The sequence below is a fragment of the Streptococcus sp. A22 genome (assembly GCF_043674215.1).
Lineage (GTDB): Bacteria > Bacillota > Bacilli > Lactobacillales > Streptococcaceae > Streptococcus > Streptococcus suis_V.
Map to the genome: position 1 here is coordinate 57,353 of NZ_JBIMJQ010000008.1, position 45,446 is coordinate 102,798.

Genomic DNA, 45,446 nt, shown 5'->3' on the forward strand with positions numbered 1-45,446 from the left:
CGCCCCCAGTCGGGTAGACTCGCCACCGACATCGATGACCTGGGCACCTGCTGCCAAAAGCTCTTCAGCCTGCGCTAGGGCAGCCTCTACTTCATTAAATTTTCCACCGTCAGAAAAAGAATCCGGCGTGACATTGAGAATGCCCATGATGGATACTTGCTGGTGTAAGTTGTCAATCGACATAGCTCCTCCTATCTGTGAATCATGGACAGCAATTCACGACGCAAAACAGCATCTTCCTTGTATTTTCCAAGAGCAACTGTGGTCACTGTCTTGCTGCCTGGCTTGCGAACACCACGCATACTCATACACATATGTTCCGCCTCCACCATAACGTAGACGCCTTCTGGCTCCAAGGCGTCCTGTAGGGCATGGGCTACCTGGTGAGTCAAGCGCTCCTGCAATTGTGGACGGCGACTAGCCACTTCCACCGCACGCGCCAATTTGCTGAGGCCTGTCACACGACCCTTGCTTGGTAGATAGGCCACATGCGCCACCCCATAAAAAGGCACCAAATGATGCTCACACATGGAGTGAAAGGGAATATCCTTGACCAAGACCACTTCCTCATGCCCCTCCGAAAAGACCGCCGTAAACTGATCCTTAGGGGCTTCATTGAGACCAGAAAACATCTCCTGGTACATCTTGGCCACACGCTTTGGCGTATCCAGTAGTCCCTCACGGTTAGGGTCCTCGCCCAATAATTCCAACAATTGGTAAATGGTTTGTTCAATTTTCTCTTGCTTTGACATAATACATCCCCTTGTTTAATGTTCTTATTATACCCTAAAAAGGCTCCTAGGAAAAGTCTTACTCCCCTTTGTGATATAATGAAACAAAGAATTGTAAGGAGAGCGCCACATGACCAAGAAACCCGTCCAGTTAGCGACGATTTGCTATATTGACAATGGCAAGGAATTTTTATTACTTCACCGCAACAAGAAAGAAAATGATGTGCATCGCGGCAAGTGGATTGGCGTCGGCGGAAAATTAGAAGCCGGTGAGACCCCTCAGGCCTGCGCAACCCGTGAAGTCTTGGAAGAGACAGGCCTTACGGCCACCAAGTTGGCTCTGAAAGGCATTATTACCTTTCCTGACTTCACCCCCAATATGGATTGGTACACCTATGTCTTCAAGATTACCGAGTTTGAAGGCAACCTAATCGACTGTAACGAAGGAGATTTGGAGTGGGTTCCCTATGACCAGGTCCTATCCAAGCCCACCTGGGAAGGCGATCGACATTTCCAAGAATGGCTCTTAGAAAACAAGCCCTTCTTCTCCGCCTGTTTCCGCTATGACGGAGATAACTTACTAGACTACTCAGTGGATTTTTATGAGTGATAAACAGCTTAAAACCTGCAAGTCAGCTGACCTGCAGGTTTTAAGTTATTCTGATACTGGTTGCTCTGCTTGAGATTGAGCCCGCTTGCCTTCATCAAGGAGGGCTGCAATAATCTTCTGGTCACGCAGTTTGACGGAATCGTTGATGGTCTCAGCTGAGTGGATAATAGCCGCCTCCAACTCACGGCGTTTCTGACGCCCTTCATCAATAGCGGCGATGATTCCGTTGTTCTGGGCTACCAGACTTTCAGCCAATTTTGTCACCGACTGAACAGCCAGGGTCGGATTTTGAGCTGTGCGTTCCATCATCGGAATGGCTTCCTTAGACGTATCTGCCAGCATCTGAAGAGCAGCATTATTGGCATTGACGATGGCATCAGCCGTCTGGCTGGACTTTATGGACTGTTGCAAAATACCTAACTGGGCGATGGATAACTTCATGGTCGGAATGGTATTGCGGCGGAGCATACCCAAACGCTGTTTCATATCGGACGATACCTTGACCAGATTCCGCATCTGCGGTGTCGTTGTCCAGGCCACATAGAGACGGCTCAGGTATTCAGAATGCTGCTGCTCCAAAATATTGGCCACTTCTGTGATCCGCGCCAGCTTTTCAGAGGCTACCTGATAGTCAACAGTGGTCGGAACCAGGCTAGCCAGTCTTTCCTGCTCTGCTCTTGCTCGCTGAGCAGCCTCTTGACCTGTCGCCTCGATAAAGGCAATGACACCGACCAGATTCTCGATAGACTTGGTATTGTTTTCAATCAAGAGCTCGGCAGAAACGATATTGCGCGAGAGAACTTCTTCCTGCTTGACCACGCTGGCTGCCATAGTGTCCATTTTCTTTTCGATGGTCTGGGAATCGAAGTAAAATTCCTGCAAGTCGTTCTTGGTCTGCTTGAAAAGACGCTGGAAGAAACCAGGTTTCTTCTCCAATTCAGCAGTGCTTGAAATGTCCTTATACTTGGCCACAAAGCCGTTAAGTTCACGGTTGGTATTGGCCAAAAGCTCATCCACCTGCGGAATTTCAATCTTCTTCTGCTCACTCAAGATGTGGTTAACTGTTGCATTGACCTCCTCAACCGCCTCCTTGCCAAAGTCCAGGAGGGCGTTCTGGTTAGATACAAAATTATCCACCAACTGCGGTGCCTTGGCCTTGATTCCGGCCTGCTGTTCAGGTGTCAATTGTGCAAGGAAGGATACTTTCTGACTGTCACCAATGGGCGTAGCCTGGATGATTTCCGTTGTCTTGTCCTTCTGGTTCAAGCCATTGCTGGCAATGGCATCTATATCAAAATTAAATCCTGACATCTTATTCCTCTACTTTCTTGTCACGTTTCATCATACGCAGGCTGACTTCAAAATCCTGCATATCGGCTTCGTTAAACTGGCGAATGGTATTATCCAAGTCACTATCAAAGGCCTCCATGGCAGATTTTGCCTGGGCCAAACGTTCTTCCGCATTGAAATAATCCTTGGGAGACTGCTTAATTTTCATATACCCCTGCAAAATATCCTGGAAACGCTGCATATTGGCCTCATGAATGGCCGTCAGCTCTTCCTTCTTATCCGTTGTCGCCTCTAATTTCTCTAAAATGACTAGATGATCCCGTTGGATATTGCAGTAGGTCTCAAGAATTTCCGGCGTCAGGTCCGCAATCCACTCCTGCTCCGTCAGCTCCTGCTTGGCTTGAACGAAAGGCTCTGCCTCCTTGACAGGCTCTGCTGACTTTTCAGGAAGTTTGAGCTGATACTTGAGCTGGAGGGTATCCACAACTTCCTTACTCTTATAGGTATCTAGGTACTTACCAACCTTTTGATAGACTTGGTCCAGCTCAAAGAGTTCTGCCAGCAAGCGTCCCCGCAATTGCAGAACCGCCTTGTCCTCCCCATTTTCAGCCAAGAGCTGCTGGTGCTTGGAAAATCCCGCACTAATGGACCATACCAGATTTTCCAACCGCCGGATAGATGAACGGTTGAGCATCCGATGAACCGCAGGACGATTCTTCACATAGAGATAAACCAGTCCCAGAGGCAAAATAATATACCAAAAATTTATCAAAATCCCCAAGACAATGAACAGGGCAAGGATAGAGCCCCAACCATCATCTTTTTTATAGCGTTTTTTACCCATACGTTTTCCTCATTTTTCCATTATATTATATCATATTCCTCCTCATCTATGAAAAATTTACCAAAGAAAAAAGCCGGGTTTCCCCAACTTTTTAGAAGGCCTTGGCCTGGGTTGCATGGATGCTGTCAATGGAAATGCCAGAGGTGGCAAACAGGTTCTCCAATTCCTCTACAGCGATGTGCCCTTCGATTTGAACCTCGATGACCACATTGCCTTTTTTAGTCTGTAATTGAACGGTGCTAATGATATTGTAGCCCTTGTCAGAAATAATCTTGATAATCTTCGCAAGCTCACCAGCCTTATTTTCAACTAGGAAACGAGCCCGCACGCCCTCTTCTCCATAGCCTGAAACGTGGAGGAAGGCAGCAAAAATATCGCGGTCTGTGATGACACCGTAGAGCTGACCATTGTCCACAACCGGCAGGATGCCGACCTTGTTTTTATACATGAGGTAGACCGCATCCTCTAAGCTGGCATAGCCTGAAACTGCGATGACGTCCTTAATCATGACATCCTTGACCTTGGTCTTGTTGAGCAGGTAGTTCATCTCGTAGATAGACAGGCTGGTCGCCTTTGACGGACTAGCCTCTGCGATGGTACCTTCTGTTACCAAACCGACCAATTTATCATTTTCAATGACCGGCAAGCGGTGCAAATCCTGCTCACGCATGATGTCTGCAGCATGGGCGATCGTTGTATCTGGTGAAATGTAAACAACCTTACGGGTCATAAAATCTTTAACGGACATGGAACTTCCTCCTCGATATTTTCTACTCCTATTATAGCAAAAAACGAAAACGATTTCAATATCTTATGAAAAGAAATGAAAATCAGTGATCAACGACCACTGATTTGTTAGAAACTAGATTCACAAGTAAGGTACTTTAAGTTTTTTAATGGAATACTGACTGTATTTCGAGAAAAAACGAACGAAACTTGCCTTAGCTCAGGTGCCGAATTGTGAATACAGGTTCTAAAATTATACACCCTTTACTGCGAAATAAATCCCGCTTGGGCAGGCAAAGTTAAAGTTAGGGAAAGGCTGTTCATTGACTGGGCTGCAGGTATCTGTCAAACCAGCGATGCGCTCCTGAAGGCCTGCAATATCGGATGTTTCAAACAAGACGCTCGGTACATTGTCCAACACCTCTGGCGATACTTGAGCGATAAATTCCTTGTCATAAACCGTAATCGTAGTCGTCGCATCCGCATGAGACTTCATATCAAAGGTCTCAAAGCCCATCATCTCCGCTTCATTTTCAATGACAAAACCTGCCGCTGACCAAAAACTTTTTTCTGCCGCCACATCATCCACATAGAGCATGAGGCCCAATTCTTTATTAAACATCTGTTATCCTCTTTCTAAAACGATACTGCTAATCATAGCAAGATATGGTTCAAATTGCAAGAATGAATTCCTAACCTTCTAGCGATTTGTCGGCTGCCTGGGCCAGTCTCGCTTCTTCCAACTCAGCCTGCTCACGCGCCTGCTTTTTCAGACTCTTAATCTCACTCTTCAAGCCCATATTTTTTGACATTCCAAGCAAATATTGGATGACCAAGCCAAGAAATACAGAGCCGAGAATGACCAAAATCAAGGGCAGACGGAAATAACCAAAGATATAATTGACCTTGACAACCTGTTGGTTAGCCAAAGACAAGACCACCGTCAGAACGATAATAACCAGTAAGCCGATTAGGGATAGTTTTTTCTTCATATAGCACCTCTTTCATCTGTCAGTCTATCATAAAACAGGAATCGTGACAAGGAAGGGGGATTGGGAATTGTATAGGAATATTTTCAGAAATTACTGCTTTATTTTTTTACATATAAACAGGCAGATGAATCAAATGAAACACCTGCCTATTCTCAATTTTTTTCATTTTCCAAAGAAACTATTCCCTGAAAAATAAGGAGGAACCTATGACAAAATATCAGTAAACAAATAGCTATGAGCACTTAATCATTCAGATAAATACTTTTTGATTCTCGTAGCTATTTCATCAACTGTAAATCCAAGTGATTGCAACAATGCATCAGCTGGCGCAGATTCTCCAAATTGATTGACTCCAATCGTCAATCCTTTGCTACCGACATATTTATCCCATCCCAAGGTTGAACCAAGTTCAATTGAAACACGTTTTGATACAGTTGGTGGTAATACAGTATCCTGATATTCTTTTGATTGTTTCTCAAATAACTCCCAACTTGGAAGTGAAACAACGTTAACATTATAGCCATCCAATTGTTTAGAGACTTCCAAGGCAGTTGCCACTTCAGAACCCGTTGCGACAATAACCAAATCAGGTACATCCGAAGTTTTCTCTAAAATATAGCCACCTTTTGCAGCCAACTCTTCATCAACTTGAGCGAGCACAGGTACATTATGTCTGCCTAAAGAAATGAGATACGGTGTCTCTTTAGATTCAAGTGCAAGTTTCCAAGCTACTTTTGTCTCATTTGCATCAGCTGGTCTATATACAACAAGATTAGGCATTGCTCTCAAACTTATCAAGTGTTCGATTGGCTGATGGGTTGGACCATCTTGTCCGACGTACATACTATCGTGTGTCATTATAAAAATACTTGGTACCTTCATTAACGCAGCATGACGAATTGCAGAACGCATATAGTCAGAAAATACTAAGAAAGTTCCGCAATATCCACGTAAACCATATAAGGTCAATCCATTTACAATTGATGCCATTGCAAATTCACGTACCCCGAAATGAATATTTGGACCACTGTGTGTTTCATGCGACATGTAAGGAAAATCGTTTATGGTTGTTTTATTTGAAGAAGCCAAATCAGCTGAGCCACCAACAAGTGCTGGATATTGTTTATAATAAGTATTTAACGATATTCCTGAAGCATCTCTAGTTGCCAGAGCTGTTCCCTTGAATACAACCGTACTTGTGTCAATTTTACTGTCACCAGAAATTATTTTTACTAAATCACTGTATTCTTGAGTATAATTTTCTTTATATTTATTTAATTTATTCTTCCATTCGATTTCAGCCTCTTGACCTAATAATTCTTTCTCCTTGAAATGGCTATAAACCTCCTCTGGCACCTCGAAATTCTCATATTCAAAGCCTATATTTTTCTTTATAATCGCTGCCTCTTTATCACCAACAGGGTTGCTATGGATTTTATGCGTTCCTTGTAACGATGACCCAAAACCAATTGTAGTATGAACTTTTATTAATGTAGGACGATCTACATCCGTTTTAGCAATGTCAATAGCATTATTAATCGAAACAATATCGTTACCATCTTCAACCACTAGCACCTGCCAGTTCATCGCTTTAAATTTCTCCACGATATTTTCTTGACTTGATAGTTCCAACGGACCATCGGAGGTAATCTGATTGGCATCATATAAGACTATTAATTTACCTAGTCCTAAATTACCAGCAATAGCTGCTGCCTCGAGAGCAACTCCTTCTTCCAAGTCCCCGTCGCCACAAATTGTGTAAGTATAGTGGTCTATGATATTAAAATTAGGTTTGTTAAATCTTTCAGCAAGATGTGCTTCCCCAATAGCGAGGCCTACTACCATCGAAAAACCTTGACCTAGGGGACCTGTGGTCGCCTCTACACCTTCTGTCACTCCAAATTCTGGATGTCCAGGTGTGATGCTCCCTAATTGCCTAAATTGTTTTAAATCATCAATTTTTACATTATAACCAGACAAATGCAACAAACTATACAAAAGTATGGAACCATGACCCGATGTCAAAACAAACCTATCTCGGTTAAGCCATTTAGGATTCTTAGGATTAAATATCATATGATCGTGAAACAAACTATACCCAACAGTCGCTGCCCCTAGAGGCATCCCCATATGACCATTTTTTGCGTTCTCAACACTATCAACAGCAAGTCCTCTGATAGTTGCAATAGATAACTCTTTTATATTCATACTAGCACCTCATTCAATTAAAATACGCTTTGTAAAAATTGACCAATATAATATACCAATAATCCAACGATGTTAAAATCTGTTTCGGGGAATGAGGTACCCGTCAATCCAATATTCTCCATTATTGGGTAAATAAGCGCTGGCCCTACAGCAATAAGAACGCCTACAACAAATGAACCAGCAATACAACCTTTCCATCCGCCTGTAGCATTACCAAATACACCCGCTGTAGCTCCTATAAAGAAGTATGGGACCGCTACAGGAATAATTATGATAGTACCTACCATACCCATTATAATCATTGTAAGTAGACCACCTGCATAAGATGCTAGGAAGCCAATAATCGTTGCAGTAGGAGCAAACGTAAATACAACTGGGCAATCAAGTGCCGGTTTGGCATTTGGAATTAGTTTTTCTGAAATCCCTACAAATGCCTGAACGATTTCACCTAAGAAGAGGCGGACACCTGTAATAATGGCATATAAGGCCGCTGAAAATTGAAGACCTTGAAACAATGGAAAGACTAACCAACTGACACCTCCTGAAATCGATTCTACTGCTTCCTTACCTGCGGCAATCGAAGCGATGTAAAAGAAGAATACCATTGTAATGGAGACACCTACAACATAATCCTTAAACATAGTTAACCATTGTGGGAGGTTAAGTTTTTCAGTACTCTCCTCAGGATTTCCAACTTTAGAACCAATCCAACCTGAGATTGCATAACCCACGGTAACATAGTGGCCCATTGCAATTTCATCATCTCCTGTAACTTTTCGCATATATGGTTGTGCGATAGCTGGAAATAGAGCTGCACAAACACCTAACATAAGCCCACCAAGAACAATTACAATGCCATCACTGAGACCAAGAGCTTTAAACATAATAGTTAAGAGCGCTGCTAGGTATAGGTTGTGTTGTCCTGTCAAGAATATATATTTTAAAGGTGTGAATTTTGCAACAAATAGATTAGCAATAAAACCTATCAGCATTACTAGAGAGACCGTTGATCCAAACTTTTGTTGAGCAAGCGCAGTGACAGCCTCAGCCAACGGAAGCACCCCTTTTAACCCAAAGCCCTGCGCAAACAATTCTTGAAAGCTATCCAATGCAACGACTGCCGCACCAGCACCGACACCAAAAACAAGAAAACCTACAATTGTTTTTAAAGTACCAGAAATAACTTTATCCATTGACTGTTTCTGCAATACTAAACCAGTCAAGGCTATTATCCCTACTAAAATAGGGGCTGATGCCAATAAATCAAAAACGATAATTCTTAAAAGTTCCATTTTCTTACTCCTTGAATTCTATATAATTATTTTAGAGGCTCAAATCTCGCGGAAGATAGAAATAATGAAAAAAGTTATTCTAATTTGGTTAACATAGCTCCTAATTTTTCTTGTATTTCTGTCTTATTCATCAGATTAACAATCCCTACAATATTTGGAAAATCATTTGCCAATTCGTCCGCAACATCAGACATAGTAATAAGAATGTCTCCCTTAAATCCTTTGACATCTGCTAAGGTCCCGTGAATAATTTCAATATCCCAATTATTTGCACGTACTACCTGATCAACTTTTATTTTTAACATCATACTAGAACCCATTCCTGTTCTACATGCAATTAATGCTGTTTTCATAATACCCTCCTTTGTTCATATTCTTTTATATAATCCACTATTTCTTCTGCTGTTCCAGCAGAATCCAATAGATGATAGAATTTGTCTTCTTCTAGTAATTCTACCAATTCCGACATTGCCTCTAAATGTGTATGACTATCTAATGCACTGAGTCCGAATACATATTTTACTGGGTCGTTTTCACGATTTCCAAAATTTACTGGTGATTGTAAAACTCCAACACTTATTGCTAATTCCTTTGCGCCCGCCTCAGGACGAGCATGTGGAAGAGCGACAGATTTTGTAATGACTACATACGGTCCCAAGTCTTTTACAGTTTGAATCATCTCATTAACATAGGATTCTGTAACTTTTCCGTAAGTTATTAAAGGCAATGCTGTTTGATAAACTGCACTTTCCCAATCACTGGCCTGAATTTGTAAAGTAACCAGATTAGGTGTAATCAATTGACTTAACAATGGCAACTCCTCCATTTCCTTATTCATTTCATCACTTTGAATTTGATACTTTATAAGACTTTGTTGAATATCTAGAAATTGATTTAAACTAACATGCGATCGCACAATGGACAAAATATCTTCGATATTGATACCGTCCCATGATTTTGGTTGAATAAGTTGACCAATATTTTTTTCTAAATCTTTCGAACGCTTATAAATCATATATGGATCTACTACGATATACGGCTTATCATATTTTTCAATTGTTTCATCTAAAACTGTTGAAACAATAAAATCAATTTTGGATAAATCATCTTCTTCTAATTGTCCTGGCAAGTAAAAATCAATTCCTTTAAATAACTTAGATAATTCTTTTTGAATAAAAGCCGAAGTCCCTACTCCATGCGGACAAATTATTAGGCACCTACGATATACAGAAGAGTTTTTTTGCAACTCTGTGAAACTAACTAACAGATGTATTGTTAAAAAAGCTAATTCATCTTTAGAAATTTGTTTAAAATAAGTACCCGATGATAAATTTGTAGAAAGAGCAACGATATTGTACAGACCAAAATAGTCATCCTGAATCATTTCCAAAAGTGGATTAACAATAGGGAATTTGAACATAACCCTATAATAAGATGATTGAAAATGATGATATAAAGTCATGTACAATGGACTATCCGTGGAAACTCTCACTCCTGAGACAGCTTCAAATGAGCGGAGAAAACTGGTCAAAAGTGGTACTATTACTTTCGATTCCTTATTCGATAAATCTGAAGTTGATGAAAGTCCCTTTACCCAATAATACACATAATTGATATTATTATATTGATAAATTCCATAACTACTACATAATTCTCTAGTAAATTTATACGAACTGCTACTTTGATCAATAACTCGATCGTCTAATAGAAAATTTTCAAATTTTAGCAATCTAGGCAATAATATCGAGAATCCTACTGTAAGCTCTCTCAATCTATCACCAAAAATCTGCAAATCATACTTTTCTAAAAGTTGCTGGATAAACCTCTCTATCTCACCATGATCCTCAGTAGAACGTTTTTTAAAGAAAAAACTAATTATATCCACTCCATTTGCGCTATGGACGTGGTGCAATATTTTTTCGATAACTAGATAGCGAATTTCTTGCTCATCGCCAACTATGTAATATCCTCTGTCACGATTATATCGAATAAAAATACTTCTTCTACTTAGTCTATCCTTTAGGATATTTAATTCACTCAGAGTAGTCGAACGACTACTTTCAATGATTTCCATAGCATCATCAAGTGGGTTATAATCTTTTCCTTGACACAAAAGAAACAACAGTAAATCTTGCCTATTTTGTCCAGTAATAATCATGGAATCTTGATGTAAATATGACTTAAAATATTTACGTCTTGCATCAAGAAAACCTAATGGAGTAGAAATGACATCATTTTCTATTTTCAATTTTTCCTCATCATCATTTGCGAATTCTGCATTAATTTTTTCAATAATATATGCAAATTGCCTCCGAGACAAAGAAAATTTTTCTATCAAATATGGAACTTGGTGTATTTCTTTTATCACAATATCATATAAAATTTTTATTGTTTTATCATCCAACATAAGCAACGCTACCTCTTGATATAAGTATATATCCTCATTATAATTTTTGCAACAAGTTTTTAGTTTGATATTTGTAAATAGGATACAATTTTTAAACTCTCAAAACTAAGAAGACACAAAATAAAAGCATTCAATAATTTCATAAGTTCCGCTGATTTCCCACCCTCAAAAATGGACTTTTCTTCATTTCTTTCCTATTTCATGATACAATAGAGCTATGAGAATCCAACAATTATATTATGTTATAAAAATAGCAGAGACAGGGAGTATGAACGAGGCTGCAAAACAGCTTTTCATTACCCAACCAAGCCTGTCCAATGCTATCCGCGACCTGGAAAAAGAGCTCAATATCAAGATTTTTTTCCGTAATCCCAAAGGCATTACCCTGACCAAGGACGGGATTGAGTTTCTATCCTATGCCCGCCAGATTGTCGAGCAGACCGAGCTGCTGGAAGACCGCTATAAAAATCCCAACGCCAAGCGCCAACTCTTCAGCGTATCCTCCCAGCACTACGCCTTTGTGGTCAATGCCTTTGTCTCCCTGCTCAAGGAGACTGAAATGGAAGACTACGAGCTCTTCCTGCGGGAAACCCGGACCTGGGAAATCATCGATGACGTCAATAATTTCCGCTCAGAAATCGGCGTCCTCTTCCTTAATAACTACAACCGTGAAGTCCTGCTCAAGTTGCTGGATGACCACAGGCTCTCCCATACGCATCTTTTCACTGCCAAGCCTCATGTTTTCGTCAGCAAGACCAATCCACTGGCACAAAAGAAAAGTATTAGCCTGGACGACCTAGCCGACTATCCCTACCTCAGCTATGAACAAGGGATTCACAATTCCTTCTACTTTGCCGAGGAAATTCTCTCCCAAGTCCACCACAAGAAATCCATCGTCGTATCCGATAGGGCCACCCTCTTCAATCTCCTGATTGGGCTAAACGGCTATACGGTTGCGACTGGTATCTTGAACTCCAACCTAAACGGGGACAATATCGTCTCCATCCCGCTGGATTATGACGATGAAATCGAACTCATCTACATCAAACATGAGAAAGCTGTCCTATCCGACATGGGGGAAAAATTCATTGCCTATCTCCTGGATGAAGTAAAATTCGATAAAAAATAATGACATATTTAAGTAGATTTCTTCTATCAATATATGTTATAATGCTATCATGAAAGCAGTTGAAAGTGATGTTGGAAATATTTCAACAAAATCACGGGAACCGCTTTCATTTTTTTGTTCTTTATGCTATAATACTTCTATAATAAATTTTAAGGAGTGATGAGATGGCTCAAAATAAAATGTTAGCTATGATTCTTGCAGGTGGACGGGGAACCCGTCTTGAAGGTTTAACAAAAAAGGTGGCCAAACCTGCCGTTGCCTTCGGTGGAAAATACCGCATCATCGATTTCCCTCTCAGTAACTGTGCCAACTCTGGTATCGATATTGTCGGTGTCTTGACCCAGTACGAACCGGTCTTGCTCAACTCATACGTTGCCCAATCACAGCGTTGGGGGTTGGATGTCCAAGGTTCTGGTATTTTTGTCCTGCCACCAAGTGAGAAAATCGAAGGTTTTGGTCTCTATAAGGGCACGGCTGACGCCATCACTCAAAATATCGACTTCATTGATTTGAACGAGCCTGAGTATGTCCTCATCCTGTCTGGTGACCACATCTACAAGATGAACTACGACAAGCTCTTGGATACCCACATTTCCAAGAAGGCTGATGCGACTATAGCAGTTATCGAAGTTCCTATCAAGGAAGCGTCACGCTTTGGTATCATGAATACGGATGATGAGTACCGCATCGAGGAATTTGAAGAAAAACCGGCCAACCCTAAGAGCAATCTTGCCTCAATGGGTATCTATATTTTTACATGGAAAACACTCAAGAAATACCTCCTGGAAGACGACAAATCAGAAACCTCATCACACGACTTCGGCCACGATATTATTCCAAAATACCTGGCAGATGGTCGCACTCTGATTGCTCACCCATTCCGTGGCTACTGGAAGGACGTGGGTACGGTTAATAGTCTCTGGGAATCTAACATGGACCTGATTGACCATGCAGATGAGCTAGACCTGTCTGACCGTTCATGGAGAATCTACTCTGAAGACAAGGGCTCTCCTGCTCAAGTTATCAGTGCTACTGCCTCTGTCAAGTCTGCCTATATCGACAAGGGAGCCATTATTGATGGTGCCATCGAGCACTCTGTTATCTCAAATGATGTGCAAGTTAATGTCGATGCGGTTGTCAAAAATTCTGTCCTCCTACCTGGTGCTATCATCGGTGAGGGCGTTGAATTGGACTATGTCATCGTGGCTGAAAATGTCAAGATTGCGGACGGTGTCAAATTGGCTGGCGAACCAGACAATATCCTCTTGATTGATAAGAATGTGTACAAGTAAGAAAGGTCGATTATGTTAAGAAATACTCTAGGAATTGTAAATATTGAAGGGAATAATGTGCACTTCGGCAATGTCATGGACCACCGTGGTGTGCAAGCCTTTGGTTTCCTTGGCCGCTACCGCTTGATTGACTTTGTCCTGTCCAATATGTCCAACTCTGGCATTACGGAATTTCAGGTCTACATGCCTGCCAAAATGCGCTCAACCATCCAGCACGTCGGAACTGGTAAGCACTACAACATTAACAGTAAGCGTGGTTCGCTCCGTCTCTTGAACGGCGTGACCGACCCCAACTCTGTTTACCAGCATGACATCAATACCTTTTCAGAAAACCTTCATTACATTGAAAGTTCGACCAAGGAATATGTGCTGATTGCGCCATCTTACTTCCTCTACAGCCAAGATTTCACAAAGGTCATGGCAGAGCATCAGGAAACTGGAGCTGACATCACCGTTCTCTACAAAAATGTTATGGACGCCAAGGAGAATTTTATCGGCTGCCAAACCTTGAAATTCGATGATGACAAGCGGGTCGTGGCCTTTGAAGAAAACCACGGTAAATACAAGAATCGTCCTGTTTCACTTGAAGCCTACATCATGAAGCGGACCACCTTTATCGAGCTCATCCGCCGTGCCAACAAGGTTTCCTCGCTCTACTGGCTCAAGGATATCCTGCGCGATGTGGCTGACCAGTATGTCATCCGTGGCTACGCCCACCGTGACTTCGTTGCCTGCATCAACAGCATTGATAGCTATTTCAATACCCAGCTGGACCTCTTGCAGCGTGACACGCGCAAATTGCTCTTCAAAAATGATTGGCCTATCCATACCCAGACCAGCGATTCATCTCCTACTCTTTACGGACCACTGGCAGATGTCAAACGATGCCTGATTGCCAACGGTGCCAATATCAATGGTCAGGTTGAAAATTCTATTATTGACCGGGATGTCATTATCGAGGACGGGGTGACCATTAAGAACTCCATTATCTTAAATGGTGTAACGGTGCGCAACGGTGTCACTATTGAAAATGCCATTATCGATAAGGCGACTAAGATTGTTCATTCTACGGATATTAAAGGAACTGCAAGTAATCCAGCCTATATCAAGGCACATCAAATCATCTAGGAGTAAACATGACAAAAAAATCTGTACTCTTTGTAGCATCTGAGGGACTTCCATTCATCAAAACTGGCGGCTTGGCTGATGTGATCGGCTCTCTGCCAAAAGAATTGGTCAAACAGGGGATGGATGTTCGGGTGGTGCTGCCACTTTACAAGAAAATCGCCATCAACAACCATGCTGATTTTGATTATGTATCCAGCTACGATGTGCGAGCAGGCGATATCCAGTCCATGGCCAATGTCTACAGCCAGGTCGTCGATGGTGTGACCTTCTACTTCATCGAACATCGTGATTTCTTTGAGCGTGACGAGCTCTATGGCTACGATGATGACGCCATGCGGTTTGGGTTCTTCCAGCATGCGACCTGCCGTCTGCTTGAGGCTCTCAACTTCTTCCCAGATGTCATTCATTCCCACGACTGGCATGCGGCGGTCATGCCCTTCCTCTGCCGGACCTTCTACAGCTACCGGGAGGAATTCCGTAATATCAAGCATGTCTTTACCATTCATAACCTGGCTTTCCAAGGGATTTTCAACAAGCAAGCCCTCTGGTCTGCCCTGGGGATGGACTACAGCTACTATCTGGATGGTATTGCACGTTTCCACGACGAATGTATCAGCTTTATGAAGCTAGGTATACTCTACGCTGACAAAGTAACGACTGTTTCTGATACCTACGCCAGAGAAATCCTTACCGAAGAATTTGGTGAGAATATGCAACATGTCTTGGAACTGCGCAAGTATGATTTGACAGGCATTGTCAACGGCATCGATTACGATAGCTGGGATAGCCAGACAGACCCATACTTGGTGAAAAATTATTCATTTGCTACTCTTGCTGATAAAAAGGCCAATAAACTTACCCTCCAGGCTCAATTTGGCTTGCCGCAGGACGAGAATGTCATCATGGTAGGTATCGTATCTCGCCTGACATGGCAGAAAGGCTTCTACCTCTTAACTGAGGTGCTCGGCCATCTTCTTCAAGCCCATGTGCAATTTGTCATCTTGGGTAATGGTGAAGCAGACGTTGAAAATGCCTTCAACCACTTCAAGCATGCCTATCCTGAAAAATTTGCCTTCTACCGTGGCTACAATGAACCGCTTGCCCACCAAATTTATGCAGCAAGTGACCTCTTCCTCATGCCATCCATGTTTGAGCCCTGTGGTATTAGCCAGCTGATTTCCATGCACTATGGGACCCTGCCACTTGTCCGTGAAACAGGGGGATTGGTGGACACCGTCAAGCCATACCACATCGAAACAGCTCAAGGAACTGGCTTTAGCTTCGGCGGCCGTGATGCCTACAGTATGAAACAGGTCTATGACCTGGCCCTACAGACCTACTACGACCGACCAGAAGACTGGAATGCCATGGTCAAGCAAGCCATGGAAGAAGACTTCAGCTGGACCTCTTCAGCTGAGAAATATATCTGGCTCTACCGTGAAATTAGTGGCTAGGTAAGATTTGACAACAAACTGAAGGGGAGTGCGACCAAGGTCCACTCCTTTTCCACAAGGGAGATTGTTATGACAGAATTTACTGATTTGGATTTATACTATATGAATTCCGGTGAGCACACCACACTCTATGAGAAAATGGGGGCTCATATCATCAAGGAGCGTAATAAAATTCTTGGCACCCAATTTCGTGTCTATGCTCCAAATGCGAGAGAAATCTTTTTAGTTGGTGATTTCAATAACTGGGATCGCAGTCATCCCATGAATCGGGAAATTGACGGGGTCTTTGAGCTCTATGTGCCTGATTTGAAATCACTGGAAGACTACAAGTACCTGATTATCAGCCATGACGGTCGGGAAATTTATAAGGCAGACCCCTATGCCTTTTTCAGCCAGGTCCGGCCCAATACTGCCTCCACGACCTATAACAGTCGCTACAAGTTTAAGGACGATATCTGGATGTATGACCGGGTTTCTTACGATTTCAAGGAAGAACCTGTGTCTATTTACGAGGTTCATCTGGGTTCTTGGAAACAAAAGGTTGTCAATCAAAACCAGGCTGGCGCCCCGCTTGAATCCTTCTATTCCTATAAGGAAATCGCCCTTCTCTTGATTGACTATGTCAAGGAAAACAAATTCACCCACATCGAGCTGATGCCCATCACCGAGCATCCTCTGGATGCCTCTTGGGGCTATCAGGTCACTGGCTATTACAGTCCGACCAGCCGCTATGGCAAGCCTGATGAATTAAAATACCTGGTAGACCAGTGTCACCAGGCTGGGATTGGGGTTATTTTGGACTGGGTTCCCCTCCACTTCTGTAAGGATGCCCATGGTCTCTATCAGTTTGACGGATCCTGGCTCTATGAGTATTTCCATGAAAATGACCGTGAAAATAGACAGTGGGGTACGGCCAACTTTGACCTGGGCAAGGGCATTACGCGGTCCTTCCTCCTCTCTAACCTTAAATACTGGCTAGACAACTTCCATTTTGACGGCATTCGGGTCGATGCCCTTTCCTACCTCCTCTATTGGCGCGGAGAAACCGAAGAGGACAAAATCAACCATGCCGCAATTGACTTTATCAAGCGGGTCAATGCCATGGTTCACACCGATTACAAGGGCGTTCTCATGATTGCCGAGGATTCCTCAAGCTATCCAAAAGTCACCCATGCACTGGAAGACGGCGGTATTGGCTTTGACCTCAAATGGGACTTGGGCTGGATGAATGATACCCTGAAATTTGTCGAGCGTCCGTCTGTTTATCGTAAATACCATTCCAAGGAAATCACCTTTGGCATGTATTACAATCAAAACGAGCACTACCTCCTACCCCTGTCCCACGACGAGGTTGTCCATGGGAAACACTCTATCATTAATAAGATGAACGGGGATTTTGAAGATAAATTCCACCTGGCCCGTGTTTACTACAGCTTCTACTATGCCCATCCTGGTAAAAAACTCCTCTTCATGGGTAATGAATGGGGCCACATCCGCGAATGGCATGAATATACAGAAATGGACTGGGGATTGCGCCTTTATCCAAACCACGAGTCCTTCTACCAGATGATGAAAACCCTGTCTAACTTCTATCGGGACAATGATGCCTTTTGGAAATACGACCATCAAGCCTATGACAAGGGCTTTGATTGGATAACAATAGATGAAGAGGCCAGCGTCTACGCCTTTGTCCGCAAGAGTGATGACCAGGAAATTCTAACTGTTCATAACTTCAATGATCAGGAGGTCTTCGATGTGCACCTAGCCCTACCAACAGATTCTGAATACAAACTGGTCTTCTCATCCAATGCCATTCCAATGGAATCCTTCATCCTTTATCCGGATGAAAATGGAGCCAAGATTACTGTTCCAAGGTTGACGTCCTTCTATCTGGAGCGAGTGAAATAGCGATAAAATCTTGTGCCTTTGGTGCAAGATTTTTTTCTGTGCATTTGAGGAAAAAATCCACACAAAAAAGCCAGCCACTGTTTAGATGACTGACCTATGTGTTCTATTCAACTGCTGTGTAAGTTGCTGCTTTCTCAAGGAAGGCGTCAAATTCACCTTTGGCTTTGACATCAGCGATAACCTTGTCGATTTCTGCTTTGAGGTCTGCGCTGCCTTTTGGAAGAGCAATGACTTTTGAATTTTCATCAATGGTTGGGAACTCAGCTTTGGCGATGGCCAAGTCAGCATTTTGTGAAACATAACCTGCTGCCACTGGCGAGTCCATCAAGACTGCATCAACCTTACCAGCCTTCAATTCGTTGACCGCTTCGCCCATCAAAGTGAGAGAAACAATCTTAGCACTGCTCAAGTTTTCTTTAGCATACGTTTCTTGTGTAGAACCTTTTTGAACGGCCAAGTTAAGACCTGCAAGAGCGTCGGTGTCTTTAATCTGATCTGCCTTGTCCTTGTTGACCAAGAGAACATCTGAAATCAGGTAATATTCTTCAGAGAAATCAAATGTTTTCGCACGTTCTTCTGAGTAAGAAATACCCGCAATGGCGATATCTGCCTTGCCATTTTGCACGCTGGTCAAGACGTTGTCAAAGTTCATTGGAGAGATTTCCAATTTTACGCCCAATTCATCAGCAATTTTCTGTGCCAACATGATGTCCGCACCAACGACTTCGTTTTTGCCGTCTACAAGTGCTTGGAATTCAAAAGGTGCATAGTCTGGGCTAGTAGCTGCGACCAAGGTACCTTTTTCCTTGATAGCATCCAAAGTTGACTTGCTTGACTCCGTCGTTGACGATGAACAAGCTGCCAAGGTAAGACCAGCTACAACAGTTGCCGCAAGAGTTAAAATTTTATTAAATTTCATGATAATTTCCTTCTTTATTGCTTATGTTTTCAGATATTCTGAAACAACATGACCTATTATATGGCATTTTTATTCATTTGTCAACGGGAGTGCTTTGAATATTTATTCTTTATTTACTGATTGACTGTTGGTAGGCTTCTTCGACAAAGTCTGACATCTTGCCTGACTCAACCAGCTCTTTCACGACCTTGTCAATCTTAGCTTTCAGCTCTGCGCTTCCTTTTGGCATGGCAACAGCATAAGAGTCCGAAATGGTTGTCTCAATGTCCATGTCCACAATTTGCAGGTCTGGGTTGCTACCCACATAAGCCTTAGCAATCGGTTCTTCAAAGATTACACCGTCCAATTGGCCAGATTTTAATTGCTGGATCAGGTCGCCGTTCTTCTCTAGACTGAGGATGGATGAGTCAGCAAAAGCCTCCTTGGCAACGGATTCTTGGATAGAACCTTTCTGGGTACCGATGGTTACTGATGCGAAATCTTCAGCCTTGCTGTATTTAGCTGCGTCATCCTTTTTGACAATCATCTTGTTGACCGACTGGTAGTAGGCTTCTGAGAAGTCGTAGGTTTTGGCGCGTTCTTCTGTGGCAGAAATCCCTGAAATACCAACGTCCGCCGTACCTTTTTGGACACTTGCCAATACGTTAGAGAAGCTCATTGGTGAGAACTCTACTTCCACGCCCAATTCTTCACCGATGGCCTTGGCCAACTCGATATCTGCCCCTACGATGGTATCCTTACCGTCAATCAATTGCTTGTATTCAAAGGGCGGGAATTCTGGGTTGAGGGCAACGACCAGGGTCCCCTTGTCTTCGATTTTTTCAAGTGTGGTTTGGTCGCTGTTTGATGAACCACATGCAGCCAAAGCCAAACTAGCAAAGCAAACTGTCGCAAATGTATAAACTTTTTTTAATTTCATGATAATCTCCTTTTTATGCAATAGACACTATTTTTATACCATACATTTCGTATGTTTATGCTATTTTATACCATAATTATGCAATTGTCAACCATGAAATCCGAATTTTTATACATTTTCTTGAAAAAATGAAAAATGCTGAAAAAACACCCTGTTGCCAGAGTGTTCCAGTTATCAGTTTTTAATCAATTTCTAAGCCGCCTGTATACAGTCTGTAGTAGACGCCTTTTTTCTCCATGAGCTCTGCGTGGTTACCACGTTCGACAATGCGGCCATGGTCCATAACCATAATGACATCAGAGTTGACAATCGTCGACAAGCGGTGGGCTATGATAAAGACGGTCCGGCCCTGCATGAGCTTGTCCATACCCTCTTGGACCATTTTATCGGTCAAGGAATCGATAGAGGAAGTCGCCTCATCCAAAATCAGGACCGGAGCATTGGCTAGGGCTGCCCTGGCAATAGCAATCAGCTGACGTTGACCATTTGACAAGCCAGCCCCATCACCGCTAATCTGGGCGTCGTAGCCATTTTCCAAATGTTTGACAAAGCGGTCAACATTAGATAATTTTGCCGCAGCCAGTATCTCATCTCGACTGGCAGCTTCATTACCATGGGCGATATTTTCCGCAATGGTCCCTGTAAAGAGGTGGGTATCCTGCAAGACGATGCCCAGGGATTTTCTCAGAGAAGCCTTATCAATCAAACGAATATCAATTCCGTCGTAGGTAATTATGCCTGACTGAATCTCGTAGAAACGATTGATGAGATTGGTAATAGTCGTTTTCCCAGCTCCTGTCGCTCCGATTGATCCCTTGGTCGATAATCGCCGCCATCAAAAAGGGAATGGATAGCTCGAACAGCACTTCAATCGTCATCGCCAAGAATGCCAAAATCGAGGGTCGCTTATAGTTACCAACATAGCCTAGTAGTATCTTATACATTACTCTCCTCCTTTATCACAATTATCACTAACTATTATTATATTACTATTCAAGAAAATATTCAATGATAAACAGGAAAATGACAGGAAAAAAAGCCGAACATCCTTGTTCAACTTCGCTTCTATCTATAATTCCTATCCCATTCTCCATCCTGGTCTTTCCTTGTATAGAAAAATTCAGACAGATTTGGATCATCCATGACCTTGAGAATTTCCAGCAAGTCATAGGCCAAATCCATTTGGGGTAAATCCGATTTTTTAACCCAACGGACTTCTCCTTCTTCCGTCGAGAGGAGTTGACCGGTAAATGCTGTCGCCTTGTAGAGAAAGACAATGTAACGATGCCCCTCCTTATCAGGCCAGTGCTTGGTCCCAACCAGCTGGGCATTCTGAATTGTCAGACCGGTTTCTTCATAGACCTCACGGACGACCGAATCATAAAATGGCTCATTTTCCTCAATGTGACCCCCTGGGAATGCAACGCCGGACCAACGATAACGATCGGGGTCGCGGATTTGTACCACCACATTTCCATCCTTGTCTTCAATGAGGCACATATTGGTCAGGGTAACGGTTTGCTTACGGGACATAGTTCACTCCTTTTATAATATATTCCTCATTATACCACAAAAGCCAAGGAAATCCCTCGGCTTTGTTAATTTCTTACCAACGTGGTTCTGCTTCAAAGGTCCATTTCCGGGTCCAAGAATGGCTCTGACCTGGCTGGATAGAAATGGTTTGGATGATTTCTGGACTGACGATATGGTCCGTTGCCCATAGGAGGAGACTGGTTGGGGTGACGCTGTCCGTCCCAGTCACGCTAGCCTTAGCCCCCTTGTGCAAGAGTTTCCATGAAAACTCATCTCGGAGCGGAGCATTTTCCGTAGAAAGCACACTCAAAGACACATCGGTCTCACACTTGTCAAAGGTAATAGCCTTGCCGTTTGCTATAAAATTATTATGGTCGTAGCCACCAAATCCCTCCAGGCGCTGGTCGCCCAAATCATACATGTCCGGCAGCTCCAGGCGGTAGTCAGGCGAAATAGCCATCCCATCGATACTGAGGAAATTATGGCAATATTCCTCGGTCACAATCTCCCGCTCGCCAACATTAGTGATGGTCGCCTCCAAAATCAGGTGATTGTCCTCTATCCGAATGGTCTTACGCACCTGAGCCGCAATGCCCAAACAAGGCACCGCATCCGTCACAAAGTCCGCACTGGTCTCCGTGTGGCTAAAAGTCACAGGATAGGGCACAACCTCCTCATACTTGTGTTCAAACTGGTAGCCCAGGTCGCTGTCCTGCTTGATCAGACCCACTCCCAGCTTTGGAAAATAGTTTCCGACTGCAGCACCTTGTGAAAAATCACCCGAAAACTCACAACACAGACCGCGGCCGCCCGATGACAAGTGTCTCAGGTTCATGGGTTCATTGGCACAGAAATGCGTATCTCCGTCCAAAATGACATTAGAGATGAAACCAGCTCGGTCAAAGCGAAAAGTATCATTGGGCCGCTCGCCAGGCTCAGCAATCTCCACTCGCAGGCGATGATTGGTAAGGTAGATCATAAGAACCTCCGTGAATGTTTTATAACATAATTATATATTAAATATCCACCTAAAACAATAGCCTACCCTACTTTTCCAAAATCATCCGATATTCTGTCCGTTCTTGGCCGAGATGGACCTGTTTGCTCACCCCATCAAAGCGAAAGCCGACTTTTTCATAGAAAGAAATAGCACGCGCATTTCCTTCCAGCACCCAGAGGCAAACTCTATCGTAGTCTTGAATTTTTTCCAGTGCAGCTTGGAGCAGTCGGTAGCCGACTTTCTGACCGTAGACATCCGCCAGCACATAGAGGGCGTATAGTTCGCCAGCATTTTCCAAATCCTCCGACATGGACTGACCATAGCAGGTAAAGCCTACTACCTGGTCATTTTCAAGAGCCACAAAAATCCTCTCTGGATAGCGAAAGGCCCAGTCCTGACAGCGTTCTAGCGTGTAGGTCTTTTGGAGAAATTCCTGCGGTAAGAGGTCTGCATATGCCTCCTGCCAAGCCTTCCAATGAACATAGGCCTTGCCCATCTTTTCCTCGTCCGTCTGCATCGGTTTAATAATCATCACTATCGCCTCCTTTTGAAATGATTATACCGAAAAAAAGAAGCTAACACAAGGTCAACTTCTCATCTTCATTACGGATGCAAGCGGTGCAACATACGTGGGAATGGAATGGCTTCACGGATGTGTTTTGTACCAGCTACAAAGGTTACCATACGCTCAATACCGATACCAAAACCACCGTGTGGTACCGAACCGTACTTGCGGAGGTCAAGGTAAAATTCGTATTCTGACTTGTCCATACCGAGCTCGTCCATCTTGGCTACCAGGGCATCGTAGTTATCTTCACGCATAGAACCACCGATGATTTCACCGTAGCCTTCTGGCGCCAAGAGGTCCGCACAAAGCACGCGCTCTGGATTGCCTGGAACTGGCTTCATGTAGAAGGCCTTGAAGCTTGCTGGATAGTTAACAACGAAAGTTGGTACACCAAAGTAGTTTGAAATCCAAGTTTCATGTGGTGAGCCAAAATCATCTCCATGCTCGATGTGTTCGTAGTCTGTATCTTCATCAGCTTCATGTTCTTGCAGAAGGGTAATGGCATCATCATAAGCTACACGTTTGAATGGCTCCGCAATGTAGCGTTTCAAAGCGTCCACATCACGCTCAAGCGTTTCCAAGGCTTGTGGAGCACGGTCAATAACGCCTTGAATCAAGGCCTTGACATAAGCTTCTTGCAAGTCAAGTGACTCTTCATGGCTGAGGAATGAATACTCGGCATCCATCATCCAGAACTCTGTCAAGTGACGGCGGGTTTTTGATTTTTCTGCACGGAAAACTGGTCCGAAGTCAAAGACACGACCAAGGGCCATAGCACCTGCTTCAAGGTACAGCTGACCAGATTGGCTGAGGTAGGCAGGTTGACCAAAGTAGTCTGTTTCGAACAATTCTGTTGAATCTTCTGCCGCATTTCCTGACAGGATTGGGCTATCAAACTTGATAAAACCATTCTTTTCAAAGAACTCATAAGTCGCATAAATGATGGCATTTCGGATTTGTTGAATGGCTACCTGTTTACGAGAACGCAACCAGAGGTGACGGTTGTCCATAAGGAAATCTGTCCCGTGTTCTTTTGGTGTGATTGGGTAATCTTGTGACTCACCGATGACTTCCAAGTCTGTCACATCCAACTCATAACCAAACTTAGAACGCTCATCTTCCTTGACAATCCCTGTCACATAGACAGACGTTTCTTGGCTGAGGCGTTTTGCTACATCAAATTTTTCCGTTCCCTCTTCTTCACCGAATTTTTCAATGAAGTTTGGTTTGAAGGCAACTGCTTGGAAGAAGGCTGTTCCGTCACGCAATTGCAAGAAGGCCAATTTGCCCTTACCTGACTTGTTGGCAACCCAGGCACCAATGGTCACTTCTTGACCGACATAATCTTTTACTTGGTTAATGGTGATTAATTTTCTAGACATAATCTTTCCTTTTTTCTTTTATTTTGACATGAATGTGTGGAGTCGAGCAACAGCCTCTTTGAGCGTGTCCATATCTGTCGCGTAGCTGAGGCGGATATTTTCAGGAGCACCAAAACCTGCACCTGTCACCAAGGCTACTCCTACTTCTTCCAAGATAGCAGTGGTAAATTCGGTCACATCTGTGTAGCCCTTCATTTCCATTGCTTTTTTGACGTTTGGGAAGAGATAGAAGGCTCCTTCTGGTTTGATGACTTCAAAACCTGGCACTTCTGCTAGTAATGGATAGATGGTGTTAAGTCGTTCTTCAAAGGCCTGACGCATGGTTTCGACCGTATCTTGCGGGCCTGTAAAGGCTTCGATGGCCGCATATTGAGCAGCCGTGGTCAAATTTGATGTAGTCTGACCGATAATCTTACTCATGGCACCGATAATCTCTGGATTTCCAACCGCAAATCCAACCCGCCAACCAGTCATGGCATAGGCCTTAGCCACTCCATTGACAACAATGGTCTGCTGGCGAATGCTCTCTGAGATACTTGAAATCGGTGTAAAACTATTGCCGTTATAGACCAAACGGCCATAAATATCATCTGCCAAGATGAGAATGTCGTGTTCCACAGCCCAGTTTCCAATAGCCTCCAATTCCTCACGACTGTATATCATACCTGTCGGATTGGACGGGCTGTTGAGCAAGAGGACCTTGGTCTTGTCTGTTCGAACCGCTTCCAACTGGTCAACCGTCACCTTGAAATTATGGTCTTCTGTGGCAGTGACAAAAACTGGCACTCCCTCGTTCATCTTGATCTGGTCGGCATAGGAAACCCAGTAAGGTGTTGGAATCAGCACCTCATCACCAGGATTGATGACCGCTGCAAAGAAAGCATAAAGGACAAACTTGGCACCTGTTGCAAGAACGACTTGATTGCGTTCGATAGAATAGCCATAGAACTTCTCAAAGTAGGTATTGACTGCGTCCTTCAACTCAGGAAGACCTGAAGCCACCGTGTAAAAGCTGGCCTTGCCATTTTCGATAGACTGAATGGCTGCTTCTTGAATATTCTTCGGTGTGACGAAGTCTGGCTCACCCAAGGTCAGCTCTAAAATATCACGCCCTTCCGCCTTCAAGGCCTTGGCACGCGCACCAGCCGCCAAGGTCACACTTTCTTCCATTTCTAAGGCACGATTTGATAGCTTGCTCATAAGCCCTCCTTTTTGATAAAGTCTCCAGTTTTAAAATCAATGTTATAATAGGCCGTCCCTGACTTGATTTCCCAAATCGGCTTGCCCTCCCGCATGCCGATAATCGCGCGGTCAATCTGGCCGGCTCCCTGCTCTTGGGCAATGGTCTCAGCCTGGGCTTGGGCAACGCCGTCAGATAGTTTGTAAACATAAACTTGGGAGGTTTGATCTGACACTAGGATTGCCAGCTCTTGTCCAGCAGAATCCGTCCCTAAGACGGTATGAAAGTCGTCCACACCTCGGTAGGAATTAATCTTTTCAATGGTTTCCAACTGGACTGCTTGACGGGCCAGATTCTCCGCCCTCTCACTTGCCTGGGCATAGGGACTGCTGGCCATTTCCAAAATCAGGAGTATAGAAAATGTCAAAACCGTCAGGATAACTGCTGAACCAATCAAGAATTGTTGACCTAAGGTCAGGCTAATCCAAGGTTCACGTGATGTTTTCGCCATAATAGGAATATTATACTACAAGTTGCCACATATTGCTAATTGAATCCGAAAATTCTGCAAAAAAACTTCAGCTAAAATTCGATATGGGAAAATGCGCTCAAAATCTTGTCAGAATCAGCTTTTTCAGCCATCAAATTTCTTGCCAAAGGAACTAGTTATTGATAAAATATACTTATGAATAAAGTAGAAAACTCTCTAAAAGAAAATCAGCATGCCCTACATAGTTTAGTTGTCTTTCGTCGCGCTGCCAATACTATTAGCAGACAGGAGACAGAGATCATCAGAAAACATGGATTAACCGTTGGCCAATTCGGCGTAATGGAAGCACTTTACAATAAGGGGAATTTGCGCATCCAGGATTTGATTGATAAGTTGCTCAGCACTTCTGGCAACATGACGGTGGTCATTCGGAATATGGTCCGTGATGGCTATATCTTCAAGACCCAGGATGAAAGTGATAAGCGGGCTTCCTTGATTGGTTTGACTCCTTTCGGTCGGGAAACGATTGAGAAGGTTTTGCCGGAACACTATGCTCATGTTGGAAAAATTTTCTCTGTTTTGAGCCAGGAAGAACAGGATTTATTGGCCGATTTACTAAAAAGATTCAAATTCATAGACAAAAATGTTGCTAATTAGTGATTTATGTGTTATGATAGTCACATCAAGTAATTAAGGAGTTACATTATGTCAAACATTTTATTTTTAGTTGGTTCTCTTCGTGAATGTTCATTCACTGCTCAATTGGCTCAAGCTGCTGAAAATGCACTTGAAGGTAAAGCAACTGTATCTTACCTTGATTGGAAAGAAATTCCTGTATTCTCACAAGATTTGGAAGCTGATGCTCCTGCATCTGTAAAAGCTGCGCGTGAAGCAGTTGTTGCTGCTGACGCTATCTGGATTTTCTCACCAGTTTACAACGCTGCTATCCCTGGTTCAGTGAAAAACGTTCTCGATTGGCTCAGCCGTGCACTTGATTTGTCAGATCCACGTGGTGCTTCTGCTCTTCATGAAAAAGTGGCAACAGTATCTATCACTTCATCTGCACACCAAGAAGATGCAGCTGTTCAATACCGTGCACTTCTTCCATTCATCCGCACAAACTTCGTAGATGAATTGACACTTGCAACAAACGGCGCTCCAGTTGATGAAGAACAATTGGCTAAACAAGTTGACGCAGTTCTCGCTGCAATTAACTAATTCACAAGCCTCCCTACAACAAGAACCTATATTCACAAGCTAAATATGCTGAGCTGCAAATACAGGTTCTAAGTCTATTTCTCAGGAGATAGGCTTTTCTTTTTTACTCAAAAAGTCCTAGGTTCTTGACTACCTAGGACTGCTGCTTTTATCTGAATAGATTTTGTGTGCTTGAATTTGGACTAACCCAGATTTTTTGCGACAATATCCGCCGTCGAACTGATTTTCTGACGTCTTCTGGTCCTATTTCCTAGTTATTTTATAGCAGAATGGGGAAAGATTCTCAATACGCATATTCCATAGAATAGACAAGGCACCCAGAATCTGGGTGCCTATCTATTTTCTACTACCAAACAGGTCTGCTATCTGGCCTACAAGTGGGAGTTGAGAAGATGCAATATAAACCAATCATTCGACTAGTGGTGGGAATGTAGGTCCAGATAAAGACCATGTAGGATAGTTGGAAAGCATAAGGATTACTCTTCTCTTCTGCGAGCTGTGCCTGCTATGGCAAGGGCAGCTAGGAAGAGGCTAGCACCAATTGCAGTCACTGCATGTGAATCGCTGGTACCAGTATTTGGCAATTGAGCCGTACCAGGGCTAGCTGGTTGTGCAGGTCCTGCTGGGCTCGGTTGAGCTGGAGTTGTTGGAACTTCTGGCTCAACTGGAGTCTCAGGCTTGACAGGTGTCACAACAATCGGTCTACTTGGTCGAGCTGGTGGGCTCGGAATGTAGTTGATTGGTGTATCTTGACCTGGATTTCCTGGGATAGGAGGCGCAATGTAGCCCTTGGTTGGATCACTTGGATCTACTGGCTGCAATGGTACTCCTCCTGGGCCGACAGGGATATAACCCGGAACATGCGGAATAGATGGTAGATCTGTACCTGGTTTGCCTGGGTCTGTCGGATGATTCGGATATGGAATCGGAGTGGATGGCTGACCTGGAATGTTTGGCACATAGCTTCCAATTGGTACATAAGTGTAGACAACACTCGTACCGCCTGCTGGAATCTTACCAGAAGCATTGCTTGGTACTTCCTTGAGCAGATAGCCCTTGATGATCTCAGGGGTAGTCGTGTAATCATCACCAACCTTACCTGGAATGGACTTGCTTGGAATCAAATCATTGCCCTTGTCATCCACATAGCGCACGGTCACGCTAGCGTCTTGTGGAATGTACTTGATAACAGTTTCTTCACCTGGCTTGCTTGGTACAGGTGGCAGGTAGTTACCGTCTGGACCCTTAGGTAATTCTTTACCGTCTGGTCCTACAGGGATGTAGCCTGGAACGACTGGCACAACACCTGCCGGAATACCTGGTTTACCTGGGTCTGTCGGATGGTTCGGATATGGAATTGGTGGCACTGGGTCGTGACCCTCTGGCAATTCTGGTACCCATGAACCGAGTTTATTGTAAACATAGACAACGGTTGTACCTTCTGCTCCCACCTTGCCCTTGCTGTTAGCAGGGATTTCAGTTAGATAGTAGCCCTCAATCACCTGTGGAGTGGTGGTGTAGTCATCACCGACCTTGACTTCCTTGCTTTCTGTTGGACGCAGGTCTGCACCCGTATCGTCCACATACTTGACAGTCAGGCTAACAGTATTTGGAACATACTCGATAACCGTATCTTCACCTGGCTTGCTTGGTACAGGCGGAAGCTCATAACCTCCATCTGGACTTGGTTCCAATGGAATGGTTTGTCCAGGGTTATTTGGATCTGGGTAGACAGGAATGGTTCCAGGTCTTAGTTTCTAGTGAAAATTTTTGTTTTTTCACTGTCCACTATATGGGGAGTATATCATTTTTGCAAGGGATAATGACTGATTTGTGAAATTTTCACAAAAATTATTGATAAAATACATTTATATATATATATATCTGTTTTAGTATGTTATCGGTAGCTTGGTTTCCTCCGCTACGACCAGGCGCTTGTCCTCCTTGTCCGTAAAAGGCAGGACTGGTGGGCGCAGTCTTTCCAGGCAGGAGACCACTTGGCTACCATCCTGGTTAAACTTGAGCAGGGCATAGTAAGGGTCGTGGTAAAAGAGGAAGGTGTAGCCTTGACTGTAGGCTTGCTTGATCCACTTTTCCTTGGCCTTGATACTGTCCATAGGGTAGTCGTCTACTGCTGCCACCCAGAGGGGATTAAAGTGGGCATGGGTCAGGAGTGTGTCGGCCATGTGTATCAGGGTCTCCCCATCTTGCTTGAGCAGGATGATGCTGTGGCCACGGCTGTGACCGCCTGTGTGGTGCATCTCAATGCCGTCGACCAGCTTGAGCTCTGAGCCAAAGGTCTGGACCTGGTCTTGGATGGCCTGCCAGTTTTCAGGCAGGTAGGTAGCCCTAGTACGGGGATTGGGATAGCGCACTTCTTCCCACTCGATGTCATTGATGTAGATGGTGGCATTTGGGAAGGTGGGAACCAGCTCGCCATCGACTAGCCTGGTCAGGCCACCGGCATGGTCATTGTGCATGTGGGTCATGAGGACCACATCGATATCCTCAGGGCTGAGGCCCAGCTGGTCCAGGCTTTCTAAGACACGGTTTTCTGAGATGACGCCGAGATTTCTCCGGAGTTTGTCACTGAGCTTTTCCGTTCCCAGACTGGTGTCGATCAGGTAATGCTTGCCCTGATAGCTGATGAGGATGGGGTCTGTCAGGTCATGGATAAGCCCCTGTTCATTGGTCGGGTAATAGCGGGACCAGACAGCCTTGGGCACAGGTCCGAAGATGGTTCCTGCATCCGTGTACTTGTCTGCCCCTCTCAGCCAGGTCAGGGTCATCTGGCCGAATTGGTAGGTTTGTAGTTTCATATTTTCATATTCTCCTCATTTCACATGAGTTTTACAGCCACATTTCTGCAATTTTTTTCTTGAGTCGATCTGTTTTTCCGCCGTATTCCTTGGTAATATTTGCATCGTGAACATAACGCTCGATATCATCGTTTCCAATGAAGCTATAAGCTCCAGTTATACGAACTACTTCCTCAGAAATGGTTGAGGCCAGTCTGGAGGTAATGATTTTCAGCATGGAGACCTCCCGTTCGTCTGACATATCGGTCCGCAGGTAGTCATGGTAATAGGCTTCGCAGGCAACCAGGGCCGTTTTCAGGTCGACGATGCGGAGTTGATTGATAGATACGTCGATAGGACGCTTGCCAAAGCCCCGGCGAATCTGTGAATAGGCCAGACCTTTCTTGAAGGCACCTTCTGCAATGCCCAGGGATTGAGCACTGATAGCCAGCCGCATCTTAATCATAGACTGGGTGTACTGTTGCTTGCCGGCAATCTGGTGGCCCAACAGCTGGTCGTTGGTCAGCTGGACATTTTCAAAACTAATAGGTGCCAGCGGCATAGAGCGGACACCGACCTTGTCAATGGTGGGACCGACCTGGACACCGGGAGTCTTGCTGTCGAGGACAAAGATAGCCATGTCCTTCTTGCCGTACTGGTCCACGGTCTGGCAGAGGACAAAGAGGACATCTGCCATAGGAGCATTGGAAACCATCTGCTTGCGACCGTTGATAATCCAGCCCTTGTCGGTCTGTCTGGCCATGGTTTCGGGAAATTGCTTGTCCAGATTGATATCTTCCTCGGAAAAGGCAAAGACACCTATTTTTTTGAAATTGAGCAAATCATCCAGATAGCGCTCCTTCTGCTCAGGACTGCCAAAATGCTCCAAGAGCCAGATGGCAAAGAAGGCCTGGGTCATGAGGATGGCCGCCAGGGAGGAAAACTCGATGGACAGGAGGCGAATGACCTCTAGAAAGGTCCTGAGCCCGCTGTCTCTGTCCACAGTTTGGTGGAGCAGGTGGAAAATCTTGTGGTCTGTGACCAGCCGATTGATAAAGAGGAGCGGAAAGAGCTTGTGCTCATCATAGTGGGCTGCTTGGCCAACTATCTCAGCCTGGATATAGTCGCTAATCTGGTCTAACTTTTCTTGGTCGTATTGCATGATTCACCTACTTTATTCGACAGGCGTGTAGTATAATTTCAGGAATTCTTCGTAGACAAAGGACTCGATTTCATTGGTCTTGGACTTGTACGGTCGACAGAACCAGATATTAAAAGGCAAAAAGTCTCTGAAGCGGATCATGGTGTGCTTGTCCTTGTCCACCAAATCTTCGATTGGCCGGGGCAGGAGAGTGATGATATTATTGCCAGATGTGGCTTCGATTAGGTAGTCCCAAGAGTAGGCTAGGAAGCTGACCTTAGGCTTGATTTTTTCTTTTTTGAACTTGTCCTTGAGGAGGTGGTAGGTGGTGTAGGACTTGTTAAAGGTGGCGACTTGATATGGTTCAATGTCCTTCCACTCTAGCAGGTCCTTGCTGGCCAAGGGATGATTCTTGTCCATAAAAGCCACGTATTCATCCATCTGGATGATGTGCTGCTCGTATTTTTGGCTATCCAGGGAGGTCGGCTCAACGACCACGACAAAGTTGAGGTCCTCAGCCAGGAACATACGGTTAAGGTCCACTCCTCCTCCTTCGGTAATCTGGATATCAATATTTGGGTGTTTGAGCAGGAAGTCCGGCAGGATATTGGCAAAATAGACCCGCAATATCAAAGACGGAATACCCAGACGGATAGTGCCCTTCTGCTTGGTAGACTCGGTCTGAATCATTCTTTGCATGTCTTCGTATTTCTCGACAATTTCGGTGGCAAAATGGTAGACACGCTCACCTGCCTCGGTCAGTTTTTCCAGGCGACCATTTTTTCTATGGAAGAGCTGGAGCCCTTCATTGGTCTCAAACTGGGTGATGAACTGGCTGAGAGCTGACTGGCTGATATGAATCTTCTTGGCGGCTAGGGATAGATTACAGTTGTTCTCAACAATATTGATAAAATACCCCATTTGAACAATATCCATTCCCATAGCATATCCTCCTTTGTCCTTTTGGACAAGCGTTTTTCATATAATCTTGTCTCACCTATCTGAACTGGTAGCTAGGTGATGTTTTTTCATGTTTTGTTTATCGTTTTGCCCTAAAAATCTGGCAACTAAGGTTTCAATTTGTTTTTAGTAGACAACGATAAATTCCTCGATTTATTATATCATATTGCTGAATACTTTTAAATAAATCTGCTCGAATTTCACAAATAAATCCCAGCAAATTGACTACTGGGATATTTCTTGTACTTAACATCTATCAAACCGACCTCAAGAACTGTCCCATTGTCTTGTCGCTAGTAAGTGTAGCTAGTAAAGTCAGGTTTGCGGAAATGCTTTCCTAGATTGGCATGGTGATGACATTGTCAGCAACGACCACATCACCTGCTGTTTTTTCTAGGACTTCTTCTACCGTCACTCCAGGAGCTACTTCCTTGAGCAGGTATTTGCCATCTTGGAATTCAAATACGGCTAATTCGGTGATGACCATGGATACCACTCCTTTGGCAGACAGTGGCAAGGTGCATTCTTTGAGGACCTTGGATTCACCGTTTTTATCGACATGTTGCAGAGCCACAATCACGCGCTTGGCACCAACCAAGAGGTCCATGGCGCCGCCCATGCCTGGCGCGAATTTTCCTGGAATAATCCAGTTGGCAATGCTGGCGTCCTGGCTAACTTCGAGGGCTCCAAGCACAGTCGCATCCACGTGACCACCACGGATGATGGCAAAGGATGTTTGGATATCAAAGGTTGAAGCTCCTGGCATAAGGGTGATGGGAGCACCACCTGAGTTGGCAATATTTGGATGGTAGTTATCCTTGCCTGGGGTTTCACCGAAACGAAGGGCTCCATTTTCAGCTTGGAGGATAACGCTCACTCCAGCTGGGATATAGTCAGCAGATGCGTTTGGAATACCGAATCCCAGGTTGACAACGTCTCCGTCATGGAATTCTAAAGCGACACGACGTGCAATAACTTCTTTTGCTTTCATATTTTTACACCCCTGCTAGTTTCTTCGTTTCTGTCCAGAGAGCACCCATCATTTCATGGTGTTCTTGTGCTGTCAAACCTTGGACGACATAATCTACTAAAATACCAGGAATATAGACATCATCCGGCTTGATTTCTCCGATTTCTACCACTTCATTGGTCTCAACGATGACTGTGTCGGCAGCCAGGGCCAGTTGCAATGAAATGTTTTTAGTGGTTCCTTCGATGTAAAGGTTTCCGTACTTGTCTGCCTTGCTGGCCTTGATTAAGGCTACGTCAATTTTCAATGGATCATAGACTAGGTACTCACGGCCGTTGCGGACAACTTTTTCTTGTTTTTCTTCTAGGATGGTTCCAACGCCTGTCGGTGTCAATACGGCACCTAGACCTGCACCTGCAGCGTGGAGGCGTTCAACCACTGTGCCCATCGGTGTGAATTCAACTTCCATCTCACCGCTGAAGTAGGCTTTTTGGGCACCTGGTGAGGTTCCGACGTGGGCTGCTATGTATTTGGATACTTGGTGGTTTTCGCAGAGGCGACCTACTCCGACTTCCTTACCAGGATGGGAGGTTACGACAGATGTCAGAGTCAGGTTTTTTGTGCCTTGTTCCACCAAGCCATCGATCAATTCAAAGGGTTCACCGACACCGAGGAAGCCTGAGATTCCCACGATGTGTCCCGGTTGTACCAGCGATACTGCTTCTTTGAGCGTTACAATTTTTGCCATTTTTTTCTCCTCGTCAAAGCTACTTATTTCCGTGTAAAGACTGCTTTTCGTTTTTCAACAAAAGCGCCCATGCCTTCTTTTTTATCCTCTGTTGAGAAGAGGAGTGCTTCTGCTTCTGTTTCCAAGCGGATAGCACTTTGCAGTGGTAATTCTGTTCCCACGCTGATGACATGTTTGGCTTTTTCGACAGCCAACGGAGCATTCTTCAAAATAGATTTTGCTAGATTTTCAGCTTCCTGCATCAATTCCTCTGCTGGGACCAGGCGATTGAGTATGCCGAGTTCGACTGCTTCTGGTCCTTTTACATTTCGAGCCGTGAAAATGAGTTCCTTGGCTTTGCTGATGCCGATGAGGCGTGGCATCCGTTGGGTTCCTGCAAATCCTGGTATAATTCCAAGTGTCACTTCAGGGAAGCCCAACAACACTTTCTCATGGCCCAGACGAATGTCTGTTGACAGAGCCAATTCCATACCACCTCCCAAAGCATATCCGTTAATTGCTGCAATGGATGGCTGGCGAAGATGTTCTAGTCTGGAGAAAGTATCATTGGCATAGGTCATGTATTCGAAGGCTTGTGTCGGCGTCATCTTATCCATTTCCTTGATGTCTGCGCCGGCTACAAATGATTTCTCACCTGCACCTGTGACGATGACTACACCAATTTCTGTACTGGTTTCCACTAAATCCAATACTTCATTCAAGTCTTTCAAGACTTGTGAGCTGAGGGCATTCAATGCTTCTGGACGATTGATGGTGATATAGCCGATGCCATCTTTGACGTCCAACAATACAGTTTTGTTCATAAACATTCTCCTAATGTGTAATGTGATTGGTCACCTAGGGTCAACAATGCAACCAATCGATTGACAAAATGTAAAACGCTTACATTATTAGTTTATCAACTATTTACATATTCGTCTACTTAAGAAATTTTAATAGTTGTATTAGGTGGGCTTATAGAAATTGTGCGAAAACCAACTTATTTATTAAGGTTGTTCAACCATCAAAAAGTAATCAAGAACGCTTTCCCAAAAAGTAAAAAAGCACCCAGATTTCTCCGGGCACTAGAGGTTAGGAAGCTTTTTTAGATTTAGCAATGTAGTAAAGCTGGAGCAAGATTCCGACCACGGCCATGCCGATGACGATATAGAAGGCCATAGAGTAGTCTCCATTGTTGGCTTGAGCCAGACGAGCACCCAGCTGTGGTCCTGCAATAGCAGCAACACCGTAAGCCGTAAACATCCAGCCGTAGTTGGTACCTACATTGGCCACACCCCAGTTATCAGCAGTGATACCTGGGAAGGAACCGAGGAAACCACCGAAGGACAGGGCAACCAGCATGACACCGATGATAGCCAGGACACTGCCTTCACCTTTAAAGGTCGCTGTCAGGAAGAGCCCTCCTGCTACTGCGGCAAACATGGCAACAACGGTCGGGTAGCGACCAATCTTATCAGACACGGCTCCCCAGAAAATCCGGCCAAAGGTATTGGCGATGGAAACCAGCATGACAAAGAATGTCGCTTCACTGACCAGCTTGTATTGGTCAGAGATGGATGCGGCACCACCGATAATCATCATACCGCCGGTCGCACCGAGGATGTAAATCAACCAGAGTAGCCAGAAATTGCCTTCACGCAACATTTCCTTATGGGTCTTACCAGTCGGAGCTGCAGCACCTGGTGTCGGAGCAGCTGCTGGAGCCTTTTCCATGACCAGGGAAGACGCACAGATGACCACCAAGAGGGCAATACCCAGTACATTGAAGGTCCGGTAAACACCCATGGCGCCAATCATGCCTTTAGCAACTGGCCCGATAATCAGGGGACCAAGACCAAAGCCTGCCGCTGTCAAACCACCAGCCAGACCTTTTTTATCAGGGAACCATTTGGAAGCGACCGAAGTAGCTGCACCATAGGCAGACCCGATACCTAGACCCAGGATGACACCGTAGGTCAGATAGAGAATCGACAAGCTGGTTGCAAAGCCTGTGGCAAACATGCCCAGACCAAAGAGGATACCACCTAAGAATACAAATTTCTTAGGACCGAGGGCATCAACCTTGGGGCCGAAAATAATCATTCCGACCGGAACCATGGCAAAGGAGATACTAAAGGCCAGTGAGGTCTGGGCCTGTACCCATCCTTGGTCGGCATTGGCTTCCAAGAGAGCTTTTTGGAAAACGGACCAGGCATAGCCCGCTCCCAAGGAGAGGTTGGTCAAGATGGCCGCCGCCAAAATGACCCAACGATTTGGTGTTTTTTTCATAATCTTTCCTCACATAATCTACAAATGGTGAAAGTTACTCAATGAAAATCAGGAAGACGCGGAGAACTCTGACGCTTATGGTTTTATGGCGACAGGCTGAAAAGCACACCCCGAGCTTTTCACACATCAAGTCGAGTCAACAACGTCTGCGTTTGATTTTCGAAGAGTACTATCTGCTCACGATAACGGCTATCCCCATACCACCACCGATACAGAGAGTTGCTAAACCGCATTTGGCATCACGTTTTTGCATTTCATGTAGAAGTGTGACAAAGATACGGGCGCCTGACGCTCCGATTGGGTGACCTAGGGCAATGGCACCACCGTTTACATTGACAATATCTGGATTGAGTCCTAGTTCGCGATTGACTGCGCAAGCTTGGGACGCAAAGGCTTCGTTGGCTTCAACCAAATCTAGGTCACTGACAGACAAGCCTGCCTTATCCAGGGCCTTACGGGATGCGTAGATAGGACCGCAACCCATAATAGTTGGATCTAGACCTGCACTTGCATAAGATTTGATAGTAGCAAGGACTGGCAGCCCCAATTGTGCAGCTTTTTCACTGCTCATCATAATGATAGCCGCTGCTCCGTCATTGATACCAGAGGCATTTCCGGCAGTAACAGTACCGTCTTTCTTGAAGGCCGGGCGCAAATTTGCCATGCCTTCCATGCTGGCATTTTCACGTGGATATTCGTCTGTGTCAAAGACGAGTGGATCGCCCTTGCGTTGCGGAATCAGAACTGGTACGATTTCGTCTTTGAATTTACCTGCCTTGATAGCAGCGACAGCCTTTTCCTGGGAACGAACCGCAAAGCTATCCTGATCTTCACGGGTAATATTGTACTTGGCTGCGACATTTTCTGCTGTGATACCCATATGCATTGGCTCAAAGGCATCCGTTAGTCCATCTTTTAGCATGGTATCAATCACTTTGCTGTCGCCCATGCGGGAACCCCAGCGCTGATTTTGAATAACATACGGCGCCTGGCTCATATTTTCCGTACCACCTGCAATGACAACATCTGCATCTCCCAAAAGGATAGCTTGGGCTGCTAGGCTGATGGTTTTCAGACCAGAACCGCAAACTTTATTAATGGTGAAGGAAGGAGTCGTTACAGGCAAGCCAGATTTGATACTAACTTGACGTGCGACGTTTTGTCCAAGACCTGCACCAAGTACATTACCAAAAATCACTTCATCCACCAAAGTAGGATCAAGGTTAATTTTTTCGAGTGCGCCTTTGACAGCAGTTACTCCCAAATCAACAGCAGATATATCTTTTAAACTTCCACCGTAACTGCCAATTGGTGTTCGAACAGCTGCTACAATTACTGCTTCTCTCATTTTTTTCTCCCTTCCTAATACGTAAAGAATCCTTGACCAGTCTTACGACCAAGTTTACCAGATTCCACCATTTTTTTAAGAAGTGGAGCTGGACGATATTTTGGATCCGCGAAGCCATTGCTCAAGACATTCATAATAGCCAAAACAACATCGAGGCCAATTAAATCAGCTAGAGCTAATGGGCCAATCGGATGGTTGGCACCCAATTTCATGGCTGTGTCAATTTCTTCTGCACTGGCAACGCCTTCTCCCAAGACAAAGATTGCTTCGTTGATCATTGGAATCAGGATACGGTTGACCACAAAACCATAGGAATCCGCCACGCACACCGCTGTTTTATTGATTTTTGCAGTGACTTCTTCTACCGCAGCAGCTGTTTCTGGAGAGGTTTGAATGGCACGAATAACTTCGACCAATTTCATAAGAGGAGCTGGGTTAAAGAAGTGCATACCTAGCACCTTATCCGGACGACCTGAAGCAGCAGCAATATCGGTCACAGACAGGGAGGAGGTATTGGATGCCAGGATGGTTTCTGGAGCTGTAATCTCGTTTAATTGCTTAAAGATGCTCAGCTTGATATCGCGGTTTTCAGTCGCTGCTTCCACCACCAATTGCACATGTTTGGCATCCTGGTAATCTGTCGACGGGATCAATCGTGCATAGGCTGCGTCTGCTTCTTCTTGGGTCATTTTTTCTTTTCCAACAGCACGATCAAATTGTTTCTTAATACCTGCTAGACCACGTTCAACAAATTCTAATTTAATATCATTGAGATAGACAGTGAAGCCTGATTGGGCAAAAACTTGAGCAATCCCGCTGCCCATTTGACCAGACCCAATGACCATAACATTTTTAATTTCCATTATACTTTTTTCCTTTCCTTTCGCCCTAGAGCCAATATCCTGGGAGCAGGAGATTCCCCACTCCCGGATGAATTGCTTACTCTTAGAAAATCATTTCTCTTTTCAAAAGCCTTGACCAGCGAAAATCTCCAGTGGAAGTTTGCGGCCTGTCGCCTTGAGCCGAGAGATGGATTTTTAGTGAGTTTTAGACGAAGGCACCGATTCCAGTCAATTCACGCGCCACAATCATGGCATTGATTTCGTGTGTTCCTTCATAGGTGTAAATAGCTTCCGCATCTGTGAAGAAGCGAGCAACTTCTGTTTCGTAGGTAATACCGTTACCGCCACAGACTTCACGAGCCAGGGCTACTGTTTCTCTCATGCGGAGAGAGTTGTGGAGCTTAGCCAGTGAAGAATTGAGCATTTCTTCTGTGCCAGATTCTTGGATTTCGGCAATGCGTGCGGAGTAAGCAATGGCTGCCTGCACATTTGCCTGCATACGAGCCAATTTTTCCTGTACCAATTGGAAGCCACCGAGTTTGCGGCCGAATTGTTCACGAGTTGTGGTCAAGCGAAGGGCTGCATTGAAGGCACCAGCCGCTGTACCCATGGCAATGTAAGCAACGTCTGCGCGTGTGCGAACGAAGATTTTCGCTACATCACCATAGCCGTTGATATTGACAAGACGGTCTGCTTCAGGAACTTCCACATCTTTGAGTGTAATGTGACCATTGTTTACGATACGGAGGGAAATCTTGTGCTCCACGTTTTCCACAGAAAGACCTGGGCTACCTTGTTTCACCATGAAACATTTGATTTTCTTGGTTTCCACATCGCGGGCAAAGATTGGAATAAAGTCTGCTGTCTTAGCACCACCAATCCAGCGTTTTTCGCCGTTCAATACCCAGACATCACCCTTGCGCTCAGCTGTTGTTGCAAGACCACCTGCAATATCAGAACCATGGTCAGGCTCTGTCAAACCGAAACAGGTCTGTGCTTCAAAATTACGAACTGGTGTACCAAAGCGCTCAATCTGCTCCTGGCTACCACCAATGAGAATCGTATTGTAACCAAGTCCGCCATGCACTGTGTAGAAGGTTGCAACAGACGGATCGAAGCGAGCCATTTCCAGGTAGAGGAAGGCGTTGTAAAGCTCACCAGCCTTCCAAGATCCTTCGCGACCAACGAACAAATCTGGGTGAGTCATAATTTTGGCTGCTGCAAATGCTCCCAGGATTTCTTCACGTGGAAGCAGGGCTTTTTCATAGCTGTCAATCAAGACTGGACGAACACGTGCTTCTAATTCTTGGCGCAAGTGTTTCAAGACTTTCAGTTCACCCTCCGTCAATTTTTCGGCATAACCGAACAAATCTTCTGGGTACAACTCTCTAGCTAATTCTTTAACTGACATGGTAATAGACTCCTTTTTGTATTTTTTGCTTTGTGTAAAGCGTTTACATTTTGTTGACAACATTATAATATAACGAAATTACATAAAAATCTACTTAATAAAAATTAATACGACTATAAGTGAAGATTATAGAATTTCACAAAGTAGGAAAACACAAGAATCCTTACCATTGCTAACTTTGGAAAGCATAAAAATAGGAAGAACGGAAAGTTTGTGAAGAAAAAAGCAGACCGGATTCTGAATCCAGCCTGCCAAAGAGGAAATTGGTAGTGTATTAAAAATTAGAGGTGGAGTTTCTTCAAGACATGCTCTGCTTCTGTAAAGATTGTCTCGATAATGGCCTTGGCAGGCTTGATGTCATTGACCAGACCAGCAATTTGTCCAGCCATGAGAGAGCCGTTTTCAGCATCTCCCTCCTTGACTGCCTTGGCAAGAGCCCCCATGGTGATTTCTTCCAGATCATGACGGGAAGTAGCCTGAGCCTCTATTTCCAGATATTTGTCTGTCATAGCATTGCGGATACAGCGCACCGGCGCCTTAAATTTGCGACCAGTCACGACAGTTGAGGTGTCTACCGCATCCAGCACAGCCTGCTTGTAGCTATCTGGTATCGGGCATTCTTCTGCCGCGAGGAATATGGTCCCCATCTGCACCCCTTCTGCTCCCAGGGCAAAGGCAGCGACCACACCATGGCCATCTGCCACACCACCTGCACAAATCACAGGAATATCTAGAGCAGCAGCCACCTGTCTCGTCAGGGGCATGGAGGCCATTTCGCCGATGTGACCACCAGCTTCCATCCCTTCAGCCACTACAGCATCACAGCCCAATTCCTGCATTTTGAGGGCCAGCTTGACACTTGGAATAACTGGGACCACCTTGATGCCAGCTTCCTTGAGACGAGGCATATAGGGTTTCGGTGTACCTGCACCTGTGGTCACGACCTTAACCCCTTCTTCAATCAGGACTTCCACAATCTCTGCCACATTGTCCATCATCAACATCAGATTGACCGCAAACGGCTTATCCGTCAGGGCCTTGGTCTTCCGAATTTCCTCTCGGACCTCATCTGCCGTCATGCCACCTGAAGCAAGAATACCCAGACCACCAGCGTTTGAGACAGCGCTGACCAATTGGTGACGAGAAATCTGAGCCATGGCTCCTTGGAAAACGGGATACTGGATACCCAACAATTCTGTAACACGATTCATCTTGCATGTTCCTCCTGTTTCGTTATCTTTGTCACAATCATACCAAATATTGAAACCCTTTTCAATCCTTCTTCTATTACAAAATCTTATGTCAACCATAACAAATTGTAATGTGTCTGGACTAGCCTATTTTGGCGGGATAACATTGGCCTGACCAGCTATGACCTTGACACCATCCTGATTGGTCACGATAGTCTCCAAGGTCAACCAGCCCTTGTCATCAATGGCTGTAATGGTTGCGGTCGCAGTCAAGGTATCCCCGATTCCAACGGGTTTGAGGAATTTCAACTCCTGCCCCAGATAGATGGTTCCAGGACCAGGCAGATACATGCCCAAGACGGTTGAAATCAAGGAAGCACCCAACATGCCATGGGCAATCCGCTTCTTGAACATGCCCTGTGAAGCCTCAACTTCGTTGACATGGGCAGGATTCAAATCACCTGAAATCCCTGCAAAAAGGATCACATCTGTCTCTGTAATGGTCTTAGCAAACTGACCCGTCTGCCCAATTTCAAATACTTTTGTCATTGTACTACTCCTTTTCGTCATTTTATTTATCCTCAATGAAAATCAATCTAGCCACCAGCAGAACTCTATCACTAACTTATTTCAAGGCGACAGGCTGAAAGGCTCTTGACAAGGGATGGTTTTGATTTTCGAAGAGTATTAGTTGATTTTTTATTATTTTTTACTATAATGGGGTCAAAGAAAGGGTTATTATATGAAATCATATCCTATCCACTACCATACACTGAAAAATGGCGAGCGCCTAGCCTATTCAAGAATTGGCACTACTGGCCCAGCCTTGATTCTCCTGCATGGCAACCTGAGTTCGTCGGTTCATTTCTACCAGCTGGCAGAGGCTCTGGAAGGAGACTTTCAGCTAATTCTTCCAGACATGCGTGGCTTCGGGCATTCCAGCTACCAGCAGCCTGTCCATTCCCTGCAGGAATTGGCTCTGGACTTGGTGGAGCTCATGGATGTGCTGGCAATCCATAGCTATGCTATCCTTGGTTGGTCCACAGGCGGTGGGGTTGCCTTGGAAATGGCTGCGCTAAAACCACAAGCCGTTGAGCAGGTATTTCTCCTCGCCTCCATCGGCATACAGGGCTACATGTCTCCTAGCGGTATCAATCGACCTCAATTAGGCCTGCTGCCGCTCCTCATCCAGACCAATCGGGCCATGGCCAAGTGGAATCCCGTCCTGCAGAAGGTCGAGTTGGCCTTACAAAACCGTGACCAGCGTATCCTCAAGAAAATAATGGACCCCCTCTACCAACTCTACCCGATTTCTGAGCAGGATTACCAGGCCTATATGGATGCCATGTGCCAGCAGCAAAACTACTCTGACATCTTTATCAACCTCTTCACCTTCAATATGACCAATCAAACAAACGGCCTGGTCGCCGGAACCAACCGGATTCAAGATGTCACCTGTCCGGTCATCATTATCCACGGGGACAAGGACAAGGTTGTTCGTATGGACTCTGCTCTTCTGACCTATCAGACCTTGAAGCAACAGGCCCAGCTCTATGTCATGGATGCTGGTCACTCTATCCAGACAGACCAACCTAATCAGCTAGCAGACATTCTAAGAAAACATCTCCTCTAACGAACAAGCCACATTGATAACTTTCCCCATTATAGACAAGGAGCTGGGCTTAAGCCCAGCCCTTTTTACTCATCATGGGTTTTATAGAAATCCATGAGTTTTGGTATTACTTGTTGGCGGGACCGCTTGCTGACAAAGAGGCCGATATGGCCGGAATCATAATAGACAGTCTCCGTATCTTTTGAGCCAACTAATTTCGGTAATGGTTCAGAAGCCAGAGTCGGCACTTGGTCATCCCGATTGGCAATGATATTGAGCAATGGCTGCTTGATATTCTTGAGATTGACCGTTTCATCGCCGATTTTGAGCTCGCCCTTGACCAGCTTATTATCATGGTACATGTCATTGGTAAACTGACGAATGGTCGCTCCAGCCTGGGCAGGGCTGTCAAAAATCCAGCTTTCCAGGGCCAAGAAATTGGTCATGGCTTTTTCATTGTCCAGTTTATCAATCAAATCCAAATATTTATTGGTGGTTAATTTGATAGGCGATAAGAGCAAGAAACCGTTGTTCATGACTTCTCCAGACAGGTTGCCATAGGCTTCGACCATACTGTCTGCATCCATATATTTGCCCCATTGGAAGAGCAACTTATCACACGGAGAGAAATCAATCGGCGCCACAACAGTCACCAGATTCTTGACCAAGTCAGGATTGAGGGCTGTAAAGATAGTCGCAAAATTGGCTCCCTGGCAAATACCGAAAAAGTTGATTTTATCGGCACCAGAATGGTCCAAAACAGCCTCCACACAGTTGCGCATATAGCCCTGGATATAGTCTTCCATGGTGATATACATGTCATCCTTGGTCGGATAACCCCAGTCGATGACATAGAGATCCGCCCCCGCATTGAGCATATCTTCCACAAAGCTATTGCCCTCCTGCAGGTCTAGCATGTAGTATTTATTGACCAGGGCATAAGAAATCAGGGTCGGCGTCTTGAGTGGTCGTTTTACTTTTGGTTTGAAATGATAGAGGACCAACTTATCCTCTGCGTAGATGACTTCTTTTTCCGATACGCCACCTTTTGGTCGTTCCAGCTTGGTCAAGGTTTCAATGCCCTTAATCAAGCGTTGTTGGGATTCCAGGGCATCCTGGATATTTTTCTTCGGTATGGTAAATAATTCCTCAAACATAGGCCATCTCCCTTCTTACTTATTTGCTGTCAGCTTTCTTGCTGGGCTTGGTCTTAGCAGGCTTGGCCTCTGCGCCTTGCTTGATGTCCTTGAGTTCGCGCTTGAGCTTGGTCACTTCGCGTTTCAACTCTTGAACCTTTTTATACAGGCTGCGCGCATCACTTTCTAAGACAATCGGCAGGCCTTTCAGGACTAATTCCAAGAGTTTATTGCGGGCAATGACAAACTGCGCATTGGCGGTACCAAATTTGGCCAAGAGTTGAGAAAATTCATCTGAGTAGAAATATTCTTGTAAGGTTTTTTCTACTTCATTAGACCAATGATGATAAAATTCCTTGTATGTTTGCGGTTGCTCACCCTTTTTAACCAATTCAGCAAATTCTTCCATTAAAGTTTTAGCCCGATTTTTGGTTACTTGGGTTAGTTTTTGCTGGAACTCTATACTTGTTAGGATTAACTGAATACTATTGTCAATGAAGGCGTTCTGAGCTTCAATCTTCTCCGTGTTGTTGCCCATGCCTGGAATGCGCAAGAGCGGCGCTACTGTCTGCTCATACTGGCTCTTCCACTGGTCAAAGAAACCAGCCAGCTTGTCTGGATCTCCGTTGGCACCCTCGACATAGAGACGACTGAGGTCAAAGAAGGATTCAGCCCACGGCCCCAAGAATTGAGACCAGTTATCCTTGAGCGCGCCGGTCAGCTGATAAGGCGCTTCTAGGATTGAGCGCAGCTGGGCAGGAATATAGGGTTGGACAAAATCAGCATAAAATTGCTGGCCATCTGACATCCACTTGTTGACCCATTCCTTGCCATCTTCTTCAAATGGCTTGGAATAGAGGTCACGAAGGTTGTCAAAATAGCGATAAAAACTAACAAAATGCTTGTTGGCATCCATCATCTTGACCAAGGTTGCATAAGAATCCGAATCAAGGGCATCATAGAGACGGGATGGATTGAACTGGTTGCGGTAAAATTCCAAATAGGTATTCATATCTGGAAATTGGGAAATGTAGTTGCCCAGAGGTCCTTCTTGATAGGCCTTTTGCATCTGTTCTGTCCAGCTAGACTGAAGTTTGTTCCAAGAATCCAGGGCAGGATTGGTCATCCCAGTTTGGAAGGGCATGGTAAATCCATTGGTCGGATTCAAAGATTTGAGATAGTCAGTGAAGAATTGCTGCTGGGCGGTCAAAATATCTGCCATACCTTTTGGGCCATCTTCAGCCTGTTTTGGTATCAGACTTTGCCACTGCTCAGCCATTTTCTTTTGAGCCTCAAACCACTGATTGATCATATCGTATTGGGACATAAGATTCCTCCTTATAAGAATTCGGTCAATTCCTGGACCGTCAGGTTAGACAAGTGGGACAGTCTACCTACAATTCTTATCTTATTATAGAGAGTTTTCAATTTCAAGCTGTCATGCTCTAAATGCAACTTAGAGTTTTTTATAGCAACTAGTAGGCCAACTAATACATAAAAATAATACGACACTCACAGTTAGCTTTTGATACTCAGTCAAATTCAAAAAGAGTGAATATCAGTTCGTTTTCTCAATCAACAAAAAACATATATAATGTTGTTTTTTGTTAAAACCTAGCTAGTATGTCTATTCGCCTCTAGAGATTTCCAAAGATTTTCTCTAGAGGTCTCCCTCTCTTTCAGAATGGTTAGATTGAATTTTGCTGGGTTTGAGCAAACAAAAAGGGCTCTATAATTTCTGTAGTGGGTAAATCCACTGTAGAGATTATGGAGCCTTTTTGAGTGTAGAAAAAAAGTCCCAT

General features: G+C 44.6%; 43 protein-coding genes and 1 pseudogene (1 of these 44 cut by a window edge). 9 read left to right on the top strand and 35 right to left on the bottom strand.

What is annotated here, in order from left to right:
• Together folP and folE are read right to left on the bottom strand one after the other, a co-directional pair.
• Nucleotides 1-183: the 5' portion of a dihydropteroate synthase gene (gene folP / locus ACHBHN_RS04895; RefSeq protein WP_394733721.1), read on the bottom strand. The gene continues 630 nt to the left of window position 1, outside the view; the window shows 183 of its 813 coding nt (coding positions 1-183); the start codon lies at nt 181-183; its stop codon lies off the left edge, out of view.
• Between the two features lie 8 nt (nt 184-191).
• Complete coding sequence (folE, locus tag ACHBHN_RS04900; protein ID WP_394733722.1) at nt 192-752, bottom strand: GTP cyclohydrolase I FolE; 561 nt, start codon at nt 750-752, stop codon at nt 192-194.
• A 109-nt stretch (nt 753-861) separates the two neighbouring features.
• Between folE and ACHBHN_RS04905 the strand changes: the two genes are divergently transcribed.
• Entirely contained in the window at nt 862-1,341 is a 480-nt protein-coding gene (locus ACHBHN_RS04905; protein WP_257117854.1) for an 8-oxo-dGTP diphosphatase, read from the top strand.
• A gap of 45 nt (nt 1,342-1,386) precedes the next feature.
• Here ACHBHN_RS04905 and ACHBHN_RS04910 read toward each other — a convergent pair whose 3' ends face one another.
• The 9 genes from ACHBHN_RS04910 to ACHBHN_RS04950 all read right to left on the bottom strand — a co-directional run bounded on the left by ACHBHN_RS04910 (nt 1,387) and on the right by ACHBHN_RS04950 (nt 11,100).
• Nucleotides 1,387-2,652 (bottom strand): toxic anion resistance protein, encoded by a 1,266-nt coding sequence (locus tag ACHBHN_RS04910; RefSeq protein ID WP_394733723.1) that lies wholly within the window; start codon nt 2,650-2,652, stop codon nt 1,387-1,389.
• Between the two features lies 1 nt (nt 2,653).
• Nucleotides 2,654-3,475: a hypothetical protein gene (locus ACHBHN_RS04915; protein ID WP_394733724.1), complete on the bottom strand. Its 822-nt coding sequence runs from the start codon at nt 3,473-3,475 to the stop codon at nt 2,654-2,656.
• Nucleotides 3,476-3,566: 91 nt separating this feature from the next.
• The gene (locus ACHBHN_RS04920) at nt 3,567-4,223 is read right to left on the bottom strand and encodes a CBS domain-containing protein (protein ID WP_105122757.1); all 657 of its coding nucleotides are present in this window, start codon (nt 4,221-4,223) and stop codon (nt 3,567-3,569) included.
• 231 nt (nt 4,224-4,454) lie between these two features.
• A complete protein-coding gene (locus ACHBHN_RS04925; RefSeq protein ID WP_105110482.1) occupies nt 4,455-4,823 on the bottom strand; it encodes a glyoxalase in 369 nt (122 codons plus the stop codon).
• Between the two features lie 70 nt (nt 4,824-4,893).
• Nucleotides 4,894-5,193, bottom strand: a complete 300-nt coding sequence (locus ACHBHN_RS04930) for a lipopolysaccharide assembly LapA domain-containing protein (protein ID WP_172063600.1) — start codon at nt 5,191-5,193, stop codon at nt 4,894-4,896.
• A 246-nt stretch (nt 5,194-5,439) separates the two neighbouring features.
• Nucleotides 5,440-7,401, bottom strand: a complete 1,962-nt coding sequence (gene tkt / locus ACHBHN_RS04935) for a transketolase (RefSeq protein ID WP_394733725.1) — start codon at nt 7,399-7,401, stop codon at nt 5,440-5,442.
• Between the two features lie 17 nt (nt 7,402-7,418).
• A complete protein-coding gene (locus tag ACHBHN_RS04940; protein WP_394733726.1) occupies nt 7,419-8,693 on the bottom strand; it encodes a PTS ascorbate transporter subunit IIC in 1,275 nt (424 codons plus the stop codon).
• A 74-nt stretch (nt 8,694-8,767) separates the two neighbouring features.
• Entirely contained in the window at nt 8,768-9,046 is a 279-nt protein-coding gene (locus tag ACHBHN_RS04945; RefSeq protein ID WP_394733727.1) for a PTS sugar transporter subunit IIB, read from the bottom strand.
• Nucleotides 9,043-11,100, bottom strand: coding sequence for a BglG family transcription antiterminator (locus tag ACHBHN_RS04950; RefSeq protein ID WP_394733728.1), 2,058 nt, complete (start codon nt 11,098-11,100; stop codon nt 9,043-9,045). Before ACHBHN_RS04950 ends, ACHBHN_RS04945 begins: the two co-directional genes overlap by 4 nt.
• A gap of 217 nt (nt 11,101-11,317) precedes the next feature.
• Here ACHBHN_RS04950 and ACHBHN_RS04955 point away from each other — a divergent pair, with 217 nt between their 5' ends.
• The 5 genes from ACHBHN_RS04955 to glgB all read left to right on the top strand — a co-directional run bounded on the left by ACHBHN_RS04955 (nt 11,318) and on the right by glgB (nt 18,011).
• Nucleotides 11,318-12,229, top strand: coding sequence for a LysR family transcriptional regulator (locus ACHBHN_RS04955; protein WP_105110484.1), 912 nt, complete (start codon nt 11,318-11,320; stop codon nt 12,227-12,229).
• Nucleotides 12,230-12,393: 164 nt separating this feature from the next.
• A complete protein-coding gene (locus ACHBHN_RS04960) occupies nt 12,394-13,521 on the top strand; it encodes a glucose-1-phosphate adenylyltransferase (RefSeq protein WP_105161177.1) in 1,128 nt (375 codons plus the stop codon).
• Nucleotides 13,522-13,533: 12 nt separating this feature from the next.
• Nucleotides 13,534-14,649, top strand: coding sequence for a glucose-1-phosphate adenylyltransferase subunit GlgD (gene glgD, locus ACHBHN_RS04965; protein ID WP_394733729.1), 1,116 nt, complete (start codon nt 13,534-13,536; stop codon nt 14,647-14,649).
• An 8-nt stretch (nt 14,650-14,657) separates the two neighbouring features.
• Nucleotides 14,658-16,103 (top strand): glycogen synthase GlgA, encoded by a 1,446-nt coding sequence (gene glgA / locus ACHBHN_RS04970; RefSeq protein ID WP_394733730.1) that lies wholly within the window; start codon nt 14,658-14,660, stop codon nt 16,101-16,103.
• 69 nt (nt 16,104-16,172) lie between these two features.
• Nucleotides 16,173-18,011, top strand: coding sequence for a 1,4-alpha-glucan branching protein GlgB (gene glgB, locus ACHBHN_RS04975; protein ID WP_394733731.1), 1,839 nt, complete (start codon nt 16,173-16,175; stop codon nt 18,009-18,011).
• A gap of 103 nt (nt 18,012-18,114) precedes the next feature.
• Here the strand turns inward: glgB and ACHBHN_RS04980 are convergent, their stop codons facing one another.
• The 9 genes and pseudogenes from ACHBHN_RS04980 to ACHBHN_RS05020 form a co-directional block, all read right to left on the bottom strand.
• On the bottom strand, nt 18,115-18,930 hold the full coding sequence (locus tag ACHBHN_RS04980) for a transporter substrate-binding domain-containing protein (protein WP_105122752.1): 816 nt from the start codon (nt 18,928-18,930) through the stop codon (nt 18,115-18,117).
• 109 nt (nt 18,931-19,039) lie between these two features.
• Nucleotides 19,040-19,852: a transporter substrate-binding domain-containing protein gene (locus tag ACHBHN_RS04985; protein ID WP_394732626.1), complete on the bottom strand. Its 813-nt coding sequence runs from the start codon at nt 19,850-19,852 to the stop codon at nt 19,040-19,042.
• A gap of 178 nt (nt 19,853-20,030) precedes the next feature.
• Nucleotides 20,031-20,657, bottom strand: a pseudogene (locus ACHBHN_RS04990) (ABC transporter ATP-binding protein); the annotation flags it as partial.
• 257 nt (nt 20,658-20,914) lie between these two features.
• Entirely contained in the window at nt 20,915-21,382 is a 468-nt protein-coding gene (locus ACHBHN_RS04995) for an 8-oxo-dGTP diphosphatase (RefSeq protein ID WP_105110492.1), read from the bottom strand.
• Between the two features lie 73 nt (nt 21,383-21,455).
• Complete coding sequence (locus ACHBHN_RS05000) at nt 21,456-22,361, bottom strand: hypothetical protein (RefSeq protein WP_105161172.1); 906 nt, start codon at nt 22,359-22,361, stop codon at nt 21,456-21,458.
• Nucleotides 22,362-22,428: 67 nt separating this feature from the next.
• Nucleotides 22,429-22,914: a GNAT family N-acetyltransferase gene (locus ACHBHN_RS05005; protein ID WP_394733732.1), complete on the bottom strand. Its 486-nt coding sequence runs from the start codon at nt 22,912-22,914 to the stop codon at nt 22,429-22,431.
• 71 nt (nt 22,915-22,985) lie between these two features.
• Nucleotides 22,986-24,332 (bottom strand): asparagine--tRNA ligase, encoded by a 1,347-nt coding sequence (asnS, locus tag ACHBHN_RS05010; protein ID WP_024383694.1) that lies wholly within the window; start codon nt 24,330-24,332, stop codon nt 22,986-22,988.
• Between the two features lie 18 nt (nt 24,333-24,350).
• Nucleotides 24,351-25,532 (bottom strand): pyridoxal phosphate-dependent aminotransferase, encoded by a 1,182-nt coding sequence (locus ACHBHN_RS05015; protein WP_105161171.1) that lies wholly within the window; start codon nt 25,530-25,532, stop codon nt 24,351-24,353.
• Nucleotides 25,529-26,023, bottom strand: a complete 495-nt coding sequence (locus ACHBHN_RS05020; RefSeq protein ID WP_105110495.1) for a DUF5590 domain-containing protein — start codon at nt 26,021-26,023, stop codon at nt 25,529-25,531. Before ACHBHN_RS05020 ends, ACHBHN_RS05015 begins: the two co-directional genes overlap by 4 nt.
• A gap of 174 nt (nt 26,024-26,197) precedes the next feature.
• On the opposite strand from ACHBHN_RS05020, the gene ACHBHN_RS05025 reads away from it, so the two are divergent.
• Both ACHBHN_RS05025 and ACHBHN_RS05030 read left to right on the top strand, forming a co-directional pair.
• Nucleotides 26,198-26,659 (top strand): MarR family winged helix-turn-helix transcriptional regulator, encoded by a 462-nt coding sequence (locus tag ACHBHN_RS05025; RefSeq protein WP_105122338.1) that lies wholly within the window; start codon nt 26,198-26,200, stop codon nt 26,657-26,659.
• 48 nt (nt 26,660-26,707) lie between these two features.
• Nucleotides 26,708-27,220 carry an NADPH-dependent FMN reductase gene (locus ACHBHN_RS05030; RefSeq protein WP_394733733.1) on the top strand — a complete coding sequence of 171 codons (513 nt, stop codon included), beginning with the start codon at nt 26,708-26,710 and terminating at the stop codon, nt 27,218-27,220.
• A gap of 476 nt (nt 27,221-27,696) precedes the next feature.
• Here ACHBHN_RS05030 and ACHBHN_RS05035 read toward each other — a convergent pair whose 3' ends face one another.
• The 13 genes from ACHBHN_RS05035 to ACHBHN_RS05095 all read right to left on the bottom strand — a co-directional run bounded on the left by ACHBHN_RS05035 (nt 27,697) and on the right by ACHBHN_RS05095 (nt 41,445).
• Nucleotides 27,697-28,914 (bottom strand): MucBP domain-containing protein, encoded by a 1,218-nt coding sequence (locus ACHBHN_RS05035; RefSeq protein ID WP_394733734.1) that lies wholly within the window; start codon nt 28,912-28,914, stop codon nt 27,697-27,699.
• 195 nt (nt 28,915-29,109) lie between these two features.
• On the bottom strand, nt 29,110-30,039 hold the full coding sequence (locus ACHBHN_RS05040) for an MBL fold metallo-hydrolase (RefSeq protein WP_105122335.1): 930 nt from the start codon (nt 30,037-30,039) through the stop codon (nt 29,110-29,112).
• Nucleotides 30,040-30,070: 31 nt separating this feature from the next.
• A complete protein-coding gene (locus ACHBHN_RS05045; RefSeq protein ID WP_172063803.1) occupies nt 30,071-31,180 on the bottom strand; it encodes an acyl-CoA dehydrogenase family protein in 1,110 nt (369 codons plus the stop codon).
• A gap of 12 nt (nt 31,181-31,192) precedes the next feature.
• On the bottom strand, nt 31,193-32,095 hold the full coding sequence (locus tag ACHBHN_RS05050) for a LysR family transcriptional regulator (protein ID WP_394733741.1): 903 nt from the start codon (nt 32,093-32,095) through the stop codon (nt 31,193-31,195).
• Nucleotides 32,096-32,456: 361 nt separating this feature from the next.
• Nucleotides 32,457-33,110, bottom strand: a complete 654-nt coding sequence (locus ACHBHN_RS05055; RefSeq protein ID WP_105138173.1) for a 3-oxoacid CoA-transferase subunit B — start codon at nt 33,108-33,110, stop codon at nt 32,457-32,459.
• A 4-nt stretch (nt 33,111-33,114) separates the two neighbouring features.
• The gene (locus ACHBHN_RS05060; RefSeq protein WP_105110502.1) at nt 33,115-33,837 is read right to left on the bottom strand and encodes a CoA transferase subunit A; all 723 of its coding nucleotides are present in this window, start codon (nt 33,835-33,837) and stop codon (nt 33,115-33,117) included.
• 23 nt (nt 33,838-33,860) lie between these two features.
• Entirely contained in the window at nt 33,861-34,640 is a 780-nt protein-coding gene (locus ACHBHN_RS05065; protein ID WP_394733735.1) for an enoyl-CoA hydratase/isomerase family protein, read from the bottom strand.
• 268 nt (nt 34,641-34,908) lie between these two features.
• Nucleotides 34,909-36,105 carry an MFS transporter gene (locus ACHBHN_RS05070; RefSeq protein WP_172010144.1) on the bottom strand — a complete coding sequence of 399 codons (1,197 nt, stop codon included), beginning with the start codon at nt 36,103-36,105 and terminating at the stop codon, nt 34,909-34,911.
• A 169-nt stretch (nt 36,106-36,274) separates the two neighbouring features.
• On the bottom strand, nt 36,275-37,453 hold the full coding sequence (locus tag ACHBHN_RS05075) for an acetyl-CoA C-acetyltransferase (protein WP_394733736.1): 1,179 nt from the start codon (nt 37,451-37,453) through the stop codon (nt 36,275-36,277).
• A gap of 14 nt (nt 37,454-37,467) precedes the next feature.
• Complete coding sequence (locus tag ACHBHN_RS05080) at nt 37,468-38,316, bottom strand: 3-hydroxybutyryl-CoA dehydrogenase (protein ID WP_394733737.1); 849 nt, start codon at nt 38,314-38,316, stop codon at nt 37,468-37,470.
• A 184-nt stretch (nt 38,317-38,500) separates the two neighbouring features.
• Nucleotides 38,501-39,706 carry an acyl-CoA dehydrogenase family protein gene (locus ACHBHN_RS05085; protein WP_105122330.1) on the bottom strand — a complete coding sequence of 402 codons (1,206 nt, stop codon included), beginning with the start codon at nt 39,704-39,706 and terminating at the stop codon, nt 38,501-38,503.
• Between the two features lie 281 nt (nt 39,707-39,987).
• Nucleotides 39,988-40,917 (bottom strand): nitronate monooxygenase, encoded by a 930-nt coding sequence (locus tag ACHBHN_RS05090; protein ID WP_105122329.1) that lies wholly within the window; start codon nt 40,915-40,917, stop codon nt 39,988-39,990.
• Between the two features lie 126 nt (nt 40,918-41,043).
• Nucleotides 41,044-41,445 carry a MaoC family dehydratase gene (locus ACHBHN_RS05095; RefSeq protein ID WP_105110509.1) on the bottom strand — a complete coding sequence of 134 codons (402 nt, stop codon included), beginning with the start codon at nt 41,443-41,445 and terminating at the stop codon, nt 41,044-41,046.
• A gap of 193 nt (nt 41,446-41,638) precedes the next feature.
• Here ACHBHN_RS05095 and ACHBHN_RS05100 point away from each other — a divergent pair, with 193 nt between their 5' ends.
• Nucleotides 41,639-42,529, top strand: coding sequence for an alpha/beta fold hydrolase (locus ACHBHN_RS05100; RefSeq protein WP_394733738.1), 891 nt, complete (start codon nt 41,639-41,641; stop codon nt 42,527-42,529).
• A 65-nt stretch (nt 42,530-42,594) separates the two neighbouring features.
• On the opposite strand, the gene phaC is transcribed toward ACHBHN_RS05100, so the two are convergent.
• Together phaC and ACHBHN_RS05110 are read right to left on the bottom strand one after the other, a co-directional pair.
• Entirely contained in the window at nt 42,595-43,665 is a 1,071-nt protein-coding gene (phaC, locus tag ACHBHN_RS05105; protein ID WP_105110511.1) for a class III poly(R)-hydroxyalkanoic acid synthase subunit PhaC, read from the bottom strand.
• Nucleotides 43,666-43,684: 19 nt separating this feature from the next.
• Nucleotides 43,685-44,971, bottom strand: a complete 1,287-nt coding sequence (locus tag ACHBHN_RS05110; RefSeq protein ID WP_394733739.1) for a poly(R)-hydroxyalkanoic acid synthase subunit PhaE — start codon at nt 44,969-44,971, stop codon at nt 43,685-43,687.
• Between the last annotated feature and the right edge of the window lie 475 nt (nt 44,972-45,446).

Bases quoted from the DNA above. Each gene is read 5' to 3' on its own strand.
- folE (WP_394733722.1), bottom strand. From the start codon at position 752: ATGTCAAAGCAAGAGAAAATTGAACAAACCATTTACCAATTGTTGGAA.
- ACHBHN_RS04905 (WP_257117854.1), top strand. From the start codon at position 862: ATGACCAAGAAACCCGTCCAGTTAGCGACGATTTGCTATATTGACAAT.
- ACHBHN_RS04910 (WP_394733723.1), bottom strand. From the start codon at position 2,652: ATGTCAGGATTTAATTTTGATATAGATGCCATTGCCAGCAATGGCTTG.
- ACHBHN_RS04915 (WP_394733724.1), bottom strand. From the start codon at position 3,475: ATGGGTAAAAAACGCTATAAAAAAGATGATGGTTGGGGCTCTATCCTT.
- ACHBHN_RS04920 (WP_105122757.1), bottom strand. From the start codon at position 4,223: ATGTCCGTTAAAGATTTTATGACCCGTAAGGTTGTTTACATTTCACCA.
- ACHBHN_RS04925 (WP_105110482.1), bottom strand. From the start codon at position 4,823: ATGTTTAATAAAGAATTGGGCCTCATGCTCTATGTGGATGATGTGGCG.
- ACHBHN_RS04930 (WP_172063600.1), bottom strand. From the start codon at position 5,193: ATGAAGAAAAAACTATCCCTAATCGGCTTACTGGTTATTATCGTTCTG.
- tkt (WP_394733725.1), bottom strand. From the start codon at position 7,401: ATGAATATAAAAGAGTTATCTATTGCAACTATCAGAGGACTTGCTGTT.
- ACHBHN_RS04940 (WP_394733726.1), bottom strand. From the start codon at position 8,693: ATGGAACTTTTAAGAATTATCGTTTTTGATTTATTGGCATCAGCCCCT.
- ACHBHN_RS04945 (WP_394733727.1), bottom strand. From the start codon at position 9,046: ATGAAAACAGCATTAATTGCATGTAGAACAGGAATGGGTTCTAGTATG.
- ACHBHN_RS04950 (WP_394733728.1), bottom strand. From the start codon at position 11,100: ATGTTGGATGATAAAACAATAAAAATTTTATATGATATTGTGATAAAA.
- ACHBHN_RS04955 (WP_105110484.1), top strand. From the start codon at position 11,318: ATGAGAATCCAACAATTATATTATGTTATAAAAATAGCAGAGACAGGG.
- ACHBHN_RS04960 (WP_105161177.1), top strand. From the start codon at position 12,394: ATGGCTCAAAATAAAATGTTAGCTATGATTCTTGCAGGTGGACGGGGA.
- glgD (WP_394733729.1), top strand. From the start codon at position 13,534: ATGTTAAGAAATACTCTAGGAATTGTAAATATTGAAGGGAATAATGTG.
- glgA (WP_394733730.1), top strand. From the start codon at position 14,658: ATGACAAAAAAATCTGTACTCTTTGTAGCATCTGAGGGACTTCCATTC.
- glgB (WP_394733731.1), top strand. From the start codon at position 16,173: ATGACAGAATTTACTGATTTGGATTTATACTATATGAATTCCGGTGAG.
- ACHBHN_RS04980 (WP_105122752.1), bottom strand. From the start codon at position 18,930: ATGAAATTTAATAAAATTTTAACTCTTGCGGCAACTGTTGTAGCTGGT.
- ACHBHN_RS04995 (WP_105110492.1), bottom strand. From the start codon at position 21,382: ATGTCCCGTAAGCAAACCGTTACCCTGACCAATATGTGCCTCATTGAA.
- ACHBHN_RS05000 (WP_105161172.1), bottom strand. From the start codon at position 22,361: ATGATCTACCTTACCAATCATCGCCTGCGAGTGGAGATTGCTGAGCCT.
- ACHBHN_RS05005 (WP_394733732.1), bottom strand. From the start codon at position 22,914: ATGATTATTAAACCGATGCAGACGGACGAGGAAAAGATGGGCAAGGCC.
- asnS (WP_024383694.1), bottom strand. From the start codon at position 24,332: ATGTCTAGAAAATTAATCACCATTAACCAAGTAAAAGATTATGTCGGT.
- ACHBHN_RS05015 (WP_105161171.1), bottom strand. From the start codon at position 25,532: ATGAGCAAGCTATCAAATCGTGCCTTAGAAATGGAAGAAAGTGTGACC.
- ACHBHN_RS05020 (WP_105110495.1), bottom strand. From the start codon at position 26,023: ATGGCGAAAACATCACGTGAACCTTGGATTAGCCTGACCTTAGGTCAA.
- ACHBHN_RS05025 (WP_105122338.1), top strand. From the start codon at position 26,198: ATGAATAAAGTAGAAAACTCTCTAAAAGAAAATCAGCATGCCCTACAT.
- ACHBHN_RS05030 (WP_394733733.1), top strand. From the start codon at position 26,708: ATGTCAAACATTTTATTTTTAGTTGGTTCTCTTCGTGAATGTTCATTC.
- ACHBHN_RS05040 (WP_105122335.1), bottom strand. From the start codon at position 30,039: ATGAAACTACAAACCTACCAATTCGGCCAGATGACCCTGACCTGGCTG.
- ACHBHN_RS05045 (WP_172063803.1), bottom strand. From the start codon at position 31,180: ATGCAATACGACCAAGAAAAGTTAGACCAGATTAGCGACTATATCCAG.
- ACHBHN_RS05050 (WP_394733741.1), bottom strand. From the start codon at position 32,095: ATGGATATTGTTCAAATGGGGTATTTTATCAATATTGTTGAGAACAAC.
- ACHBHN_RS05055 (WP_105138173.1), bottom strand. From the start codon at position 33,110: ATGAAAGCAAAAGAAGTTATTGCACGTCGTGTCGCTTTAGAATTCCAT.
- ACHBHN_RS05060 (WP_105110502.1), bottom strand. From the start codon at position 33,837: ATGGCAAAAATTGTAACGCTCAAAGAAGCAGTATCGCTGGTACAACCG.
- ACHBHN_RS05065 (WP_394733735.1), bottom strand. From the start codon at position 34,640: ATGAACAAAACTGTATTGTTGGACGTCAAAGATGGCATCGGCTATATC.
- ACHBHN_RS05070 (WP_172010144.1), bottom strand. From the start codon at position 36,105: ATGAAAAAAACACCAAATCGTTGGGTCATTTTGGCGGCGGCCATCTTG.
- ACHBHN_RS05075 (WP_394733736.1), bottom strand. From the start codon at position 37,453: ATGAGAGAAGCAGTAATTGTAGCAGCTGTTCGAACACCAATTGGCAGT.
- ACHBHN_RS05080 (WP_394733737.1), bottom strand. From the start codon at position 38,316: ATGGAAATTAAAAATGTTATGGTCATTGGGTCTGGTCAAATGGGCAGC.
- ACHBHN_RS05085 (WP_105122330.1), bottom strand. From the start codon at position 39,706: ATGTCAGTTAAAGAATTAGCTAGAGAGTTGTACCCAGAAGATTTGTTC.
- ACHBHN_RS05090 (WP_105122329.1), bottom strand. From the start codon at position 40,917: ATGAATCGTGTTACAGAATTGTTGGGTATCCAGTATCCCGTTTTCCAA.
- ACHBHN_RS05095 (WP_105110509.1), bottom strand. From the start codon at position 41,445: ATGACAAAAGTATTTGAAATTGGGCAGACGGGTCAGTTTGCTAAGACC.
- ACHBHN_RS05100 (WP_394733738.1), top strand. From the start codon at position 41,639: ATGAAATCATATCCTATCCACTACCATACACTGAAAAATGGCGAGCGC.
- phaC (WP_105110511.1), bottom strand. From the start codon at position 43,665: ATGTTTGAGGAATTATTTACCATACCGAAGAAAAATATCCAGGATGCC.
- ACHBHN_RS05110 (WP_394733739.1), bottom strand. From the start codon at position 44,971: ATGTCCCAATACGATATGATCAATCAGTGGTTTGAGGCTCAAAAGAAA.